We start from the raw sequence: 57,671 nt of genomic DNA on the forward strand, positions 1-57,671 counted from the left end.
AACGGGTTGTAGTGGAACAGCTGATGCGAGGACCATCCAATAACAGACTGCTTGCTACCATACCAAAAGGAACAAAGCTGCTGGGTGTGTCGATCAAAGATCATATCTGCTATCTGAATTTTGATGAAGGACTTCGGAACATTGCTCCGGGAGTCAGTCCGGAGACGGTGATCTATTCCATCGTAAATTCAGTGATCGATGGTGGAAATGTCTCTGAAGTACAGATTTCAATCAACGGAGACAGCAGTATTGTATATCAGGAGAGTATAAAGCTGGATGAACCTCTGAGCAGAAACCAGGAAATGATAAAGGAGGATTGATCGGTTGATCAAGCGAAGACTTGGTTTTGCCGGAATACTTCTGGCAGGACTGATTCTGGTACTGTATCTGACAGGGGGAGGAAAGATTTTTGGAAGACTCGGTGTGTCAAGGTGTGAGAAGCTCTGGAAAGAGTCGGAAGAAGTGATGGTGGAAGGAGAGGTTTATCAGAAAACCAGAAAAGAAGAAAAACTGATCCTGTATCTGAAAAAAATACAGATCAGAGAGATGGGGAATGGAAAAGCAGTCGCTGACGAGAGGCTGCTTGTCTATCTGGATGAAAAGGGAAATGGTCCGGAAATCGGACAGCGGATCCTGGTTAAAGGCAATGTGGGATTTTTTGATCCGGCGGCCAATCCGGGCAATTTTGACCAGAAAAATTATTATAAGCAGCAGAATATCCAGGCAGTCTTATGGAAAGGGAAGGTTCTGGAAAAACAGGTGAAAAAGACTTCCTTCCGGGAAAAGCTGTGGCAGTTTAGGAACCGGACCGCAGATGAGATCTGCAGAGAGATGGGAAAGCGTCGAGGGGGTATTTTGTGTGCGGTTCTTCTGGGAGATTCTTTTTATACAGAAGAGAAAGTGAAAGAACTTTACCGGGTGGCAGGGATCGGGCATCTGCTTGCCATATCCGGTCTGCATATTTCTTTTTTTGGCAACGGACTTTACCGGGGGCTTAGGAAAACCGGATTTTCTATTTTACAGGCCGGTGTAGTGGGAAGTCTGCTTCTTGGGAGCTATGTGGTGATGACAGGAATGAGTGTTTCGGCACTGCGGGCGTTTACCATGTTTCTGATCCGGATGGGAGCAGAGCTGACAGGAAGGGAATACGATGGATTGACGGCACTTGGGATTGCGGAAATTGGTTTGCTTCTGGCAAATCCGTTGCGGCTTTTTACGGCAGGGTTCCAGCTTTCTTTTGCTGCGGTTCTCGGTATCTATCTGATTGGTTTGGGAAATAAAAAAGGCAGATTTTCAGACAGTGTCCGGATGTCGGTGAGGCTCTGGCTTTTTCTGCTGCCAGTTACATTGTGGCACTATTATGAAACCTGCCTGTATGCGCCAGCCTGGAATCTTCTGGTAATTCCGATGGCATCCGTGCTTCTGTTTTGCGGGAGTGCAGGGATGGCAGTCATGCTGATTCCGTGTGGGGCAGGAGATATAATGCAGAGCGCACTTTGGAAAATAACAGAGTGGATTTTGCTTTTTTATGAAAAAGGGAGCGGTCTGCTCCTGGAACTTCCGGGGGCAAGGTGGATTCCGGGAAGACCACGGCTCTGGCAGATTGCCTGTTATTATGGGGTTCTTCTATTTTATTTGTGGAGAAAAAGGAAGGAAAAGAAAGAGGGCAGACAAACCGGGAAACGGGTGGTAAGACAGCTTGTGACAGCTGGGATCCTGCTCATCCTGCTCGGGATCCCAAAGTGGAAACGAGGGCAGATGGAGCTGACTATGCTGGATGTGGGACAGGGCGACTGTTTTTTCTTTCGGGACGGAAACGGAAAAAATTACCTGATCGACGGCGGAAGCAGTTCGGTAGATGCAGCAGGAAGATACCGGTTGGAACCATTTTTAAAATTCCGGGGCGTGAAGAGGCTGGATTATGTGTGGGTGACGCATGGGGATGTGGATCACTTAAATGCAGTGGAAGAACTTCTGGAACGGAGAAAGTATGGAGTAGAAATCCAGTATCTGATTTTTCCGGAACAGAAATATTGGGATGAAAGGCTTATTAAATTATGTAATCTGGCAGAAGAGGCAGGAACGAAGGTACGGGTAATGGAGATGGATACTATTTTTCTGTCTGGAAAATTGAAGATGCGTTGTCTCTGGCCTGGAGAAGGTGAGCCATCTGAAAATGGAAATGAAAATTCTCTGGTACTTCACCTGCAATATGGAAAAATTACCATGCTTTTTACCGGAGATCTGGAAAATACCGGAGAAGAGCTGTTGGCAGAGAGAATAAAGAATCTCCGGAAAAAAGGAGAACTTCCGGCGTGTTATGATCTGCTGAAAGTCGGACACCACGGATCAAGAAATGCGACCGGCGAAGAGCTTCTGGAAGTGATCCGACCACGGGTAGCATTCTGTTCATCCGGAAAAGAAAACCGTTATGGACATCCGCATGCGGAAACACTGGAAAGACTTGCAAAATGGGGCGTAAGCCTATATAATACGAAAGACAGAGGTGCTGTCAGTATGTATACAGATGGAAGGGAATATGGTATCCAAAGTCCATGAAAAGTTTGAATGAAGATTTAAAGACAGGACAGTTTAAGCAGATTTATCTTCTGTACGGCGAAGAAGCTTATCTGAAAAAATTATATAAAAACCGTTTCGTCAAAGCGATGGTTCCGGAAGGTGACACGATGAATTATCGTTATTTTGAGGGAAAGAACACGAACCCGAAGGAGATTATCGACCTTGCCGAGACATTACCTTTTTTTGCAGAGCGCAGGCTGATCGTTCTGGAAAATACCGGTTTTCTGAAAAATGCGACACCGGAGCTGGCAGAATATCTGAAGAACATGCCGGAGACCACTTATATGATCTTTGTGGAATCAGAGCTGGATAAGAGAGGAAAGCTCTACAAAGTGATCAAGGAGAAAGGTCATATTGTAGAACTGAAGCGGCAGGATGAAAAGACACTGATCCGCTGGATCCTTGGGATGGCGAAAAAGGAGAAGCTTCAGATGTCGGAGGCAGCAGTGCGCTATCTGCTTGCAAAGACTGGTAATGACATGGAGAATCTCGGGCAGGAGCTGGAAAAATTATTCTGTTACTGCATGAACCACACGGAGATCACGGCAGCAGATATTGATGAAATCTGTACTACGCAGATCGGAAACCATATTTTTGATATGGTAGATGCAGTTGCAGCAAAAGAGCAGAAAAAAGCGCTGGATTACTATTATGATCTTCTAACACTGAAGGAACCGCCGATGCGGATCCTCTACCTGCTGACCAGACAGTTCCGTATCCTGATGGAGGTAAAAGAGATGGACCATACTGGGATTCCGCCAAAAGAGATTGCCGCCAAGGTGGGAATCATGCCATTCCTGGTAGGAAAGTACCGGGCACAGGCGAAGGCATTTACCAGGAAAGAGCTGCGTGGGATCGTAGAAGCCGGTGTACAGACGGAAGAAGATGTAAAAACCGGAAAGATGGGAGATATCCTCTCGGTGGAACTCTTTCTGGTGCAGTACAGTAGCAAACGGGAAAAGTAATCAGATATAGATAAGAAGAAAAAGGAGAGACTGAAAATATGCATATGGATCAGAAAAAGATTCGAAATTTTTGTATTATTGCACATATTGACCATGGAAAATCCACACTGGCGGACCGTATTATTGAGCAGACAGGTCTTCTGACCAGCAGAGAGATGCAGGCACAGGTGCTGGATAACATGGATCTGGAAAGAGAACGTGGTATCACAATCAAATCACAGGCAGTCCGCACGGTTTATAAGGCAAAGGATGGGGAGGAATATATCTTTAATCTGATCGATACTCCGGGACACGTAGACTTTAACTATGAAGTGTCACGGAGTCTTGCAGCCTGTGATGGAGCGATCCTGGTCGTTGATGCGGCACAGGGCGTAGAAGCGCAGACACTGGCAAATGTATATCTGGCACTGGACCATGATCTGGATGTCATGCCGGTTATCAACAAGATCGATCTTCCAAGCGCAGAGCCGCAGCGTGTGATCGAAGAGATTGAAGATGTGATCGGAATTGAAGCGCAGGATGCACCACTGATCTCGGCAAAGACAGGGCTTAATGTAGATCAGGTTCTGGAACAGATCGTGACAAAGATTCCTTCTCCGACAGGAGATCCGGATGCACCGCTTCAGGCACTGATTTTCGATTCCCTCTATGATCCGTATAAAGGCGTTATCGTATTCTGCCGTATCAAAGAAGGATGTATCACGAAAGGAATGCCGATTCATATGATGGCGACAGGTGCAACTGCCGATGTTGTGGAGGTTGGATATTTTGGTGCCGGACAGTTTATCCCTTGTGATGAGCTTTCAGCAGGAATGGTTGGATATTTTACAGCCAGCCTGAAAAATGTAAAGGACACCCGTGTGGGTGATACCGTAACAGGTGCGGAAAATCCATGTTCTGAGCCTCTTCCGGGATATAAAAAGGTCAACCCGATGGTGTACTGCGGAATGTATCCGGCAGACAGCTCCAAATACCCGGATCTGAGAGATGCACTGGAAAAACTGCAACTCAACGATGCGGCACTTCAGTTTGAACCGGAGACCTCTCTTGCGCTGGGATTTGGTTTCCGCTGTGGTTTCCTTGGACTTTTGCATCTGGAGATCATTCAGGAGAGACTGGAAAGAGAATACAATTTGGATCTGGTGACAACTGCGCCGGGCGTTATCTACAAGGTGCACAAGACCAACGGAGAAGTGATCGACCTGACCAATCCGTCTAATCTTCCGGATCCGTCAGAAATTGATTTTATGGAAGAGCCGATGGTAAAAGCAGAGATTATGGTGACATCCGAATTTATCGGTGCGATCATGGATCTGTGTCAGGAAAGACGTGGCGAATATCAAGGAATGGAATACATCGAAGAGACCAGAGCGGTATTGAAATACCACCTGCCTCTGAATGAGATCATCTATGATTTCTTTGATGCGCTCAAATCCAGATCCCGCGGTTATGCGTCTTTTGATTATGAAATGCTCGGCTATGTCAAATCTGATCTGGTCAAGCTGGACATCCTGATCAACAAAGAAGAAGTGGATGCTCTTTCCTTTATTGTATTTGCGGGAAGTGCTTATGAGAGAGGAAGAAAGATGTGTGAGAAGCTCAAAGAAGAGATTCCGAGACAGCTTTTTGAAATTCCGATCCAGGCAGCTGTCGGAAGCAAGATCATTGCCCGTGAGACAGTAAGAGCCATGCGTAAGGACGTACTTGCCAAGTGCTACGGCGGTGATATCAGCCGTAAGAAGAAGCTTCTGGAAAAGCAGAAGGAAGGAAAGAAGCGTATGCGCCAGGTTGGAAATGTAGAAATTCCACAGAAGGCATTTATGAGTGTATTAAAACTGGACGACAAATAGACAGACAAAGGATAATCGAGCAGGCTGACTCCTACTCGATTCGTATACTTTGTACACTATCTCGCTTAACAGCTCGATGATGTACATTCGCCAAGTACAGATTCTTGTGCAAGCACAAATCTGTACTTGGCTCATCGTATACATAAAAAGGCAGGAGCGGTTTCCGAGGGAAAAGTTCCTGCCTTTTGCACAGAAAAGGAGAAAAGCAGATGCAGCCTTTAGAACTATATATTCATATTCCGTTTTGTGTGAAAAAATGTGCATATTGTGATTTCCTTTCCGGTCCGGCCGGAGAAAAGGAAAAAGAGGAATATGTGAAAATGCTGGTCGACGAGATCAGAAACTGTCCGGATACAGTGCAGAATTACAGGGTGATTTCCATTTTTTTCGGAGGCGGAACCCCATCTCTTCTTACCGGTGAGCAGATTGGGCGGCTGATGGATACGGTCAGGGAAATATTTACGTTGGATGAGGACGCAGAGATCACTGTGGAAATGAATCCGGGAACGGTAACGGAAGAAAAACTGCGAAAGTACAGACAGGCAGGGGTGAACCGTCTGAGTATCGGTCTGCAGTCGGTCAATGATGAGGAACTTCGTCTGCTTGGAAGAATCCATACTTATGAAGAATTTCGGGAAGCATATCATCTGGCGAGAGCCAATGGTTTTTCAAATATCAATGTAGACCTGATCTCGGCAATTCCGGGGCAGACGGTGGAAAGCTGGAGGCGTACACTGGAGCAGGTAATGGCACTTTCCCCGGAGCATATTTCTGCATATAGTCTGATCTTGGAAGAGGGAACAACTTTCTATAAAAAATATGTAGAAGACGAGGCAAAAGAAGGGCCAAAGCTTCCGGATGAGGATGCGGAGCGTCAGATGTACTGGGATACGGAAACGCTGATGGAGAAGAACGGATATCACCGGTACGAGATTTCCAATTATGCTAAGGAGGGATATGCCTGCCGGCACAACCTGGGATATTGGGAGAGAATTCCGTATCTGGGATTTGGAATTGGTGCGGCATCTCTGGTTCCCGGGGATCTGATTGGAAAATGCAGGAAGCTGGAAGGAAAAATGAGTCGCTACACGAACCCGGATCAGTTAAGGGAGTATGCACATTCCTACAGGAACAAATTTCAGGCAGAGCTTCTGACAGAAACTGAGGAGATGGAGGAATTTATGTTTCTTGGACTGCGGAAAATGAACGGAATCTCAAAAAAAGAATTTTCAGAGTATTTTGGGAAGAGTCTGGAGGATATTTACGGTGAACCGATCTGCAAACTGGAAAGCTTAAAGCTTCTTGAGCAGGATGATGACAGAGTATGGCTTACAAAACGGGGGATCGATGTCAGCAACAGTGTGTTTGTAGAGTTTCTGCTGGAAGAGTAAAATTTGGAAAATCAGAAAAATATAAAGTATACTTGACAAATAGGTTTTATAGGCATATAATGACATCATCGAGTTAAACCTATCAAAACAGTAGGAAAGAAAGGAGAACTTACGATGTCAAAAATTTATAATGGTGCTTTAGAGCTTGTTGGAAATACTCCTCTTGTAGAGGTGAAAAATATTGAAGAAGAATTAGGATTAGAGGCAAGAATCCTTGTGAAACTGGAATATTTTAACCCGGCCGGAAGTGTAAAAGACAGAATTGCCAAAGCAATGATCGAGGATGCTGAGGAAAAAGGATTATTAAAAGAAGGTTCTGTTATCATTGAGCCTACTTCGGGAAATACGGGAATCGGTCTTGCATCGATTGCAGCAGTCAAAGGATACCGTATCATTCTTACTATGCCGGAGACAATGAGTGTAGAAAGAAGAAACATACTGAAAGCATACGGAGCAGAGATTGTTCTGACAGAAGGCGCAAAGGGAATGAAGGGTGCGATTGAAAAAGCAGATGAACTTGCAAAAGAGATCCCGGGCAGCTATATCCCTGGACAGTTTGTTAATCCGGCTAATCCGGAAGTACACAGAAAGACAACCGGACCAGAGATCTGGAAGGATACAGACGGAGAAGTAGATCTGTTTATCGCAGGTGTTGGTACAGGTGGAACACTGACCGGTGTCGGCGAATATCTGAAATCCCAGAATCCGGATGTGAAGATCGTTGCATTGGAGCCTGCAAGTTCACCGGTACTTTCTACAGGAAAAGGTGGTCCTCACAAAATTCAGGGAATCGGAGCAGGATTTGTACCGGACGTACTCAACACAACTGTATATGATGAAATATTTACTGTAGAAAATGATGACGCTTTTGCAACAGGAAAGCTGCTTGCAAAGAAAGAGGGAATCCTGGTAGGAATTTCTTCGGGAGCTGCACTTTATGGAGCGATCGAACTTGCAAAACGTCCGGAAAACAAAGGAAAGACGATTGTGGCACTGCTTCCGGATACCGGAGACAGATATTACTCCACACCGCTCTTCACGGAGTAGAATATGAATTTTTCAAAGAAAAGCAGATACGGACTTCGGGCACTGATCGACCTGTCCGTATACTCGAAAGAATCCCATGTTGCACTTGCAGCAATTGCAGAGCGTAACAGTATTTCACCGCAGTATCTGGAACAGGTATTTGCGGCACTCAGAAAAGCCGGAATCATCAAAAGTGTGAAAGGACCGCAGGGGGGATACCTGTTGGCGAAGCCTGCCACAAAGATTTCGGTTGCGGAAATATTACGTGCGCTGGAAGGTGATTATCTCATCGAAGAAGAGGATGTAGAAGGCGCCGAGAACGGAAGGGCTGCGGCTCAGGCTGTACAGAGTGAAGTTATCGAACGTCTGAACAGAGGACTACAGGATATCCTTGAGAATCTGTTTCTCTCTGACCTCGAACAAAAATATCAGGAATACAGTGAATACAGTCAGGATATGTACTATATATAATAGAAGAAATGCACACCATCAGACCGGGAGGCTGGGGTGTGTATTTTTTGGTTTGACGGTCGGGTGGGGAGTTTGGGAGGAAGGGAGCAGGCGGTTCAGGCAGAAAAGAAGGGATTCCGATTCAAACGGAATGGTTTGCCGATTGAATTGGAATCCGACAGCATATCCGGGTGGAACCGGACTAAAAATAAAAAAATCATAAACCCTGTTGACAAAGTGAATAGTAAGTGGTACATTTATAAGCGTAGAAAATATTAGCACTCATACATAACGAGTGCTAATAACAAAAAGGAGGTAGCATATGGAAGCCATACAGGAACTTAGTGAGCGGAAGACGAAGATCTTACATGCAATCATTAAGAACTATCTTGAGACCGGAGAGCCTGTGGGATCCAGAACGATTTCCAAGTATACGGATCTGAATTTAAGTTCGGCAACGATCCGGAATGAGATGGCAGATCTCGAAGAGCTTGGTTATATCATGCAGCCTCACACATCAGCAGGAAGGATTCCGTCGGATAAAGGTTACAGATGGTATGTGGATATGCTGATGAGCCAGAAAGAACAGGAGATTACCGAAATCAAAGGTCAGATGCTTGAGAAGGCTGACAAGATGGAAGAACTTCTGAAGCAGGTTGCAAAGGTTCTTGCGAACAACACGAATTATGCGACGATGATTTCGACTCCGACTTACAACGGGAACAAATTAAAATTTATCCAGCTTTCACAGGTTGATGACCATCAGCTGATCGTTGTGATCGTGATGGAAGGCAACATTGTAAAGAACCAGATCGTGACACTGGATGAGCCGCTCAGCAATGAAGCACTATTGAAGCTGAATATGCTTCTGAATACTTCGCTGAACGGAACTTCGCTAGAGCAGATCAATCTGGGAGTGATCGCAAGACTGAAAGAACAGGCAGGGATCCACAGTGGTGTGATGAGCAGTGTCCTGGATGCAGTAGCGAATGTGATCCAGCTGGATGACGACATGGAGATTTACACCAGTGGCGCGACGAATATTTTCAAGTATCCGGAGCTTAGTGATAAGCAGAGCGCACAGGAGATCATCAGTGCTTTTGAAGAAAAGCAGCAGCTTGCCGCTCTGGTAACAAAGTCAATGGCAAACGGCGGTGAAGACAGAGACATCCAGGTATACATCGGAGATGAATCGAATGTGGAGAACATGAAAGACTGCAGCGTAGTCACAGCAACATATGAGTTGGGCGAGGGCATGCAGGGAACCATCGGAATCATCGGACCGAAGCGAATGGATTATGAACATGTCATGAAGACGCTTAAGACACTGATGGCAGAGCTGGATGACATATTCCACAGGGATGAGCCGAAAAAGCTCGAATAAGAAGTAAGAAAGGTGGAAGAACCATTGGATAAAAAGATGAGTAATGAAGAAATGGTAAAAGAAGCAGTGGAAGAAGCAAAGAAAGCTGCGGAGGCAGAAGCCAAAGAGCAGGAGGCAAAAGGGCAGGAACCGGAAGAAACCGAAGCAACAGAGGAAGAAGCTGTTGGTAAAGAGACGAATTCCGAAGATGCTGAAGAACCAAAGAAAAAGAAGCTGTTTGAAAAGAAGAATAAAAAAGATAAAAAGGATGAGCAGATCGCAGATCTGACAGACAAACTTACGAGACACATGGCTGAGTTCGATAATTACAGAAAGCGTACTGAAAAAGAAAAGTCAGCGATGTATGAGATCGGAGCCAAAGATGTTGTAGAAAAAATTCTTCCGATTGTAGACAACTTTGAACGCGGACTTCAGTCCGTACCGGAAGAAAAGAAAGATGATCCGTTCGTAGATGGAATGGATAAGATCTATAAACAAATGATGAGCACACTGGAAGGAATCGGAGTAAAACCGATCGAAGCAGTTGGTCAGGAATTCGATCCGAATTTCCACAATGCAGTGATGCATGTGGAGGATGAAGAACTTGGTGAAAATGTAGTAGCTGAGGAATTCCAGAAAGGATATATGTACCGTGACTCAGTCGTAAGACACAGCATGGTAAAGGTAGCAAACTAAGATATACCGTGTACCGCATTTACGATACACTTTATATAAATAACAAAGCAAAATACAATTTTTATTATATTAACAGGAGGTCTTCATAATGGGCAAAATCATTGGTATTGACTTAGGTACAACAAACAGTTGTGTAGCGGTTATGGAAGGTGGACAGCCGGTCGTAATCGCAAATACAGAAGGAGCAAGAACTACACCATCTGTAGTAGCATTTACAAAGACAGGAGAACGTCTTGTAGGTGAACCTGCAAAACGTCAGGCAGTAACAAATGCAGAAAAGACAATCTCATCTATCAAGCGTGAGATGGGTACAGATCATAAAGTAGACATCGATGGAAAGAAATATTCTCCACAGGAAATTTCAGCTATGATCCTCCAGAAATTGAAAGCAGATGCAGAAGGATATCTTGGAGAAAAAGTTACGGAAGCAGTTATCACTGTTCCGGCTTACTTCAACGATGCTCAGCGTCAGGCTACAAAAGATGCAGGTAAGATTGCAGGTCTTGATGTAAAACGTATCATCAACGAGCCTACAGCAGCAGCTCTTGCATATGGACTTGACAATGAAAAAGAACAGAAGATCATGGTATACGACCTTGGTGGTGGTACATTTGATGTATCTGTTATCGAGATCGGTGACGGCGTTATCGAAGTTCTTTCTACAGCTGGTAACAACAGACTTGGTGGAGATGACTTCGACCAGAAGATCACAGATTATATGCTTGCAGATTTCAAGGCAAAAGAAGGCGTAGACCTGTCAACAGACAGAATGGCACTTCAGAGACTGAAAGAAGCAGCTGAAAAAGCAAAGAAAGAACTTTCTTCTGCAACAACAACAAACATCAACCTTCCGTTCATCACAGCAACAGCTGAAGGACCGAAGCATTTTGATATGACTCTTACAAGAGCTAAATTCGATGAACTGACACGTGACCTTGTAGAAAAGACACAGGAACCGGTAAGACGTGCACTTTCTGATGCAGGACTTACAGCAGCAGACTTAGGTCAGGTACTTCTTGTTGGTGGATCTACACGTATCCCGGCAGTTCAGGAAGAAGTAAAACGTCTGACAGGAAAAGAACCAAGCAAATCTCTTAACCCGGATGAATGTGTAGCACTTGGTGCTTCTATCCAGGGTGGTAAGCTTGCAGGAGATGCAGGTGCAGGCGACATCCTTCTTCTTGATGTAACTCCACTTTCACTTTCTATCGAAACAATGGGTGGTGTAGCTACAAGACTGATCGAGAGAAACACAACAATCCCGACAAAGAAGAGCCAGATCTTCTCTACAGCAGCTGATAACCAGACAGCCGTTGATATCAATGTTGTACAGGGTGAAAGACAGTTTGCAAGAGATAACAAGTCCCTCGGACAGTTCAGACTGGATGGAATTCCGCCGGCTCCACGTGGAATCCCACAGATCGAAGTTACATTCGATATTGATGCAAACGGTATCGTAAATGTATCTGCAAAAGATCTGGGAACAGGAAAAGAACAGCACATCACAATTACAGCAGGATCTAATATGTCTGATGCAGATATCGACAAAGCTGTAAAAGAAGCTGCTGAATTTGAAGCTCAGGATAAGAAACGTAAAGAAGCAATCGATGCTAAGAACGATGCCGACGCTATGGTATTCCAGACAGAAAAAGCACTTGGCGAAGTTGGAGATAAGATCGATGCAGCAGACAAAGCAGCAGTAGAAGCTGACGTACAGGCTCTGAAAGATCTGCTTGCGAAAGCGAATACAGAAGAACTTACAGATGCTCAGGTTGCAGAAATCAAAGCAGGAAAAGAAAAACTGATGGAAAGCGCTCAGAAACTGTTCACAAAGGTTTACGAACAGGCAGGCGCACAGGCTGGTCAGGCAGGACCACAGGCTGGACCTGCACCAGAAGCAGGACCGGCTCCAGAAGGATTTAACGGAGATGACGTAGTTGACGGAGATTACAAAGAAGTTTAATCCGTAAGATAAGATGAGAAACTGCAAGGCGGCATTATACCGTCTTGCAGATTTCATGTATCATAAATAAAAATAGTTTTTTATGACATAAAAAGCCTCCGGTTAGGTGAACTGCATGTGCAAAGAAGATGTTGCAGAGAGCCGGCGCGGGCATGAGAATGTGCCAGGGTACATTCTGTATTAAAATACTTTGAGAAATATCTAAGTGAGGTAGGATTATGGCAGAGGCAAAAAGGGATTATTATGAGATCCTGGGCGTATCACGAGATGCGGATGATGCGACTCTGAAAAAAGCATACAGAGCTTTGGCGAAAAAATATCACCCGGATATGAATCCAGGAGATGCAGAAGCCGAAAAGAAGTTCAAGGAGGCTTCTGAAGCCTATGCTGTTCTGAGTGATGCAGACAAACGGCGTCAGTACGATCAGTTTGGTCATGCAGCGTTTGAAGGCGGTGCAGGCGGAGCCGGTGGATATGGCGGTTTTGATTTTAACGGGGCAGACTTTGGTGATATTTTTGGTGATATCTTCGGTGATCTGTTTGGCGGTGGCAGAAGAGGCGGACGTGCGAACAATGGTCCGATGAAAGGCGCCAATATCCGTAAAGGTGTCCGGATTACATTTGAGGAAGCAATTTTTGGATGCGAGAAGGAACTGGATATCGTTCTGAAAGATCCATGTACAAAGTGTAACGGAACAGGAGCAAAACCGGGAACAAGTCCGGAGACCTGTTCAAAATGTGGTGGAAAAGGTCAGGTTGTTTATACATCACAGTCGTTCTTCGGAACGGTGCAGAATGTGCAGACCTGTCCGGACTGTCATGGAACGGGTAAGATCATTCGTGAGAAATGTCCGGACTGTGGTGGAACAGGCTATACTTCAAGCCGCAAGAAGATCAAAGTCACAATCCCGGCAGGTATTGACAATGGTCAGAGCGTAAGAATCCGTGAAAAAGGTGAACCGGGTGTGAATGGCGGACCGAGGGGAGACCTTCTGGTAGAAGTTACGGTTTCCAGACATCCAATCTTCCAGAGACAGGATGTTCATATTTTCTCAACTGCACCAATTTCGTTTGCGCAGGCAGCACTTGGTGGTGATGTGCGAATCAAGACGGTTGATGGTGATGTGATCTATACCGTAAAACCGGGAACTAAGACTGATACAAAAGTACGACTGAAAGGAAAAGGGGTACCTTCTTTGAGAAATCCTCAGGTCAGAGGTGATCATTATGTGACGCTGGTTATTCAGACTCCGGAAAAATTAAGTCCGGAAGCCAAAGAAGTGCTTAGACATTTTGATCAGTTGACAGGAAATACACTGAACCAGGAAGAGCCGGCTTCTGAATCGAAGGGTAAAGCTAAGAAAAAAGGGTTCATGGATAAGTTAAAAGAAACATTTGAAGAATAATAAAAAGGTGGCTGTGAAAAACTCGATTGAATTTTTCACAGCCACCTTTTTTATTCTTCTTCGTCTTCCAGTTCTCCTCCGATGACACCTCCGAGAACGGCAGTGAAAGAAGCAACAACGACAGCGGCGATGATTGCTACACCGATTAGTGCTACTAAAATACCCATAACACGTACCTCCTTTTCTCGTCTTTTTATAGTATAACACGGAGGCAAGTAAAATTAAATGAAAAAATGTGACTTTTTTCATTTAGTATGCTATAATGTCAAAGAGCAAATGATAACACAGCGTATTGTCAGTTTTGCGGATTTAAAATAGTAAGGCTTAACGGTTAAGGAGGGCAAACCAATATGGCACTGAAAAAACAGATAAAAGAAACAAAGGCAGCAGAGGTAAAGGCAGCGGCAGAAACTAAAGAAGAAGTAAAAACAGCAGTTAAAGCAGCAGAAGATAAAGTCAGCGAAAAAGTAGAAGAAGTAAAAGAAACTGCTAAAAAAGAAGCACAGCCGAAAGAAGTAAAGGCTACTGTTGAAAAGAAAGCGCAGGAGGTAAAAAAAGCTGCAGGAGAAGTGAAAAAAACAGTAGAAGAAACAGCTGAAAAAGCTGCAAAAGAAGTGAAGAAAACTGCAGAGAAAGTTACAAAAGAAGTAAAGAAAGCAGCACCAAAAACAACAGCAAAAAAATCTGCGGCAAAGAAAGAAATCAAAACAGAAGTTGTTCTTCAGTATGGTGAAAAAGAAGTAAACACAAAAGATATGATTGCTTCAGTAAAAAAAGACTGGACAAAACAGAAACATAAAATTTCCGAGATCAAGAGTATTGAGCTTTATGTAAAACCGGAAGATTATGCAGTATACTATGTAATCAATGGCGAACATACCGGAAAAGTATGGTTATAAGATAAGACTGAAAGATTTAGTCCGAACCGCAATCTTTATTGAACGGTTCGGATTTTTTTAAGGAGAGAGGTAAAATGCAAAAGTTTATACAGTATACCCCGACAGAAATCCTGTTTGGAGAAAACACACAGGCAGAAGTTGGGAAAGAAGTTAAGAAATGGGGCGGAAGCCGTGTGTTTATCGTATATGGCGGTGGAAGTGTAAAGAAAAGCGGACTTCTTGCGCAGGTAGAAGAAGCACTGGAAAAAGAAGGACTTGCTTATGAGGAATTTGGCGGAGTAAAGCCAAATCCCCGGATGGCATATGCACAGGAAGGCGTTGAGAAAGCAATTGAGTTCGGTGCGGATTTTCTTCTTGCAGTAGGCGGTGGAAGTTCTATTGATACAGCAAAGGCAATCGCCCATGGTGTGGCAAACCCGGACTGGTCTCTGGAGGAAATCTGGGGAGGTGAAATCATACTTACCAGATCGACACCGGTAGGATGCGTACTTACGATTGCGGCAGCAGGAAGTGAAACAAGCGATTCCGCAGTTCTGACAAACGAAGAAACAGGGAAAAAGGGAGGAATCAGCACTAGCCTGAACCGCCCGAAGTTTGCGATTATGAATCCGGTTCTTACCTATACGCTTCCAAAATATCAGATTGCGTGCGGAATCGTGGATATCATGATGCATACACTAGAGCGATATTTTATTCCAAATACGAGAAATCAGATAACAGATGAAATTGCAGAGGGAGTTCTGCGGGTTGTGATTGAAAATGGAAAGAAAGGTCTGGAGAATCCGACAGACTACGATGCCATGAGTGAAATCATGTGGGCAGGAAGCCTTTCCCATAATGGTCTGACAGGTCTCGGAAGAGCAAAAGATTTTTCTGTACATAAGCTCGGACATGCACTTGGTGCAAAATATGATAAGGCGCATGGTGCAACCCTTTCAGCTGTCTGGGGATCCTGGGCAGAATATGTCTATAAAAACGATGAAGAAAGATTTGCGCATTACGCAAAAAAAGTATGGGGCGTAGAGGAAGAAGATGTGGCGAAAGCCGCAAAAGAGGGAATTCGCCGGACGGTAGAATATTTCCGTGAGATTCATATGCCGACAAATTTAAAGGAACTGGAGATCGGAGAAGTATCAGAGGAAGATCTGCGGGAACTTGCAATGGCGGCGACATTAAATGATACTGTAAAACTTTCAAAAATCAAAGAACTTACTGCCGAAGATGTATACCAGATTTTCCGGAAAGCGGCAGAAAAATAAGATGGAAATAAATAAGAGAAAATTTTACAGACAAGTGTTCGCACTTGTAATCCCAATGGCACTTCAGAATCTGATCAATGTGGGTGTGACGGCGGCAGACGTGCTGATGCTTGGAAGAGTCAGCGAAAAAGTTCTTTCAGGTGCATCCCTTGCAGGGCAGATACAGTTTGTCATGACACTGATCCTTTTTGGTACAACATCAGGTGCAACGGTTTTGACTGCACAGTACTGGGGAAAGAAAGATACACAGACGATTGAAAAAATCCTTGGAATGGGAATGACCATCGGTGTCAGCTGTGCAGCTCTTTTTACCATTGTTGCGGAAATCATTCCGGAAGTGCTGCTTCATATCTATACCAGTGACCCGGCCGTGATCGCAGAAGGTGTGAAATATTTGCGGATCGTGGCGCTTTCCTATGTTCTGATGGCGGCAACGCAGGTCTATCTTTACATTATGCGGAGTATCGAGCAGGTTGTGATCGCAACGGTTGTTTACAGCGCGTCACTAGTTTGTAATGTCCTGGTAAATGCGCTTCTTATTTTTGGCTTATTTGGTTTACCGAAGATGGGAATTATGGGTGCGGCAATCGGAACTCTGACAGCAAGGATCGTAGAACTTATCATTGTAATCTGGTATGCAAAAGTAAAAAACCATGACGTTAGATTTCACCCGGTCTATATGCGTAAGATCGACAAGGTGCTTCTAAAAGACTTTCTGATTTATGCGAGTCCGGTGATCTTGAATGAAATGATGTGGGGACTTGGTTCTACAGCGAATACAGCAGTGATCGGTCATCTGGGAAGTGCTGCGGTGGCAGCAAATTCTGTTGCTCAGGTTGCAAGACAGCTGGCAACGGTGGTTGCCTTTGGTGTATCCAATGCGACTGCCATTTATCTTGGTAAGACCATCGGTGCAAAAGAGTTTCATCTGGCAAAAGAGTATGGAAAAAGATTTTTGTGGCTGAGTATTATTACTGGTGCGGTAGGAGGCGGCATCATTCTGATAGCTGCTCCGATTGCAAATCATGTGATGACACTCTCACAGGAAGCGCAGGGGTATCTTTATTTTATGTTTTTTGTTATGTCTTACTTTACACTCTGCCAGGCGATCAATACGACCCTTGTGGTGGGTGTATTCCGGGCAGGAGGAGATACCAGGTTTGGTCTGATCCTGGATGTGTCTACCATGTGGGGATGCTCTATTCTGCTGGGTATGATCGCTGCCTTTGTCTTTCATGCGCCGGTGCAGGTTGTTTATATCCTTCTGATGAGTGATGAGGTGATCAAAGTACCGATCACAGTCATGCGCTACCGAAGCTATAAATGGATTCAGAATGTGACGAGAGAAAAAGCAGAGCTGGCATAACATTGTATGCGAAAATAAATTTGGAATTTTGAGGCAGATGTGATATGATATAGAAAGAATATATTTGAAAAGGAGATTTGCAACATGAAATTAGTATCAACAGAAAAAGCACCAAAAGCACTTGGACCGTATTCCCAGGGATATGTACATGGGGGAATCCTTTATTCAGCAGGACAGATTGCGATCAATCCGGCTACAGATACTGTAGAAGCTGATACCATCGAAGGACAGGCTGACCAGGTATGTAAGAACATCGGAGCAATCCTTGAAGAAGCAGGAACTTCTTTTGACAAAGTATTAAAGACAACCTGTTTCCTTGCTGATATGGGAGATTTTGCCGCATTTAACGAAGTTTATGCGAAATATTTCACATCAAAACCAGCCAGAAGCTGTGTTGCTGTTAAGACACTTCCAAAGAACCTTCTTTGCGAAATTGAAGTGATAGCAGCAGTAGAAGAATAGGATTTATAAATCCTGAAAATTAGGAGGATGGCGTTATGGCAGAAGAGCAGAACAGCGGATGTTCGCCGGAATCGTGTTCTTCCTGTGCGCATGCGGGTTCATGCAGCAGTGCGAAGAAAGATCTGAAAGCACCGGCAAATCCGTATTCACAGGTAAAAAAAGTAATTGGAGTAGTCAGCGGTAAAGGTGGAGTCGGCAAATCAATGGTGACAGCATCTCTTGCACGTATGATGGTACAGCAGGGATATTCAGTTGGTATTCTGGATGCGGATATCACAGGACCATCTATCCCGAAGATGTATGGAGTGCATGGAAGTGCAGTCGGAAGCGAGGCGGGAATGTTCCCGTGCGTTGCAAAAGACGGCACGAAGATCATGTCGGTCAATCTGCTTCTGGAACACGAATCAGATCCTGTCATCTGGAGAGGACCGGTGATCGCAGGAGTAGTAACCCAGTTCTGGACTGATGTAATGTGGGGAGATCTGGATTTCTTATTTGTTGATATGCCGCCGGGAACAGGGGATGTTCCTCTTACGGTATTCCAGTCACTTCCGGTAGACGGCGTTGTGATCGTGACTTCGCCACAGGATCTGGTACAGATGATCGTAGAGAAAGCTTACAATATGGCAAAGAAGATGAACATACCGGTTCTCGGACTGGTGGAAAACTACAGTTATCTGGAATGTCCGGACTGTGGAAAGAAAATATCTGTATTTGGGGAAAGCCACATTGACGAGATTGCAGAAAAACTTGGGGTAGAAGTACTCGGAAAGATGCCGATTGATCCGAAACTTGCCGAAATTGTAGAACAGGAGAAGTTCTATGAGGCAGACAACCAGTATCTTAAAAACATCATTGACAAGTTCAATTAAGAAGAAAGCTCCGGCGAGGTGATGATCGCCGGGGCTTTTTAGCTATAGAGGCACGGAAAATGTGAAAAGCCATATCATGACAGGACGGATACAATTGGCAAGGAACATGTGTTTATGGTATGATAACAGGTAGCAAAAAGCGGAGGCAGAAAGAACATGGACGAGAATCTCCCGATGATCCGGATTTCGGTGCGAAACCTTGTGGAGTTTATTTTAAGAGAAGGGGATATTGACAATCGAACAGGAGGCGGACAAGATCCGGAGAATATGCAGATGGGAAGCCGGATTCACCGGAAGATCCAGAGACAGATGGGATCGGATTATCAGGCGGAGGTACCTCTTAAGACAGAGATTGTCTGTGATGGGTTTACTTTGAAAATAGAAGGACGTGCCGACGGACTGATTCATACAAAAGAGCAGGTCATGGTAGATGAGATCAAGGGTGTTCTGCGGGAACTTGACCGGGTGCAGGAGCCGGCAGGCATTCATCTGGCACAGGCAAAATGTTATGCCAGCATGGTAGCAGAACAGGAAGGGGTGGATGAGATCGGGGTACAGATGACCTATTGCCAGATGGAGACGGAAGAGGTGAAAAGGTTTCAGTATTCTTATCGGAGTAATGAACTGAAAGTCTGGTTCGATGAAGTGATCCGACAGTATGAAAAATGGGCAAAGTTCCAGATTGAATGGAGAAAGGCAAGAAATGCATCTGTTAAAGGGATTGAATTTCCGTTTCCATATCGTAAAGGGCAGAGAGATCTTGCGGTATCTGTTTACCGGACGATTCTTCGGAAGAAAAAGTTGTTCATCCAGGCACCAACCGGAGTGGGGAAGACGATTTCAACGGTATTTCCGGCAGTGAAAGCGGTTGGAGAAGAACTGGGCGAGAAGATTTTTTATCTGACGGCAAAAACAATCACCCGGACGGTGGCGGAGCAGGCATTCGAAACCTTGCGGGAACAGAATCTGAAGTTCAAAGTGATCACTTTAACGGCGAAAGAAAAAATCTGTTTCTGTGAGGAGACAAGCTGCAATCCGGATGACTGCCCATATGCCAAAGGGCATTTTGATCGGGTAAATGATGCGGTCTATGAGCTTTTGATGCAGGAAGATGTGATGAGCCGGGAAGTGTTGGAAGCGCAGGCAAGAAAGCATAAGGTCTGTCCATTTGAAATGGCACTGGATGTGTCGACCTGGGTGGATGGTGTGATCTGCGATTATAATTATGTGTTTGACCCGGATGCCCGGCTCAGACGTTTCTTTGCAGAAGGTGGCGCTGGAGGATATTTGTTTCTGATCGATGAGGCACACAATCTGGTAGAACGTGGACGGCAGATGTACAGTGCAGAGTTATGCAAGGAGGACTTTCTTGCGGTGAAGAAACTGGTAAAGGGAGAAGCACCGCGGTTTGCAAAAAGACTGGAGGCATGCAATAAGATTCTTCTGGCAATGAAAAAAGAGTGTGAAAACTATAAAGTGCTGGACAATATTTCGCATTTTGGAATCCAGCTTATGAATGTACTATCTGAGACAGACCGGTATCTCGAGGAATGTGTGGATAAAGAAGTCCGGGAAACCGTATTGGATTTTTATTTTCAAGTGAGGTCTTTCCTGAATATATATGATGGGTTGGATGAGAACTATGTCGTCTATACGGAGTATCAGGAGAATGGAAGATTTGTTCTGAAGTTGTTTTGTGTTAACCCGGCGGCAAATCTGCAGAAATGTCTGGATAAGGGGAACAGTGCTGTATTCTTTTCGGCAACACTTCTGCCAATCCAGTATTACAAAAGACTTCTTAGTACGGAAAAAGACAACTATGCGGTCTACATTGATTCTTCGTTTGATACAAAGAAGAGACTGCTTATGAATGGTGTGGATGTGAGTACCCGTTACACCATGCGTTCCAGGGAAATGTATCAACGATATGCGACATACATTTTCCGGGTAGTGAAAGCAAAAATGGGGAATTATCTGATCTTTTTCCCGTCTTACCGGTTTATGGAAGATGTGTATCAGGAATTTACACAGCTTCTTGCATCAGATGAAGAAGAGATGGAACTGGTTATTCAGCAGAAGCACATGGATGAAGAAGAACGGGAAAATTTCCTGCGTGCATTTGAAATGGGAAGAGAGAAAAGTCTGATCGGTTTTGGAGTTCTTGGCGGGATTTTCTCAGAAGGAATCGATCTGACAAATGAGAAGCTGATCGGGACACTGATCATCGGAACAGGGTTGCCGCAAGTGTGTAATGAGCGGGAAATCCTGAAAAGCTATTTTGACCAGAAGGGACTTTACGGATTTGACTATGCTTACCGGTATCCGGGGATGAACAAGGTTTTGCAGGCAGCAGGAAGGGTGATCCGCACAGAGGATGACCGCGGAGTGATACTTCTTCTGGATGAGCGTTTTCAGAGGGAGAAGGGGAAAGAGATTTTCCCGAAAGAATGGGCGGACTGTGAAAGATGCCGGTTAGACATTGTGGAAGAAAAAATCCGTCTGTTCTGGGAAAAACAGACGGATAATTAAGAAACTTTTTATGCATTAAAGTAATCCAGAAATGCCTGTGTCGCGCGGGAAACCGGAACATGTCCGTTCCACGCGGCAACCAGCTGACGCTTTGGAAGTTGTTCTTCGGTCTGGACGACAAAGAGTTGGTCGGAATTCTTTGGTACACAGTAGTCCGGAATAAAAGCGATGCCAAGTCCGATCCGTGCGAGATCGATCAGAAGATCGTTGCTGCTCAGCTCGATTTCAGGAACCAGATCCAACTGATGCTGCTGGAAGAGAGAATGCAGAAATTCACTGGTTGTACTTTTTCTGTCCAGCATGATGATCGGATAACGCTGCAGTTCTTTGAGGGAAAGCTTTTTCCCCTGCAGTTCCGCAAAGGACTGGTTTGCGATAAAGACATCGTGAAAATCACGGATCTTTCGGAAGGAGGCAAGACTGCCAAGGTAAACGTTCGGATAGTTAGCGACAATGAGATCTACCTGACCGTTCTCCAGAAGTTCCGTACACTTGATCGAAGTGGCATTGGTCACTTTTATATGTGCGTTAGGGAAAGCTTTGTGGAAACGTTCCAGATAAGGGACCAGAAAATACCGGCAGATGGTGTCGCTGGCACCGATGCGGATCTGACCGCCGGTAGAGGCTGTTTCCATGATCTGGGATTCCCCGCGCTTGATCAGATTGATCGCCGGTTCGATATGACGCAGAAGGATCTCGCCTTCCGGGGTGAGCTGAACTTTTTTTGTGCTTCGGATGAAAAGAACCTGATCCAGTTTCTTTTCCAGTGCTTTAATGGACTGGCTGACAGCGGACTGTGAAATAAAGAGCTGCTTGGAAGCCTCAGAAAAGCTGAGCGTGTCTGCAACATAATAAAATACTTTATATAATTCATAGTTGATATCCATTATTAGTCCTCCTTATAAAACCTATTAGTATTATAAGTGATAAAAAATGAAATTTCAAGAGAAAACCATTTTTGACAAATGAAGACAGGGTTGCTAAACTATAGACAAAAAAGAGAAGGAGAAAAAGGATGGCAAAAAAGAAATGGCTGCATAAAATCCTGGCGATTTTGCCGAGTATTTCACTGATCGTGATCCTGCTGATCAGCAGTTTTGAGATCGGTGCATACGGAGACTGGAATTTTTATGAAAAAGAATATGAAAAATATAAGGTGGCGGATGAACTTTATATGGAGATGCCGGATATTATGAAGGTGACAAAATTCATGATGTCTTATTTGCGGGGCAACGAGAAGAAACTGAGTATTGAGACGGAAGTGGAAGGAAATATACAGGATTTTTTCAATGAGAAGGACCGGCTTCATATGGCAGATGTGCAGGGGCTTTTTCTTGGCGGACTTGCAATCCGGAGGGGAGCGATCATCGTACTGCTTTTTTCAATGGCGGCACTTGTGCTTATGAAAGCAGACTGGAAGAGACTGATCCCGCAGATGTATCAGCGGGTGCTGGCGGTATTTCTGGCACTTACCGCGGTAGCAGGATTTCTGTTCTCAAGAGACTTTAACAAATATTTTGTGATCTTTCATCATATTTTCTTCAGTAATAACCTATGGATCCTTGATCCGGCAGAAGACTATATGATCCGGATGCTTCCGGAGGGCTTTTTCTATGATATGGTGATGAGGATCGGAAGTATTTTTGCTGTGTTTTTAATCGTATCTTTTGTCTGCAGTATTGTCCAGAAAAAGATAAATAAGAGATGCGGTTCACGGTAATTGTAATAAATAAGATATACTTATAAAAAGATTTAGTTATATTTATTGTACTTATAAAAGGTGATGTGGTAAAATAAAAATCGAGGAAACTGCCGTTATGCCGGATCAAGGCATGCGGTTTCAATATTACTACCAAAGCTAATGGAGGAAATTATGGGCGTAAAACGTGTATATGTGGAGAAAAAACCAGAATTTGCAGTACAGGCTAAAGAACTTCGCCATGAGGTGAAGAGTTATCTTGGAATTAAGACGGTGAAGAATGTACGTGTACTGATCCGCTATGATGTGGAAAATCTTTCTGATGCAACATTTGAAAGAGCATGCAACGGTGTGTTTGCAGAACCACCGGTAGATGTGCTTTACAGAGAGGACTTCCCGCGCGAAGAAAGTGACCACATTTTTTCTGTAGAATTTCTTCCTGGACAGTTTGACCAGAGAGCAGATTCTGCTGTTCAGTGCGTACAGTTTATCAAAGAGGATGAGCTGCCGGTTATCAAGACAGCGACCACTTATGTGATCGAAGGTGAGATCAGCGAAGAAGAGATGGAAGCTATCAAGGCACACTGCATCAATCCGGTGGATTCCAGAGAGACAGGGCTTGAAAAACCGGAGACACTGGTTACGAAATTCGAGGAACCTGCAGATGTAAAGATTTTTGACGGATTCAAAGATATGCCGGAAGAGGAACTGAAAGAGTTATACAGTTCGCTTGGACTTGCTATGACATTCAAGGATTTCCAGCACATCCAGAATTATTTCAAAGGGGAGGAACACAGAGATCCATCTATGACAGAGATCCGTGTTCTGGATACTTACTGGTCTGACCACTGCCGTCATACTACATTCTCAACAGAACTTACAGAAGTATCCTTCGGTGATGGCGATTACAGAAAGCCGATGGAAGATACTTATAAAGAATACCTTCAGACACACAGTGAGATCTTTAAAGGACGCGAAGACAAATTTGTATGCCTGATGGATCTTGCGTTGATGGCAATGCGGAAGCTGAAAAAAGAAGGCAAACTTCAGGATCAGGAAGAATCCGATGAGATCAATGCCTGCAGTATCGTTGTCCCGGTTGAAGTAGATGGTGTGGAAGAAGAGTGGCTTGTCAACTTCAAGAACGAGACGCACAACCATCCGACCGAGATCGAACCATTTGGTGGTGCAGCTACCTGCCTTGGTGGAGCAATCCGTGACCCGCTGTCAGGACGTACTTATGTATACCAGGCAATGCGTGTAACAGGTGCAGCAGATCCGACCGTATCTGTAAAAGAGACGATGAAAGGAAAACTGCCGCAGAAGAAACTGGTGCGTAGTGCAGCACATGGATACAGCTCATATGGTAATCAGATCGGACTTGCAACCGGACTGGTAAAAGAGATCTATCATCCGGATTATGTGGCAAAGAGAATGGAGATCGGTGCGGTTATGGGTGCTGCTCCGAGACGTGCAGTTATCCGTGAAAATTCGGATCCGGGAGATATCATCATTCTTCTTGGCGGACGTACCGGACGTGATGGCTGTGGTGGAGCAACCGGTTCTTCCAAAGTTCATACCGAAGAATCCATCGAGACATGTGGAGCTGAGGTTCAGAAGGGTAATGCGCCGACCGAACGTAAAATCCAGAGAATGTTCCGCAGAGAAGAAGTCAGCAAGCTGATCAAGAAGTGTAATGACTTCGGAGCAGGCGGAGTATCTGTTGCAATCGGAGAACTTGCAGATGGTCTTCAGATCAATCTGGACAAAGTACCGAAAAAATATGCAGGTCTTGACGGAACAGAGATTGCAATTTCTGAATCCCAGGAGCGTATGGCTGTTGTGGTAGATCCGAAGGATGTAGATGAATTCCTTGGCTATGCAAAAGAAGAGAATCTGGAGGCGGTAAAGGTTGCAGTTGTTACCGAAGATCCGAGACTTGTTCTTTCATGGAGAGGAAAAGAGATTGTAAATATTTCCCGTGCCTTCCTGAACACCAACGGTGCACACCAGGAGACAACGGTTAAAGTTGATATTCCTTCAAGAGAAGATACCATCCTTAAGAAACAGGTTGAGGTTGGCGATGTAAAAGAAAAATGGCTGGATACTCTGAAAGATCTGAATGTATGCTCGCAGAAAGGTCTGGTTGAGATGTTCGACGGATCGATCGGAGCAGGCTCGGTTTTCATGCCTCACGGTGGAAAATACCAGATGACAGAGACGCAGAGTATGGTTGCAAAGCTTCCGGTTATGCATGGTAAATGCGATACCGTTACGATGATGAGTTATGGATTTGATCCGTATCTGTCAAGCTGGAGTCCGTATCACGGAGCTGTCTATGCTGTCACAGAGTCTATGGCTAAGATCGTGGCTTGTGGTGGAGATTACAGCAAGATCCGTTTTACATTCCAGGAATATTTCCGCAGAATGACAGAGGATCCGGAAAGATGGAGTCAGCCATTTGCAGCACTGCTTGGTGCATATAAGGCACAGATTGCTTACGGACTTCCGTCAATCGGAGGAAAGGACAGCATGTCCGGAACATTTGAACATATCGATGTACCGCCGACACTGGTATCCTTTGCAGTTGACATTGCCAAAGAAGGAGATATCATTACTCCGGAACTGAAAAAAGCAGGTAATAAACTTGTATGGATGAAGATTGAAAAAGATGAATATGAGCTTCCGGTATATGAACAGGTAATGGATCAGTACGGTAAGTTCGCTGATGATATCCACAACGGAAAGATTGTATCGGCTTACGCACTTGACCGCCATGGAGTGATCGCAGCTGTCAGTAAGATGGCATTCGGTAACGGAATGGGTGTGAAGATCGAACACAGCATGGATGCAAGAGAACTTTTTGCACCTGCATTCGGTGACATCGTAGCAGAAGTTCCGGCAGACAAGGTTGGAGAACTCTCCATTTCTTACACTGTGATCGGTGAAGTGACAGATGATGCGAAATTCGCATTTGGAGATACAGAAATCACACTGAAAGAAGCAGAAGATGCATGGACAGGAACTCTGGAACAGGTATTCCGTACGGTATCTGACGAAGCTTCTGACGAAAAGGTAGAATCTCCGCTGTATGATACAAAAGACATTGTAATCTGCGGACACAAGATTGCACAGCCGACTGTATTTATCCCGGTATTCCCGGGAACAAACTGCGAGTATGACAGTGCAAAAGCATTTGAAAGAGCAGGCGCAAAGGTCATCACAAAAGTATTCCGTAACATGGATGCAGCAGATATCGTAGATTCTGTGAATACATTTGAAAAAGAAATTGCAAAATCCCAGATCATCATGTTCCCGGGCGGATTCTCAGCTGGTGACGAACCAGATGGTTCAGCAAAATTCTTTGCAACTGCATTCCAGAATGCAAAACTCAAAGAAGCAGTAGAAAAACTTCTGAACGAAAGAGATGGTCTTGTACTTGGTATTTGTAACGGATTCCAGACACTGGTTAAACTTGGTCTGGTTCCTTACGGAGAAGTTGTGGGACAGACACCGGATTCTCCGACACTGACCTACAATACCATCGGACGCCATATTTCCAAGATGGTTTACACGAAAGTTGTTACCAACAAGTCACCATGGTTGCAGGGGGCAGAGCTTGGCGGAGTTTATACCAATCCGGCATCCCACGGAGAGGGACGTTTTGTTGCAAGTGAAGAATGGCTTGACAAGCTCTTTGCAAACGGACAGGTTGCAACACAGTACTGTGACCTTGACGGAAATGTATCTATGGACGAAGAATGGAACGTCAATGGCTCTTATCGCGCAATTGAAGGTATTACAAGTCCGGATGGCCGTGTGCTTGGTAAGATGGCACATTCAGAACGTCGTGCAGATTCCGTGGCAATCAATATTTATGGTGAGCAGGATATGAAGATCTTTGAATCCGGTGTGAAATATTTCAAATAAGACGGGAAATCTGGAATAAAATGCTTCGAATGAGACAAAAATGCAAGATTGTCGACACGAACTTGCAAAAAAGAGAAGAAGTATCAAGAAAAAAAATGAAAATCAGCTGTATTTGAAACAAAAATGTAGTGGAAATTCATAAAAATTGAAAAATATGAAAAAAAATCTTGACACAGGCGCCTGAATGCTTTACTCTGTTAAAGAACAAAGGTGTTCCGGAGGGACAGACATTTGTTTGTCCCTCTTTTTTTAGCAAAGAAGTGTGCAAAGTCACATTTTTGTAAAAGAACATTCAGGAGGTATTGAGTAGTATGTCTTATGTTGATGAAGTAATTGAACTTGTAGTAAAGAAAAACCCAGATGAACCAGAATTTCATCAGGCAGTAAAAGAGGTTCTGGAATCTCTTCGTGCAGTTGTAGAAGCTCATGAAGAAGAATACAGAAGAGACGCTCTTCTTGAAAGACTCGTTGAGCCGGAAAGACAGATCAAATTCCGCGTACCGTGGGTAGATGATAAAGGTCAGGTTCAGGTTAATACAGGATACCGTGTACAGTTTAACAGTGCAATTGGACCATACAAAGGAGGATTACGTCTCCATCCTTCAGTAAATATCGGAATTATCAAATTCCTTGGATTTGAACAGATCTTCAAAAACTCTTTGACAGGACTTCCAATCGGTGGAGGAAAAGGTGGATCAGACTTCGATCCGAAAGGAAAATCAGATCGTGAAGTTATGGCATTCTGCCAGAGCTTTATGACAGAGCTTTGCAAATATATCGGAGCAGACACAGATGTACCAGCCGGAGATATCGGAACAGGTGCAAGAGAGATCGGATATATGTACGGACAGTACAAGAGAATCCGTGGATTATCAGAAGGTGTTCTGACAGGTAAAGGACTCAGCTACGGTGGATCCCTTGCACGTACAGAAGCTACAGGATACGGACTTCTGTATTTCACACGCGAGATGCTCAAACTTGCAGGAAAAGACATCGCTGGCAAGACAGTTGCTGTTTCTGGAGCAGGTAACGTTGCAATCTACGCAATCGAAAAAGCACAGCAGATGGGTGCCAAAGTTGTGACATGCAGCGATTCTACTGGATGGGTTTATGATCCGGAAGGAATCGATGTTGCAGCACTGAAAGAAATCAAAGAAGTGAAGAGAGCAAGACTTACAGAATACAAGAACTACCGTCCAAATTCAGAATATCATGAAGGACGTGGTGTATGGTCAGTAAAAGTTGATATTGCTCTTCCTTGTGCAACACAGAACGAACTTCATCTGGAAGATGCAAAACAGCTTGTTGCAAACGGATGCTTCGCAGTAGCAGAAGGAGCTAACATGCCTACCACACTGGAAGCTACACAGTATCTGCAGGAGAACGGTGTATTATTTGCACCTGGTAAAGCTTCTAATGCAGGTGGTGTTGCCACATCAGCACTTGAGATGTCACAGAACAGCGAACGTCTCAGCTGGACATTCGAAGAAGTTGATGCAAAACTTCAGAACATCATGGTAAATATCTGCCACAACGCAGCAGACGCAGCAAAACGTTACGGAGCAGAAGGAAACTATGTAGTAGGTGCTAACATTGCCGGATTTGAAAAAGTTGTAGACGCAATGCAGGCTCAGGGAATTGTATAAGACATATCCTCTATGTAAAAATATAAACCAAAAGTCCCCGGAAGTAAATTCCGGGGGCTTTTGCTTAGGAAGGGTGAAAATCTGTTAAAAAAAGTATCAAAAAAAGTAAAAAAACAGTTGACATTTCAATGATTATAATTGTATAATGACAAAGTCGGTTGTGAGACGGACAAACATATGGGATCATAGCTCAGTTGGGAGAGCATCTGCCTTACAAGCAGAGGGTCATAGGTTCGAGCCCTATTGGTCCCATTGCAATGAACGTTGCATAATTGAATCTCGCGGGATAGCTCAGTTGGCTAGAGCACGCGGTTCATACCCGCGGTGTCGCTGGTTCAAATCCAGTTCCCGCTACTTGAAGAAGGAGTCCTTGTGTGGGGCTTCTTTTTTACTATATGAGAAATGAAGTGATGGAGTAAGGAAGATGGATAAGACACGATTCTGGGCGGAGAGACTCTATGTAAATAGTAAGATTTCCTCGCACATTTATTATGCCGAGAAAGATATACCGGAAGTTATCGGCATCGGAGAAAATGAAGAGGATCCGTTCTTGACAGATCCGTATTTAGAAGAAAATCTGCGTAAGATGTATGAAGAAAAAAGGGCGCCTGTCCTTACGATAGAAGACGGCTGGGTGGCTTACATGGCATTTTCTGATGCAGAGAACAATTTTTATATCGGAGGACCGGTGAGTCTGGCGACGGATAAGGAAGAAAAAAGCGGACTGTATCATTACAGGCGCAGACATCAGCTTTCGCAGCGTAAATTGAATATCCCCAGAATGTCGATCATGAAACTTGCCGGTATTTTGTCTATGTCTCTTTTTTCTCTGTGTGGTCTTGAAATAAGTGAAGCAGAGCTGATGGAATTAAGTCGGATTGAAACAGGTAAGAAAAGCGAAATAGAAGGGGAACTGGTTAACTATAAATTTGATTCTTCAGAAAATGAACGAAAGCATGTAACATATGAATATGAAAAAAAATACTACGATGCGATAAAAAGAGGAGATAGTGATTATTTCAAAGGTCCGATGTATGACAAGCTGCATCTGTATGATGAAATTGGAAAGCTGGCTGAGGGAGGCCTTAAGCAGGCGGAGTATATGGTTGCGGCAGGACTTGCGTTGATCTCACGGGCAGCAATGGAAGGAGGCGTATCGCCGACAGAAGCTTATGCGGTGAGCGATGTGTTTTATCAAAGGCTGGAAAAGTGTAAAACACAGAAAGAGATGTATCAGCTCTCTTCTGAGATACAGCGAACCTATGTGAAAATGGTTCAGGAACGGAAGAAAGAGAAGAAAAATTCAAATTATGTCGAACAGTGCAAGGATTATCTGACACAAAATTTCCATAAAAGAATCACGGCGGAAGAACTGGCAAAACAGATAGGGGTAAACAGAAGCTATTTGTCCGGAAAATTTTCCGAACAGGTTGGGATGAGCATTTCACAGTATAGCATTCTGATACGAATCCGAGCGGCTGAGAATATGCTGAAATATTCTGAGGCTTCGATTTCTTACATTGCAGATTATCTGTGTTTTTCATCACAGAGTCATTTTGGCAGAGAGTTTAAAAAGAAAAACGGGATTTCTCCGTCCGAATATCGGAAACAGAATAAAAATATACATTTTTAAGCAAACAGACATAAATGATAAAAAAGCAACATATATGACAGAAACATCCATTGGATACGGTTATGATAATCGTATCCAATGGATGTTTTTTATTGCCAAGCATATCAATAATTGGTTCAGTGAACCAATTTTGATTGCATAACTATAAAAGTGTATTCCGGAAACCTTTTGTAGAAGAGAAAACTGAAATGATCATGAAAAAAAGGAGAGAGATACGGATGGAGAATGAAGCAAACAAAAAATATTTATCAGTTCCAAAGAAAATAGCATATGGTTCGGGGGACTTTGGATCGAATTTCTTTTATATGCTGGTTTCATCGTTTATGATGCTGTATCTGACAGATTCTGTCGGATTAAATGCAGGCGTTGTAGGAACGCTTATGATGGTGAGTAAACTGCTGGATGGGGTTACTGATGTCTTTTTCGGCAGTCTGATCGATAAGACACACAGCAAAATGGGAAGGGCAAGACCGTGGATGTTCTTTTCGGCAATACCGCTTGCAATTTCAACGATTTTATTGTTCTGCATTCCGGAGAGCTTTGGAATAACAGCACAATATGCATATTTCTTTGTATTTTATACTTTGTCAAATGCAGTATTTTATACGGCAAATAATATTGCATATGCAACAATGTCTGCCAGAATCACAAAAAATGATGCAGAAAGAGTATCGCTTGGATCATTCCGTTATGCGTTTGCAGTAGTAGCTTCTATTATAGTTTCTGCTATGACGGTAATTCTGGTGGATAACTTTGGAGGCGGTGCAGCAGGATGGAGAATGGTTGCTATTATTTACATGATTATCATGTTTGCTTTCAGTTCAATTGCAAGTCTGGTCTGCAAAGAAATTCCGGAGGAAGAATTTGAGGTAAAGATGTCTTCGAATGGGGAAATAAAGAGAGCAGAAAAGAAATCATTTTTGGAACTGCTTAAAATTATTATCACGAATAAATATTATCTGATCATGCTTGCTATTTATATTCTGTCTTATATTAATACAGGAATCGGAACGACATCCGGAACCTATTACTTCAAATATATTATGGGAAATCCGGCGCTTTTGGGAGTGGTTTCTATGTCTTCTATGGTAATGATCGTAGGACTGATCTTTAATCCGTCTCTTGTGAAAAAATACGGAATGTATAAGGTGAACCTGGTTTCCTACATCATAACTGCGGTTTTGTCAGTCGGAGTAATGATTGCTTCTTATATGGTTAATTTTACCGGAATTGTTGTACTTATGTTTTTAAAAGCAGTTACGATGGCGCCGCTTATGGGAAGTCTGAATGCCCTGGTAGCAGAGGTCGCAAAAAATGTATATCTGAAAAAGAATGTACAGGTCGAAGGTATGATGTTCAGCTGTTCGTCCCTCGGTATGAAGCTGGGAAGCGGAATTGGTTCTGCGGCAGTTGGCTGGATTCTTGCCGCTGCAGGTTATGTGGGAACTTCAGATATTATGAGTGCAGGTGTAATCTCAGCAATTAAATTTATTTATGGCGCGCTGCCGTTGATCGTCACTGTTCTTCTGGTTGTGATGTGCTGGCTACAGAAAGTTGTGGAAGAAAACCAGAAGCTGGTAAATGAAAAATAATGTCAGATGAGAGTTTGAAGGGTATGGCAGAGCAGAATAAAAGATATGAATACCGATCAGACGGCATTTTTAGATTCGCATATGCAGTGGATCGTGGAAGCCGGAGAAATCACGGTTGGAGTGGGTGGTTCATCGGAAGAGATACAGCTCACCGGAAAATTTGTGATCACAGATACTGCAGTGATTGATGGAAAAACAAGAGGCTTTTATGCCAAGAGTAATATCGTAGATTAACAAACGGGGTGAAATAATGAAAAAAGCAGCATTTACTGAAAACTGGACATGTAATGGGACGTCTGTGATCGTGCCGCATGATGCGATGATCCATGAAAAGAGAACTGCAGATGCAGCAGGGGGCAGTGCGCACGGATATTTTCCGGGAGGGATATATACCTATGAGAAAAAATTCTTTATTCCGGCAGAGTGGAAGGAGAAATATCTGGCGGTAGAGTTTGAGGGCGTATACAAAAACGCAGAGGTCTTTCTGAATGGGAAAAAGCTTTATGAAAAACCGTATGGTTATGTTCCGTTTCTGGTACGATTAGATGAGAATGCGAACTATGGGGAGGAGAATCTTCTGACTGTAATTGCAGATAACTCGAAGCTTCCGAACAGCCGGTGGTATACAGGAAGCGGAATTTACCGTCCGGTGAATCTGTATCTGTCTGAGAGGACACATATTAGTTATCAAGGGGTAAAAATCACGACGCTGTCCTGCAAACCGGCAAAGATAAGGATAGAAGGAAAGCTGGAAGGAATTGACAGTGCGAAAGAATATGGTGTCCGTATGCAGATACAGGACGGAGAAACTACCATAGCAGAAAAGTTTGTAAAGGTAAATGCTGCGCAATCAGGGAATGAAAAAACGACTGCTGTAGCAGAGATCGAGCTGCCAGAGGCAAGGCTCTGGGATGAGGAATCTCCGAATCTTTATCTTGCTAAGATCATACTTGAAGAGGGCGAAAAAATACTGGATACAGCAGAAGAGAGGTTTGGTATCCGTAAGCTTTCCTGGAGTACGAAGGGATTTTTTGTAAATGGAAAAGCGACGCTTCTGAGAGGCGGCTGTGTCCATCATGACAATGGGATCCTGGGAGCGGCAAGCTGGGAAAAAAGTGAGAGAAGACGTGTGAAGATCATGAAAGAAGCCGGATTTAATGCCATCCGAAGCTCTCATAATCCTGCCAGTGAAGCAATGCTGAGAGCGTGTGATGAACTGGGAATGTATGTTATGGATGAAACCTTTGATACCTGGTACAACCGAAAAAATAAATATGATTATGGATGTGATTTTGAAGCATGGTGGGAAGCGGATACGACTGCCATGGTCGAGAGAGATTATAATCATCCTTCGGTCATTCTGTATTCGATCGGAAATGAGGTTGCAGAACCTTGTGAAAAGAAGGGACTTCAGGTTGGAAGTGCTATGATAGAATGCATACACAGTCATGACCATACTCGTCCGGTTACCTGTGGAACCAATCTGATGGTGATGGGCAGAACTGCAAAGGGGCAGGGGATTTATCAGGATGGCGAGACAAATACGACATCCTCATCCAAAGAACAAAAGAAAGAAAGCAATAACAGCCTGGCGTTTAATATTATGGCTTCGTTCATCGGAAGCGGCATGAATAAGGGCGGAAATTCCAAAAAGGTGGATGCGATCTCCAGTCCGTTCTTGGATCGTCTGGATATAGCAGGTTATAATTACGGCTCCGGAAGATATCCGCTGGAAGGGAAAGCACATCCGGAGAGAATTGTGTTTGGAAGCGAGACTTTTCCACAGGATATCTGGAAAAACTGGAAAATGGTAAAAGAATATCCGTATCTGATCGGTGATTTTATGTGGACAGCATGGGATTATCTTGGTGAAGCAGGAATCGGAGCGTGGAGCTATACCGGAGGTATGCCGTTTAATCGTCCATATCCGTGGCTGCTCGGAGGTGCCGGGGTAATCGATATTCTTGGAAATCCAGATGCTTCATGTCGGTATGCGGTAGTCATCTGGGAGAAAAATAGTAAACCAGTCATCGGAGTCAGACCGGCAAATCATCCGGGAGTACGTGTCAGCAAGTCAGTCTGGAGAGGGACGAATGCGATAGAAAGCTGGTCCTGGTCAGGCTGTGAAGGGAATAAGACGATCGTAGAGGTTTACGGAAACGGTGCGACGGTAAAATTGTATCTGAATAACAAACTGATCGGCAAAAAGAAGCTGAAGCAGTGTAAGGCATTGTTCTCTGTAAAATATAAGTCCGGAAGCTTATGTGCCATCCAATACGACGCGCAGGGAAAAGAAATCGGAAGAAGTAGACTCCTTTCGGCAGAGGGGGAAAAGCGGATTTCGGTTTGTCCGGAAGAGAAGCAGGTGAAAGCAGGAGATATTGTCTATGTGGATATCTCTGTCAAAGGCGCAAATGGCATAGTAGAGTCAGCAGCTGATGAGCAGCTGAACTGCAGGGTAAAGGGAGGCGTGCTTCTGGGATTTGGAAGTGCAGATCCATGTACCACAGAGGCATATGATACAGGAAAATTTAAGACATATTATGGAAGGGCACAGGCGGTCGTCTATGCGCCAGAAACCGGAACAATCCGTGTGGAAGCAGAAGGAGAACATTCCCGCAGAGAAGCTGTGATTGAAGTGGTATAAATATCTGTTTGTATGTATAGATGAAATAAGAAAAGAGGACATCACTTTGAGAAAAAGTGAGATGTCCTCTTTTTAGGTGAAATTATTTATTCATCAATCCCGCTCCGGCTTTCCAGGCGGTAGCAACGCGCTTTCCGGTAGAATAGTATCCACTTTGGAACTGATCAAACATCAGAGCCTGCAGTTTTTTCGGATCTACCTTTCCATTTTCGGAGAGAACAGATTCCTCAGCTTTTACATTGACAATCTTGCCAACGATTCCTGAGATGTGCTCCGTATCGACGAATTCCAAAAGCTCACACTCCATTACAACAGGAAATTCTTCGATGATCGGAGCGTGTACCTTATCACTTTTTACAGCGTGATATCCGGTACGCTCAAATTTGTCATCGATTTTATTGCCGGAAGCGATTCCGAAGAAATCTGCCACGTCTACATGCGCTTCGTCAGCAAGTGCTACAGTGAATGCCTTGCTTTCCTTGATATTTAACCAGGTCTTTTTGCCTTCTCCGATGAAAAGGATGATCTTATCCATATCGCAGATCTGTCCCCAGGCAACATTCATTACGTTTACTTTTTCATTTGCGTCATATGCAGCTACCATCAGCACCGGCATAGGATAAACTGCAGGAACGACACCTAAATCTTTTTTCATTTTCATACCTCCGTACTATGATTCGATTGCTTTTTTAAGAGCTCCTATTTATAATTATATAAAGATGTGAAGAAATAACAAGTACCATCTTTTAGGTTAGGTACTTACCTGAAAGGAAGTGTAGATAAAGAATGAAAGAGTGTAAAATGAGAGATTATATTGAAAATGCAGATTTTGAAGAGACGGGGTTTAGTTATACCTTGTCTTTGATTTCTGGTAAATATAAGATGATCATTCTCTACTGTCTGATGGAATATCAGCCGGTCAGGTTTAACGAGCTGCAGCGTTATCTGGGGAAAATTTCGGATAAGACGTTAAGTCAGAATCTGAAGGAATTAGAGAAAGATGAATTGATCCACAGGGAAGCGTATCCGCAGATTCCGCCGAAGGTGGAGTATTCTCTGACAGAGCGTGGAAAATCTCTGATGGTGGTTTTGGACCAGCTTTGTATTTGGGGAACGGAGAATCGAAAATAAAATATTGCGGAGAAAATGAAAACTTGCGCTTTCTGATAAGTAGTCAATTTCTCCAATATGTGATAAAATACAACTAAATTACGACAAAATGGAGGAATATCATATGACATCAAAATCAAAGCAGGTGATCATGGCGGCGGTTGGAGCGTATCTGGTGTATACCGGTGTATCTCTGGTGCGTGAGACGATAGCCGGGGAACCGAAGAACCAGATTTTGTTTATTCTGGCGGGAGTATTTTTTGCAATATTCGGACTGGCTACGATTGTTCATAATATCAGAATTATCGTAAAGGCGACAAAGGCAGAGATCCAAGCTACGGAAGCAGAAACAGAGGAGAATTCCGATACGGATGCCGAGGAAAGCGAAGAAACAGAAAAGGAATCTGTGACAGGAAAAGGTGTTGTAGATGTTCAGGTGGGAGCAGGTACAAAGGAATCTGATAAGACAGAGAAAAAAGTAGAAGTTGATCTTGGAAAAGCACAGAGTTCAGAAGAAAAAAATGCAGAGTCTGAATCAGAACTATCATCAGATGAAAAACAGGAAGACAATGAGGATGAAGAAAAGTCTGGTGAAGAGAAGATATCAGAAGAAACTGATTCATCAGATGAAAAACAGGAGGAAAAAGAATAGAAAATGCGAGTTGGAATGGGATATGATGTTCATAAACTGACGGAAGGAAGAAAACTGATTCTTGGCGGAGTGGAGATACCATACGAAAAGGGGCTTCTTGGACATTCGGATGCAGACGTACTTCTGCATGCGATCATGGATGCCCTGCTTGGAGCGGCATCACTTGGAGATATCGGAAAGCACTTCCCGGATACAGATCCAGCATACAAAGGAATTTCCAGTATTAAGCTTCTGGAGCATGTAGGAAAGCTTCTGGATGATCATATGTATGTGATTGAAAATATTGATGCGACGATCATTGCGCAGAAACCGAAGATGCGCCCGCACATCGAGCAGATGGAAAAGAATATTGCAGAAGCACTGCATATTGAAAAGGATCAGGTAAATGTCAAGGCGACGACGGAAGAAGGTCTTGGATTTACCGGAAGTGGGGAAGGAATTTCTTCCCAGGCAATCTGTGCAATCGAAAAGCTGACTAATTTCAGCAGTGTAGACGTAGCAGTACCTGCAGGTGGCTGCGCAGGCTGTGGAGGTTGTGCAGCAAGACAGATGTAGATCAAGTCTGAATGGAAAGGTACGGCGAAAAAGTAAAATGAAGATACTGAAAAAACTGAAGCCGGAAGAGCGTGGGCTTACAAGAACACTGTGGGAACAAGTATTTACAGAAGATACAAAAGAATTTCTGGACTATTATTACACAGAAAAGACGAAGAATAACGAAATCTATGTGATCGAGACGGATCACGATATCCGGGCGATGATGCAGCTGAATCCTTATGTAATACAGATGGGGAAAAAGGCAATAGAGAGCAGATACATTGTTGCAGTTGCAACAGAGCCTCTTTACCGGCACAGAGGTTATATGGCGGAATTATTAAGCAAGACAGCAAGAGATCTGTATCAGCAAAAAATGCCATTCTTTTTCCTGATGCCCGCAAGTGAGAAAATTTATTATCCACATAATTACCGGTTTATCTATGCAGCCGATGTGTGGAGTGTAAAAGGAACAGACGGGGAAGAACTGACAATACAGAAGATCGTGGAATTACAGAACGATTCCGGCGTGACACTCAGAAAGGCAGAGGGAAAAGACTGTAAAAAGCTGGGGGATTTTGCGGAAGAAGTTCTGGAAAAACAGAAAATACAGGTATATACCAAACGGGATGCAGCTTATTATATGCGCCTTTTGAAGGAACAGGAAAGTGAAAAAGGCGGAATCCTGATCGCAGAGCAGGATGGAGAGATGCGAGGAATCCTTGTTTTTGATGAAGAAGATGGGCTTGCAGTAAGAGAGCCATTGATCCGAAAAGGATATGAAGATGTTTTTGATAAGGCAGGAGTCATCCTCAAAAAAGAAGAAAAGAAAAAACCGTTGATCATGGCACGGCTTTTGAATATAGAAAGTCTTCTGTCTTCGATGGTGTGCAGAGAAGAGATGGATCTGGAGTTTGTTCTGTATGATCCGGTTATCCGGGAGAATAACCGTCTGTTTATGCTAAAAGGCAATGAAGAACATCTTGTAGTTCGGACAAGGACAGCGCACACCGGCAAAGATGATGCTGTGCAGAAGATTAGTGTTGATGCGCTTACATCGATCGTATTTGGCTATAAAGAGCTGGAAAAGATTGAAGAGGAAGAAAAGGAGATTTTTTCAGCAGAATTCAAAGAAGAAATCAGTAAACTGATGCCGTTTTCTCCTGTTTTTATCAACGAGATTGTCTGATAAGCGGTTGACAAAAAAGAAAAAATCGCATACTATATGTACTAGATATGAATAAAACTGAAAAGACGGAGAACGAAAAGAGTAATTATCCTCAGAGTTCCATCAGAGAGGATCTGTCATCGGCTGAAAGCAGATCCAGGAGCAGGGATGATGAAGTGCATTCGGGAGTTGACCAGGCGAACGTGAAAGTGAAGATTTTACAAGTAGCCGGGTACGTGTGGCAGACGTTACAGGCCGTGAGAGAAAAGCAGGAGTGCTGCTTTTAATTTAGGGTGGAACCGCGGAAACTTCGTCTCTTTATGAGACGGAGTTTTTTATTTACGCGAGCAACGAGCCAAAGTCCGTGCTTGCACGAGACCTTGGCGACTGCCGCGATAACTTGAGAAACTCGCGGAGCGTGTTTCTCATAGTTTCACAGGAAATTCCAAATCAGAGGTGAATGAAATGGGAGTTATTTCCTATATCAAAGAAGAAATCAAAGTAGTAAAAGAACGAGATCCGGCAATCAAATCGGATATAGAAGTATTTCTGTATCCAAGCTTTAAGGTAATGCTTCATTACAGGATCGCACATAAGCTGTATCTGAAAAAACATTATTTTCTGGCACGGTGGGTGTCACAGCGTGGTGTCAGAAAGACAGGAATTGAGATCCATCCGGGAGCAACCATTGGAAAAGGGCTTTTTATCGACCATGGAAGTGGCGTTATTATCGGCGAGACTGCAATCCTGGGCGATAATATTACACTGTATCAGGGAGTAACCCTGGGTGGTACAGGAAAAGAGCAGGGTAAGCGCCATCCAACGCTGGAAGACAATGTTATGGTCAGTGCTGGTGCGAAGGTCATCGGTTCCTTTACAATTGGAAAGAATTCCAAGATCGGAGCAGGATCTGTTGTTATAGAGGAAGTACCTCCGAACTGTACCGTTGTTGGTGTCCCGGGAAGAATTGTCCGCATGGGTGACCAGAAAGTTCCGAGTGCTGACCTGGATCAGATCCATCTGCCAGATCCGGTATTGAATGATATCCGTCAGCTTCAGACTGACAATATCCGTCTGAAGAAAGAACTGAAAGCATTGAAAGAAAAACTCGCGAAAGAAAAAATAATCGAGGAAGCATAGAAAAAAGAAGGAGTAGCTTTATGAAAGTATTTAACACACTTACGAAAAAGAAAGAAGAATTCGTTTCTCTGGAAGAAGGAAAGGTAAGAATGTATGTCTGCGGACCGACCGTATACAATTACATCCATATCGGTAATGCAAGACCGATGATCGTATTTGATACCGTCCGCCGTTATTTTGAATACAAAGGATACGATGTCAATTATGTATCGAACTTCACAGATGTGGATGACAAGATCATCAAAAAGGCAATTGAAGAACAGGTATCCGCGCAGGAAATTTCACAGCGCTATATTGCAGAGTGCAAAAAAGATATGGCAGGAATGAATGTAAAGCCTGCAACCAAGCATCCGCTTGCAACAGAAGAAATCTGCGGCATGGTGGAGATGATTTCCGAGCTGATTGAAAAAGGTTATGCTTACGAGAAAAACGGAACCGTTTATTTCAGCACAAGAAAGTTTAAAGATTATGGAAAATTATCCCACAAGAATCTGGATGATCTCCGTTCCGGTGGACGTTCTCTTCTGGTAAGCGGTGAGGATGAAAAAGAAGATCCGCTGGATTTCGTACTCTGGAAGCCGAAAAAAGAAGGAGAACCTTTCTGGAAGTCACCTTGGTCAGATGGACGTCCGGGATGGCATATTGAGTGTTCTGTGATGTCGAGGAAATATCTTGGCGAACAGATTGATATCCATGCAGGTGGAGAAGATCTGATATTCCCACATCATGAAAATGAAATCGCACAGAGTGAAGCCGCTAACGGTAAAGAATTTGCAAGATACTGGATGCACAATGCATTCCTGAACATTGACAACCGCAAGATGTCAAAATCACTCGGAAACTTCCGTACGGTAAGAGAGATCAGCGAGCAGTATGACCTCCAGGTGCTTCGTTTCTTCATGCTGAGCGCACATTACAGAAGCCCGCTGAACTTCAGTGCAGAGCTGATGGAAGCATCCAAGAACGGTCTGGAGAGAATTCTCAATGCAACCGATAATCTGAAACATCTTATCGCTTCAGTGGCAGCAGAAGAGATGAGTGCCGAAGAAAAAGAAGCATTTTCAAAAACTGATGCATATGTAGAAGAATTTGAAAAAGCAATGGATGATGATTTCAATACAGCAGACGCAATCGCAGCAATCTTTGAACTTGTAAAATATGCAAATACCACTGCGACAGCAGAAAGCTCAAAGGAATATCTCCGGGGATTACTGGACAGAATCGTAAAACTCGGTGATGTCCTGGGACTGATCCTGGATAAGAAGGAAGAACTTCTGGATGCAGATATTGAGAAACTGATCGAAGAGCGTCAGGCAGCAAGAAAAGCAAAAGATTTTGCAAGAGCCGATGCGATCCGTGACGAGCTTCTGGAAAAGGGAATTATCCTGAAGGATACCAGAGAAGGAGTACAATGGAAAAAAGCGTAGAATTTGAAATTGCTGACTATATAAAAGAAGTGCTTGAGATGAAAGAGGTGGAGCCGGAAGGCTATTCACCTCTTACCCTGGCTTATATAGGGGACAGCATTTATGATCTGGTCATCAAGACAAAGGTGATCAGCGAAGGCAATAAACAGGTAAAAAAATTACATCAGGAGACAAGCAGTATGGTGCAGGCGTCTGCTCAGTCAGAGATGATGCGTGTCCTTCAGTCATTGCTTACTGAAGAAGAGCATGCTGTTTACAGAAGAGGCCGAAATGCTAAATCAGTATCGCCGGCAAAGAACCAGTCACTGACCGATTACCGACGTGCAACCGGATTTGAAGCGTTGATGGGATGGCTTTACCTGAAAAGAGAATGGAAAAGAATGGCAGATCTGATCAAGATCGGTCTGGATCACTTAAGCGAATGCGAAGAAGAAAAGAAGCAGGAGAAATAGAATGGAAGAAAAAAAGATGAACAGTCAGCAGATCGAGGGAAGAAATGCAGTAATGGAAGCATTTCGCTCCGGGAAACCGATTGACAAAGTATATATTCTTGACGGATGTCAGGACGGACCGATCAGAAGTATCGTAAGAGAAGCAAAAAAGCATGATACGATCCTGAATTTTGTAACCAAAGAACGTCTGAACCAGATTTCAGAGACCGGAAGACATCAGGGGGTCATTGCACAGGCAGCGGCTTACGAGTATGCGCAGGTGGAAGATATGCTGGAGCTTGCAAAACAGAAAGGGGAAGATCCTTTCCTGATCCTTCTGGACAATATTGAGGATCCACATAATCTCGGCGCGATCATCCGTACTGCCAATCTTGCAGGTGCGCATGGTGTGATCATTCCGAAGCACCGCGCAGCAGGTCTTACTGCAATCGTTGCAAAGACATCAGCAGGTGCGCTGAATTACACACCGGTAGCAAAAGTCACCAATCTGGTGAAAACCATGGAAGAACTGAAAGAAAAGGGACTCTGGTTCGTCTGTGCAGATATGGATGGGGATGTGATGTACCGCGTGAATCTGAAAGGACCGATTGGTCTGGTAATCGGAAACGAAGGCGAAGGTGTTGGACGTCTGGTAAAAGAAACCTGTGATATGACGGCAGCCATTCCGATGAAGGGAGATATTGACTCCCTGAATGCGTCTGTGGCAGCAGGTGTCCTTGCCTATGAGATCGTGCGTCAACGCATGAGTTAGGAAAATCGGAGAATGAAAATGGATCTGGGGAAAATGACGGATGAGCAGCTGATTGAACTGCTTCGGGAAGGTAAGACCGAGATCACGGATTATCTGATGGAAAAATACAAAGACATGGTACGCAAACAAGCGCGTGCCATGTATCTGTGGGGCGGAGAAAATGATGATCTGATCCAGGAGGGGATGATCGGTCTTTTTAAAGCGGTGCAGGATTATGAGCCGAAAGAAGGTGCAAGCTTTTCAAGTTTTGCCGGACTTTGTGTGTCACGCCAGATGTATACGGCGATTAAGGCTTCACAGCGGAAAAAACATCTGCCGCTCAATTCCTATGTGTCGATTTACGCATCTGCCAGTGACAATCCGGAGGAGAACGGGCTTTCCATAGTAGATACGATCGAAGCAGGGAAAGAGAGTAATCCGGAGCTGATGATTCTTGGAGAAGAGTATACGAATGCATTTGAAGAGGAACTGAAAGAAAAATTAAGTAAGCTGGAGCGAAAGGTGCTGTATCTTCATTTGCAGGGAATGGAATATCTGAAGATTGCAGAATTTATGGACAAAAGTCCGAAGACGATCGACAATGCCCTGCAGCGAATCAAAGCGAAAGCACGCCAGCTTCTGGAAGAAAAACGCCGGTCTGAAAAAAAGTAAAAATAAAAATTTAAAAATATTGACAAGCAAAGCAGTGATGTGCTATATTAAATGAGTCGCGAAAATGCGCAGGCTGCCTTGGCTCAGTCGGTAGAGCGTCGCCTTGGTAAGGCGGAGGTCGGCGGTTCGATTCCGCTAGGCAGCTTATATATTTAAGAAGCAGAGTTGTATTTCCGGTTGGAAGGTACAATGTCTGCTTTTTTTTCACTTGTCCGTGTGTAGAAAGTGTGATAAACTAAAGGACATGAATCAAAACTGTCCACAGGACAATGATTGAGATGCATGACAAGAAAAAGACTGCCATATAATGGCAGATTATGAAGTAATAGAGAGATGCGAGGAGGAACTTCAATGGCAGAAGAAGCTGTATCAAAGAATTTTATAGAACAGGAAATTGAAAAAGATCTTGCAGAAGGCGTATACGATCATGTATGTACCCGTTTCCCACCGGAACCGAACGGATATCTTCACATCGGACATGCAAAGTCCATCCTTTTAAACTACGGACTTGCACAGAAGTATAACGGAACTTTCCATATGCGTTTTGATGATACTAACCCGACAAAGGAAAAGACAGAGTTCGTTGAGTCTATCAAAGCGGATATCAAGTGGCTAGGTGCTGACTGGGGAGATCACCTTTACTTTGCATCTGATTATTTTGACCAGATGTATGAGTATGCGATCAAACTGATCAAGAAAGGAAAAGCTTATGTCTGTGACCTGACAGCGGATCAGATCCGAGAGTACAGAGGAACTCTGACAGAGCCGGGAAAGGACAGCCCGTACCGTGACAGAAGTGTGGAAGAGAACCTGGAGCTTTTTGAAAATATGCGTGCAGGCAAGTATGCAGACGGAGAGAAGGTTCTCCGTGCGAAGATTGATATGGCATCACCGAATATCAATATGAGAGACCCGATCCTCTACCGTGTAGCACGTATGACACATCACAATACGGGTGATAAGTGGTGCATCTACCCGATGTACGATTTTGCACATCCGATCGAGGATGCGATCGAAGGAATCACTCATTCTATCTGTACACTGGAATTTGAAGATCACAGACCGCTTTATGACTGGGTAGTAAGAGAATGTGAATTTGCAAATCCACCGCGTCAGATCGAATTTGCAAAATTATATCTGACGAACGTAGTTACAGGAAAGCGTTATATCAAGAAACTTGTAGAAGATAAGATTGTGGACGGCTGGGATGATCCGAGACTGGTTTCTATCGCAGCACTTCGTCGCCGTGGATTCACACCGGAATCTATCAAGATGTTCGTTGACCTGTGCGGAGTTTCCAAAGCGCAGAGTTCTGTAGATTATGCAATGCTCGAATACTGTATCCGTGAGGATCTGAAGCTTAAGAGAGCACGTATGATGGCAGTTCTTGATCCAATCAAGCTTGTGATCGACAATTATCCAGAAGGACAGATTGAATATCTGGATGCACCGAATAATCTTGAGAATGAAGAACTTGGAAGCCGTCAGCTTCCATTTGGAAGAGAGCTTTATATTGAGAGAGAAGACTTTATGGAAGAGCCTCCGAAGAAATATTTCCGTCTGTTCCCAGGCAACGAAGTACGTCTGATGAATGCTTACTTTGTAACCTGTACAGGATTTGAAAAGGATGAAGACGGTAATGTAACTGTTGTACATTGTACTTATGATCCAGAGACAAAGAGTGGTTCCGGATTCACAGGAAGAAAAGTAAAAGGAACGATCCACTGGGTAGAGGCAAGTACAGCACTTCCGGCAACCGTAAGACTGTATGAGAACCTGATCGACGAAGAAAAGGGTGTCTACAATAAAGAAGACGGTTCCCTGAACCTGAATCCGAATTCTCTTACAGAGAAAGAAATCTTTGTAGAATCAAACTTTGCAGATGCAAAAGCATATGAAAGCTTCCAGTTTGTACGTCAGGGATATTTTTGCGTGGATTCTCATGATTCGTCTAAAGAACATCTGGTATTTAACAGAATCGTTTCACTGAAGAGTTCATTCAAGCTGCCAAAATAAAGAAAGCAGTCTTGCTTAGAATTTAATTGCAAATAATGTGTTAGTCGACAGTTTTTGAAAAGAAATGGCAATGAAAAACCCGGTAAGAATGAAAAATTCTTCCGGGTTTTGGTTTTATGCAGAAAATGATAAGCTGTAAGAAAAGTTCTTTCTTAAACTTCTTCTGAAGCCGGATCGGATTCTTCGGAATCAGTTTCCGGTGTCTGGGAAGCGGCTTCTGCATCGTCAGTTTTTTCTTCAGACTCTTCAGAGGTTTCTTCCTTTGCAGAAGATGGAGTAAGAGTTGTGTAACCACGCTCAGGCACTTCGCCAAGATCATCATCCAGTTCAAAATCATCCTCTTCAAAAGAGTCATCGAACTCGTCTTCCGGTTCTTCATTATGTCGGTTCTTTAACCAGTAATATGCACCGGCACCAGCTGCGCCTGCGGCAGTCAGTCCGAGCAGGATTTTACCAAAATTTTTAGCCATGTTGCTGCTCCTTTCTTGATCTCGTCCTGTCAGATATGGCAGATGAGATAGTTCGTCATGAAATATAGTATACATGAATAATTTTATTGTAATACTTTTATTTGAAAAGGGAAAGTAAAATATTTATAAAAGAACCAGAAAAACAACAAAAATAAGGAAGTGTTGTACGATTATAAGCAGCTGGAATGTTGTGAAAGAATAAAAATTGTGTTACGATATAAAATAGTATCTAAAGAGAGGAAGACCGCGCATGAGAGAAATTACAAAATACCATGACACCAGTAAGACAGTCAAAGAACGTGCCAAGAACAAATTATTTGGTGCAGTGTACAGCCATACTGCAATTATTCTTTTACTGATCCTTCTTCAGATTGGTATTATGGTTCTCACTTTTACATATCTGGGAAATTACAGTACCTATATGAACGGAGTGATATCGCTTCTTTCTTTTATCACAGCGATTTATATTTTCAATGAAAAAGGGAATCCGGCGTTTAAGATGACGTGGATCCTGTTTGTGTTCCTTGTCCCGGTGGTCGGAGTTGGATTTTATCTGTTTACAAAAGCAGGGATCGGAACCAAATATCTGGGTGCCAGACTGGAGAAGCTTCGAGTGGAGACTGAACCTTATATGCAGCAGAATGAATATGTCGTCCATGCGATGAAAGGTGGAAGGGTTGCAAACGCCAATCTGTCACATTTCCTTTATAACCAGGTGGGATTTCCGACTTATGGGAACTCACAGGCACAGTATTTTCCACTGGGAGATGACAAATTTCCGGTTCTGATCGAAGAACTGAATAAGGCAGAAAAATTTATTTTCATGGAATATTTTATTATCGGAGAAGGATATGTGTGGGACACTGTTCTGGAGGTTCTGCGTAAAAAGGTGAAAGAGGGCGTGGAAGTACGCCTGATGTATGACGGAACCTGCAGTATCAGCCTTTTGCCGTATGAGTATCCGAAGCAGCTCCGGGAATATGGAATCCAGTGCAAGGAATTTGGACCGATCGTACCCATCCTTTCTACCAGCCAGAATAATCGGGATCACCGGAAAATCTGTGTGATTGACGGAAAGGTTGCATTTACCGGAGGTGTCAATCTGGCAGATGAATATATCAACAAGAAAGTCCGGTTCGGACACTGGAAAGATACAGCGATCAAAATCGAAGGTGATGCCGTGCAGAGTTTTACCATGATGTTCCTGCAGATGTGGAATATTACGGAGAGACAGCCGGAGGATTATGCAAAGTATCTGACAGAAAAGCAGCCGGGATTCAGCCGCAAAGATGGTTATATCATCCCATACGGAGACAGTCCGTTCGATCATGAAAATGTAGGAGAAGAAGTGTATTTCCACATTCTGAATCATGCGAAGAAGTATGTGCATATTATGACACCGTATCTGATCCTGGACAATGAGATGATTGATGCGCTGACAAGAGCTGCAAAAGGTGGAATAGAAGTGCAGATTATTATGCCACATATTCCAGATAAGCCGTATGCATTTTATCTTGCGAAGACTTATTATGAGGAACTGATCGCAGGTGGGGTAGAGATCTATGAATATACGCCTGGATTTGTTCATGCAAAAGTATTTACTTCAGACGATGATACGGCGACAGTAGGCAGTATCAATCTGGATTACCGCAGTCTTTATCTGCATTTTGAATGCGGTGTTTTCATTTACCGCAATCCGGTTGTGCGTGATATTGAAAAGGACTTCCAGGATACACTGGCAAAATGTCAGAAGGTGACGATGACGGAGGTCAGAAACCGGAGTACTTTTGTGAAAATATACGGTCAGGTTTTAAGACTTGTGGCACCGCTGATGTAGCAAGACTGTTACGGAGCATAAAATCAAGAAAAATACGGAATTTTCGGGAAGTAGCTGAAAATAAGAGTGTACTTTTTATTTGAAATGTAGTATAATTCAATCGGTGTCTTTATAAGGGACATTGATTATATTTATAAGTAGGAGTTATCCCGATGAAAAGAGGGATGACACTGTGGAGATATTTCACAGATAGCCAAGAACACGCAGGAGGATTTATTATGGTTAAAGCAGTAGTAGGTGCGAACTGGGGAGACGAAGGAAAAGGTAAGATCACAGATATGCTTGCCGAAAAAGCAGATATTATCATTCGTTTCCAGGGTGGAGCAAATGCCGGACATACAATTATCAATGATTACGGCAAATTCGCTCTTCATACATTACCGTCAGGAGTTTTCTACGGACATACAACCAGTATCATCGGCAATGGTGTCGCTGTAGATATCCCGGTTCTTTTCAAGGAAATCCAGTCAATCATTGACAGAGATGTTCCGATGCCGAAGATTCTGGTGTCAGACCGTGCACAGATGGTGATGTCTTATCACAAGAATTTTGATGCATATGAGGAAGAGAGACTGGGCGGAAAGTCGTTCGGATCTACAAAGTCTGGTATTGCACCGTTTTATTCAGACAAGTATGCAAAGATTGGTTTCCAGATCAGTGAGCTTTTCGAGGATGAAGCTGAACTTAGAGAAAAGGTAAACCGCATAGCAGAACAGAAGAACGTCATGTTGGAACATCTGTATCACAAACCGTTAATCAATCCTGATGATTTATATAAGGAACTGATGGAATACAAAGAAATGGTAGCACCGTATGTATGTAACGTTTCTCTGTATCTTAACGAAGCACTCAAGGAAGGTAAAGAAATTCTTCTTGAAGGACAGCTTGGAACATTAAAGGATCCGGATCATGGAATTTACCCAATGGTAACTTCTTCTTCTACACTGGCAGCTTACGGTGCAATCGGTGCCGGAATCCCGCCGTATGAGATTAAACAGATCGTTACAGTATGTAAAGCCTACTCAAGTGCAGTAGGAGCAGGTGCCTTTGTAAGTGAGATCTTTGGCGAAGAAGCAGATGAACTTAGAAGACGTGGTGGAGACGGCGGAGAATTCGGCGCAACAACAGGTCGTCCGAGACGTATGGGATGGTTTGACTGTGTAGCATCCAAATATGGATGCCGTATGCAGGGAACTACAGATGTAGCATTTACTGTTGTCGACGTACTTGGATACCTGGATGAAATTCCGGTATGTGTAGGATACGAGATTGACGGAGAAGTTACAACAGAATTCCCGACAACACATCTTCTTGAGAAAGCAAAACCAGTACTCAAGACACTTCCGGGATGGAAATGCGACATCAGAGGAATCAAGAAATACGAAGATCTTCCGGAGAACTGCAGAAACTACATCGAATTTATCGAGAAAGAGATCGGATATCCGATCACAATGGTTTCTAATGGACCGGGAAGACATGATATCATCTTCAGAAATAAATAGGAATGTAAAAATAGGGCAGGACTTTTTTAGTCCTGCCTCATTTTTTTATGGCGAATTATCAAATTGTGATAATGGTTGGTTATGTATTACAGTAAGTACACTCCGCGGGATGCGGCTTCTTCGAGGACGTCGTCCGGCCAGATGGAGGACTGGACTTCTCCGATGTGGGCTTTGCGGAGATAGAACATACAGATTCGGGACTGTCCGATTCCGCCTCCGACTGTGTACGGAAGTTTTCCGTTCAGTAATGCTTTCTGGAAATCCATCTCGGCGCGTTCTTCGCAGCCGGCTTCCTTTAACTGACGGCGGAGTGCATCTTCATCGACACGGATACCCATGGAAGAAAGCTCCAGTGCGATATCGAGTACCGGATAGTAGACGATGATATCACCGTTCAGTTCCCAGTCATCGTAGTCCGGTGCACGTCCGTCATGACGCTGTCCGGAGGCAAGGGTCTTACCGATCTGTTTGATGAATACGGCACCTTTGGCTTTGGCAAAGTGGTATTCACGTTCCTTTGGTGTCTTGTCAGGATACATGGTTTCCAGTTCCTGGGATGTGATGAAGCTGATTTCATCCGGAAGGAATTCTTCAATATAATTGTAACGGCGTGCCATGTAGGCTTCGGTTTCTTTGAGTGCACTGTATACTTTTCCTACGGTGTATTCCAGTGTCTCCATGTTGCGTTCTTCTTTGGAAATTACTTTTTCCCAGTCCCACTGGTCAACATAGATGGAATGGATGTTGTCAGTATCTTCATCTCGGCGGATAGCGCTCATATCAGTATAAAGTCCTTCTCCTGAATGAAAGCCGTAGCGCTTTAAGGCGTAACGTTTCCATTTTGCAAGAGAGTGGACGATCTCAACTTCGCGGTCTTCCTGTTCTTTGATGCCAAATGCAACCGGGCGTTCTACTCCGTTCAGGTTATCGTTCAGTCCGGATTCCGGGCGGACGAAAAGAGGAGCGGATACACGCGTCAGATGCAGAGATTTGGCAAGTGCGCGTTCAAAGTGGTCTTTTACTTCTTTGATAGCCACTTCAGTCTCGCGGATCGTAAGTGGAGAATGGTAATTCTCCGGTATCTGCAAATTGTTCATGATGTTCTTCCTTTCTTACTACTCACTATGTCTAGTTTAGTGAATTGACGTGGTGTTGTCAATCATATTTTCTTAAGAAACAACTTATGATTTTTTTAGAGAATCTCCATAGTAAGGTCACAGAACACGGCTATACTCTTAAAATAAAAAAAAAAGTCATAAATCAGAAAATAAGAACATATATTAAAGATGTCGGGGAAATGCCGGATGAGGCTTATACCAGAAGGCAGACAGACGAAAAAACTGTAGACAGGAGGTAACAAGATATGCAGAAAGAGAAGAATATCAGCACACAGGAAGTCATTTCCATGGAAGAATATCTAAATAAGAGACAGAAGATCAGAGAACAGGAGAAAAAACGATTCGGTGGCAGATTCGGCGAAGAAAAAAGCCCTGCCTGGATGATGGCAGAGCTTTATGTATGAGATGTTAATATTCACTGTGAAAGTCGTCATCATTCCTGTGGATCAGACGATAAACCAGGATATAGGCGTAACTCATAACCGGCACAAGAATCGTGCAGGCAACAGATGCTTTCAGAAGTCCTAATGATCTGGATTTGTCGATAAATGCAAATACCAGAGTGCTGACGTACATCAGGAACAGAAGAATTGCACAGATAAGAGCTGCAAAACGCTTGAATTTTTTCATAACAACCACCTTCGTACTATACTTTATCTCTATTATATAGATAAAAAACAATTTCTACAAGAAAATGTTTTGCAAACAGTCGAAAAATGCTGTATGATATATGGAGTGATAAAGAATAAAAAGGAGAATTTACAGTATGAGTACATTATTAGAACAGTGGAGAGATACCGCTTACTCGAAAGAGATGGATAAAGCTTCTCTGCAGAAGTTCTGGGGAACCTATTTCCAGACTGAAAAAGAGATCTATGAAAAGCTGCTTGAGAATCCAGACGCAGAAGTAAAAGGAACTGTAAAGGAACTTGCTGAAAAATATGGCATTAATGTATTTACAATGACAGGATTCCTTGATGGAATCAACGACAGCCTGAAAGTGGCTAATCCAATTGAGACAATGGATGAGGACACTGAGGTAAGTCTTGCTTTTGATAAAGAACTGCTTTACAAGAATATGGTAGATGCAAAAGCTGACTGGCTGTATGAACTGCCACAGTGGGATAAGATCTTTACAGAAGAAAAGAAAAAAGTCCTTTACAAAGAACAGAAAAACGCACGTACAATCCACGTGGAAAAGAAAGTTTATCCAAACGATCCATGTCCGTGCGGAAGTGGTAAAAAATATAAAAAATGCTGTGGTAAGAACAAATAGGTTCTGATAGAAATTTTCAATACATTTTTTGAACGTGTTGACAAATGAAAATCCCATGGTATAATGTTAGCAAATGCGATGAAGAGAAGAGTAGAACGCAGGAAGAATCCCAGAGAGAGAGGTCTTAGGCTGAGAGCCTCTTATTACAGAAGCGTTTGAAGACCACCTCCGAGCGGCTGTAAAACAGTCCGGCTGGATACCGTTATCATCCACAAAGAGGTCCTGGAAATCAGGACAAGCGGGGTGGAACCGCGGGTATACAAAGTAACTCGTCCTCTGCAGCAGATATTTCTGTTGCAGAGGTTTTTTAGTTTACAGAAAGGATGATCTGATGGAAAGTATTTACGATTGTTTCAAGTTGAACAATGATATGAAAATCCCATGCGTTGGTTTTGGAACCTACAAAGCGGCAGAAGGGAATAACGTGGAGATTTTAAAGACTGCCATAGAAGCAGGATATCGCTATTTTGATACCGCATCCTTTTATCAGACCGAAGAGTTTGTAGGTCAGGCGATCCGTGAAAGCAATCTTCCAAGAGAGGATTTCTTCCTTGTATCCAAAATGTGGAAAGATGAAATGGGATATCAGCAGACAAAGGATGCATTAGAAAAGAGTCTGAAAAGACTTGGTACCGATTATCTGGACATCTATCTGATCCACTGGCCAAGACCGTCGGCTGACTGTGAGAACTGGAAAGAACTGGATCTTGAGACCTGGAGGGCGATGGAAGAACTTCAGAAAGAAGGGAAGATCCGGGGACTTGGACTCAGCAACTTCCTTCCGCACCATATTAAGAACATTCTGGAGAATGGAACTGTAAAACCAGTTGTCAATCAGCTGGAACTGCATCCGGGTTATATGCAGCAAGCAGCTGTGCAGTATTGTAAAGAGCATGGTATTCAGATGCAGGCATGGAGCCCGATCGGAAGACGGCGGATTCTGGAAGATGGACTGATCCTTGAACTTGCCGGAAAGTATCAGGTTTCACCGGCGCAGCTGTGTCTGAGATTTCTGCTTCAGAATGATATCATTCCGCTTCCGAAATCATCTTCGATGGAGCGGATGAAACAGAATATGGATCTGTTCCATTTTGAGATCAGCGAAGAGGATGTATCGAGACTGGCAACTATGCCACAGGCAGGATGGTCAGGAGAACATCCGGATCCGGAGCTTGCACAGAAAAATGTCGTATAATCAGAATTTATAAAATAAAGAGAGGAACAAAAAGACTATGAAAATCACATTAAAAGATGGATCAAGCAAAGAATATGCACAGAGCATGTCTGTAATTGATATTGCAAAAGATATCAGTGAAGGACTTGCAAGGGTTGCAACAGCAGGAGAAGTTGACGGAGAAGTTGTTGATTTAAGAACTGTGATCGACAAAGACTGTGAGCTGAACATTCTTACATTCAATGATGAAAAAGGAAAAGGTGCATTCCGTCACACAACATCCCACATTATGGCACAGGCGATCAAGAGACTGTACCCGGATACAAAGCTTGCAATCGGACCTTCTATTGAGGATGGATTCTATTACGATATCGATCGTGAGACTCCACTTGTAGCAGAAGATCTGGAAAAAATCGAAGCTGAGATGAAGAAGATCGTGAAGGAAGATCTTCCAATCAAGCAGTATACAATGCCAAGATCTGAGGCAATTGCATATTTTAAAGAAAAAGATGAACCATATAAAGTGGAACTGATCGAAGACCTTCCGGAAGATTCCGTAATCAGCTTCTATTCACAGGGAGAATTTACAGATCTTTGTGCAGGACCTCACCTGATGAGCACAAAACCGGTAAAAGCATTCAAACTTACAAGCCTTGCAGGAGCTTACTGGCGCGGAAGTGAAAAGAATAAGATGCTTCAGAGAGTTTATGGTACTTCCTATCCGAAGAAAGCAGAGCTTGAAGAATATCTGCATATGATGGAAGAAGCAAAGAAGCGTGACCATAGAAAACTTGGAAAAGAACTTGGACTTTTCATGATGAGAGAAGAAGGACCGGGTTTCCCGTTCTTCCTTCCAAAAGGAATGGAACTGAAAAATCAGCTGCTTGATTACTGGAGAGAGATCCATAAAAAAGCAGGTTATGTGGAGATTTCCTCACCGATCATGTTAAGCCGTCATCTTTGGGAAACATCAGGACACTGGGATCACTACAAAGACAACATGTATACAACTGTGATTGATGATGAAGATTTTGCAATCAAACCGATGAACTGTCCGGGTGGAATTCTTGTATATGAATCAGAACCACGTTCTTATCGTGATCTTCCGATTCGTATGGGAGAACTTGGTCTGGTTCACCGTCACGAAAAATCAGGACAGCTCCACGGACTGATGCGTGTAAGATGCTTCACACAGGATGATGCACATATCTTCATGACACCAGAGCAGGTACGTGATGAGATCAAAGGCGTTGTAAAACTGATCAATGAAGTTTACAGCCTGTTTGGATTTAAATACCATGTAGAACTTTCTACAAGACCGGAAGACAGCATGGGAAGCGATGAAGACTGGGATATGGCTACAGAAGCCCTTCGCGGCGCATTGGACGATCTGGGACTTCCATATGTAGTAAATGAAGGAGATGGAGCGTTCTACGGACCGAAGATCGACTTCCATCTGGAAGACTCTATCGGAAGAACATGGCAGTGTGGAACCATCCAGCTTGATTTCCAGCTTCCGCTCAGATTTAACCTTGAATACACAGGAGCAGATGGTGAGAAACATCGTCCGATCATGATCCACCGTGTAATCTTTGGATCGATCGAAAGATTTATCGGTATCCTGATCGAGCATTTTGCGGGAGCATTCCCGACATGGCTTGCACCGGTACAGGTTAAGGTACTTCCGATTTCAGACAAATATATGGATTATGCACAGAAGGTTCTGGATGAACTGAACAATTCAGGTGTTCGCGCAGAGATTGATACACGTGCAGAGAAGATCGGATACAAGATCCGTGAAGCACAGATGAAGAAGATCCCGTATATGCTGGTTGTCGGAGCAAAAGAAGAAGAGGACGGACTGGTATCTGTAAGAAGCCGTTTTGAAGGGGATGAAGGACAGAAGACACTGGCAGACTTTCTTGCAGCAATCAAGATGGAGATCCAGGCCAAAACAGCAAGGGAAGTAAAAAAAGAAGACGATAAATAGAGTTTTAAATAAAATCTGAATAAGAAATAAAACTTTCGGGCATAATGATACTGATTTTCAAAAAGGAGGTAACATTATGCCTGAATTAAAATGTACAGTACAGACATGTATGCACAACAAAGATTTTTATTGTGATCTGAACGAAATTACGGTGGGAGGAAAATCTGCACGGAAAGCTGCAGAGACAAGCTGTGACAGCTTTGAAGAAAGAAAAAGCGGCACCTACAGTAATGTGACTGGTGAGGCGGGTCCGACAAGCAAGATCGACTGCAAGGCCACGGAGTGCCAGTACAATAAGGAATGCCAGTGCCATGCAGGAAAGATCAGTGTGGAGGGCAGCAAGGCATGCAGCTGTGATGAGACGGAATGTGCAACTTTCAGTTGTGGATGTGCGTAGATGAGATTGATGGGTGTGGGAGAGTTTCTCCTGCACCCGTTTTTGTTTGTGAGGAAGGGACGAAGAAAATGGAAAACAAATCGATAGGACTTCATTGCACTAACCAAAAGAGAGTTGAATGATTTGGGAGGAGGACGGTTTCCACAGCCATCTTCGGGCTGTGGAGCTGCAAGTGGGAGCGTGATTCAGAAAAGACGGAGCAAGATTGAGAGAAAAGGTGTGAAAAGGATGGTTGGGAAGGTTGACGGGGGTGTTAGAAAGAAGGTATAATAAAAACTAGACTTTTGAAGAAAGACAGGGAAATTAAATGGAAAAAAAAGAAAATGTAGAGGAAGGGGTTTCGGAGAAGCCGGAAGAGAAGAAATCAGCAGCGTATTATGAGAAGCGTCCGGAATTTGGTAACAGAGGACCATCAAAGATTTTGCTTCATTTCAGGAAAGGGCTTACCTTTTTTCTTGTAATTGCAGCTTGTGTGATCTTTTATTTTCTGTTACTCCGAATAGATGATATATCAGTAGGTGTCAGTAAAGTAATTGATGTGTTAAAGCCGATCCTATACGGAATGGTGATCGCATATTTGCTGAATCCGATCGTAAAGCAGATTGACCGGTGGCTGATTCCACAATTAAAAAAGAAAATGTCTCAGGAAAAGGCAAAGAAGGTTTCGCGTAGTGTCGGTGTTTTTGCAGCGCTGGTTATGCTGCTTGCTTTGATCCTGGCACTGTGCAATATGCTGATTCCGGAACTTTATAAAAGTATCCGTGACATGGTTCAGACTCTGCCGGGACAGATCAGTGATATGGTTACGAAGATCATAAGTATCCAGAAAGATACCAGTCCTGCCGGAGTCATGGCACGTAACCTGTTAGAAAAGGGATCGGATGCATTACAGAACTGGATCAAACAGGATCTTTTAACCAAGGTTAATGAAGTGATGTCAAACCTGACGGTTGGGATCATCAATTTTGTCAGTGAGATCCTGAATTTTCTGATTGGTCTTATTGTATCAGTCTATATTCTGTTCAGTAAGGAAACATTTTCCGCACAGAGTAAAAAGATCGTCTATGCAGTGTTCCGTACAGATCATGCCAATATGATCCTGCATCTGACAAAGAAAAGCAATGAGATTTTCGGTGGATTTATTATTGGAAAGATCATTGATTCTATGATTATCGGAGTGCTTTGCTTCTTTGGACTTACGCTCCTGAAGATGCCGTACATACTTTTGATCAGTGTAATCGTTGGTGTGACCAATGTCATTCCTTTCTTCGGACCGTATATCGGTGCTATTCCGAGTGCCGTTCTGATTTTGCTGAATGATCCGATCAAGGGCTTGTATTTCCTGATCTTCATTCTTGTGCTGCAGCAGCTTGATGGAAATGTGATCGGACCGAAGATTTTGGGCAATTCGACCGGATTATCTGCATTCTGGGTTGTATTTTCAATCCTGCTCGGAGGCGGTCTGTTTGGATTTGTAGGAATGATCATGGGCGTGCCTACATTTGCAGTAGTTTATTATATTATTACAATGCTGATCAATCATTTGCTGGAGAAGAAAAAGCTTCCGCTTCAGACTTCGGAGTATGGGGAAAAGAGTTATGTGGATGATAGCGGAAGATTTGTCAGAGAAAATCCGGAAGAAAATGATACAGCGGTAAAAAACGGGGAAAATAAAAAAGAGAGGAAGTAAGCAGAAATGCCAATTCGTGTACAGAATGACCTTCCGGTAAAAGAAATACTGGAAAAAGAAAATATATTTGTAATGGATGAGAACCGTGCGGTTCATCAGGACATTCGTCCGATCAAGATCGGACTTCTGAATCTTATGCCACTGAAAGAGGATACAGAACTTCAGCTTCTGCGCTCCCTTTCCAATACACCGCTGCAGGTTGACATTGTGTTTTTGGCAGTGAAAAATCATGTTTCAAAGAATACTTCAGCGAATCACCTGAACCGGTTTTATGAGAATTTTGAAAATGTAAAAGATCAGAAATTTGACGGATTTATCATAACCGGAGCACCGGTAGAGCAGATGCCTTTTGAAGAGGTGGATTACTGGGAAGAACTTGTAGAGATCATGGAGTGGACAAAGACGCATGTTACTTCAACGATCCATCTCTGCTGGGGAGCACAGGCAGCACTTTATTATCATTATGGGATTAATAAAGTACAGCTGGACAAAAAGCTTTTCGGTATCTTTGAACATAAGGTTATGAACCGTAAGATTCCTCTGGTACGTGGATTTGATGATGTATTTTATGCACCGCATTCGAGACATACAGATGTGCCGATTGAGAAGATCCGTGCAGATGAGAGACTGATGATTCTGGCAGAGTCGGAAAAGGCAGGAGCATACCTTATCATGGCACAGAATGGAAGACAGATTTTTGTGATGGGACATCCGGAGTACGACCGGGTGACACTGGATCAGGAGTATAAGCGGGATCTGAGCAAAGGACTTCCGATTGAAATGCCGGAGAATTATTATCCAGACAATGACAGCACACAGAAGCCACTTCTTACATGGAGAGCACATGGTAACTGTATGTATGCAAACTGGCTGAATTACTATGTTTACCAGGCAACCCCGTATGATATGGTGGGGACACCGGATTTTCATTAGGATTCAGATAGAATTTCATATACCGATATCCTGAAAGGCATATTAGAAAGTACTATGTTTCAGAAGAGAAATCCTTTGCTATAATAGGAAAGCAAAAATAAGCGGGAGGAAAAATATGTTATTGGAGCAGAAAACAACTGATTTTTTGAAACAGCTCTCATCGTCAGCACCGATTCCGGGAGGTGGCGGTGCATCGGCAGCAGTCGGAGCGTTCGCATCAGCTTTGGGACTTATGGTTACAAATCTGACTGTCGGAAAAAAGAAATATGCGGATGTTGAAGAAGAAATTCTAGAGATAAGAGAAAAACTTGAGCAGAAGAAGCAGGATCTGGTCCGGATGGTAGATGAAGATGCCGAGGCTTTTGAACCACTGGCAAAGGCTTACAGAATGCCAAAAGAGACAGAGAAAGAACAGGCAGAGAAGGAAAAAGTTATGGAGGCCGCACTTAAAAATGCGGCAGAAGCACCACTGTGTATCATGAAAACAATTGTAGATACTATGGAGATGATCCGGGTGCTGGGGGAAAAAGGAAGCAGGCTTGCTGTCAGCGATGCAGGAGTTGCAATCCTCTTTGCACAGGCAGCCCTTGAAGGAGCTTCTCTTAATATTTTTATCAATACAAAGATGATGAAGGATCAGGAAGAAGCTGAAAGACTGAATTATCTGGCTGATCAACTGATTGCGACAGGCAAAGAACTGAAAGAGACAACTTATGATGCTGTACTTAAGGGTATCAAACCATAACAGATAAGACAGACAGGAGGAAGACATGAGCATACAGATGCGAGGGGCTGAAGTGGCAAAAGCCATGAAAGAAAAGCTGATCAGAGAAAGAGAAGAGTTGAATGCGGCGGGAGTAAATCCATGCCTTACGATCATTCGGGTAGGAGCGAAAGAAAATGATCTTGCCTACGAACGTGGAGCAAAAAAGAGAATGGAAATGATCGGAATCGAGTGCCGCATTGTAGAACTGCCAGAAGATATTTCACAGGAAGAATTTGAGGATGCTTTCTGTAAGATCAATAAAGATCCGGAGGTTCACGGGATTCTTTTGTTCCAGCCGCTTCCGGAGCAGCTCGATGTAGAGAAGATCAGACAGATGATCGACCCGGCAAAGGATATGGATGGAATGAGTCCTGTAAATCTTGCAAAAATATT

At 43.5% G+C, this 57,671-nt stretch carries 51 protein-coding genes, 3 tRNA genes and 2 other annotated features (2 of these 56 only partly in view); of the genes, 49 read left to right on the forward strand and 5 right to left on the reverse strand.

Annotated elements, in window-relative coordinates; translation table 11 throughout:
* The 17 genes from PG840_RS02480 to PG840_RS02560 form a co-directional block, all read left to right on the forward strand.
* Positions 1-320, forward strand: the 3' end of a protein-coding gene (locus PG840_RS02480; RefSeq protein ID WP_270205190.1) for a GerMN domain-containing protein. 607 nt of this gene lie to the left of the window's left edge; 320 of the gene's 927 nt are visible here — the last part of the coding sequence; its start codon lies beyond the left edge, outside the window; its stop codon occupies positions 318-320.
* Between the two features lie 4 nt (positions 321-324).
* Positions 325-2,559: a DNA internalization-related competence protein ComEC/Rec2 gene (locus PG840_RS02485; RefSeq protein ID WP_270205191.1), complete on the forward strand. Its 2,235-nt coding sequence runs from the start codon at positions 325-327 to the stop codon at positions 2,557-2,559.
* Positions 2,556-3,545, forward strand: a complete 990-nt coding sequence (gene holA / locus PG840_RS02490; RefSeq protein ID WP_270205192.1) for a DNA polymerase III subunit delta — start codon at positions 2,556-2,558, stop codon at positions 3,543-3,545. Before PG840_RS02485 ends, holA begins: the two co-directional genes overlap by 4 nt.
* A gap of 38 nt (positions 3,546-3,583) precedes the next feature.
* Positions 3,584-5,395: a translation elongation factor 4 gene (gene lepA / locus PG840_RS02495; protein WP_008374702.1), complete on the forward strand. Its 1,812-nt coding sequence runs from the start codon at positions 3,584-3,586 to the stop codon at positions 5,393-5,395.
* A gap of 209 nt (positions 5,396-5,604) precedes the next feature.
* On the forward strand, positions 5,605-6,786 hold the full coding sequence (gene hemW / locus PG840_RS02500) for a radical SAM family heme chaperone HemW (RefSeq protein ID WP_270205193.1): 1,182 nt from the start codon (positions 5,605-5,607) through the stop codon (positions 6,784-6,786).
* Positions 6,787-6,900: 114 nt separating this feature from the next.
* Complete coding sequence (gene cysK, locus PG840_RS02505; RefSeq protein WP_055157569.1) at positions 6,901-7,833, forward strand: cysteine synthase A; 933 nt, start codon at positions 6,901-6,903, stop codon at positions 7,831-7,833.
* A 3-nt stretch (positions 7,834-7,836) separates the two neighbouring features.
* Complete coding sequence (locus PG840_RS02510) at positions 7,837-8,283, forward strand: RrF2 family transcriptional regulator (RefSeq protein WP_008374709.1); 447 nt, start codon at positions 7,837-7,839, stop codon at positions 8,281-8,283.
* Between the two features lie 301 nt (positions 8,284-8,584).
* A complete protein-coding gene (hrcA, locus tag PG840_RS02515; RefSeq protein ID WP_008374717.1) occupies positions 8,585-9,646 on the forward strand; it encodes a heat-inducible transcriptional repressor HrcA in 1,062 nt (353 codons plus the stop codon).
* A 36-nt stretch (positions 9,647-9,682) separates the two neighbouring features.
* Positions 9,683-10,321, forward strand: a complete 639-nt coding sequence (grpE, locus tag PG840_RS02520; protein ID WP_195510150.1) for a nucleotide exchange factor GrpE — start codon at positions 9,683-9,685, stop codon at positions 10,319-10,321.
* 88 nt (positions 10,322-10,409) lie between these two features.
* Complete coding sequence (gene dnaK / locus PG840_RS02525) at positions 10,410-12,284, forward strand: molecular chaperone DnaK (protein WP_008374721.1); 1,875 nt, start codon at positions 10,410-10,412, stop codon at positions 12,282-12,284.
* Positions 12,285-12,502: 218 nt separating this feature from the next.
* Entirely contained in the window at positions 12,503-13,690 is a 1,188-nt protein-coding gene (dnaJ, locus tag PG840_RS02530; protein ID WP_008374725.1) for a molecular chaperone DnaJ, read from the forward strand.
* Positions 13,691-14,040: 350 nt separating this feature from the next.
* Entirely contained in the window at positions 14,041-14,589 is a 549-nt protein-coding gene (locus PG840_RS02535) for a DUF6465 family protein (protein WP_070097332.1), read from the forward strand.
* A gap of 74 nt (positions 14,590-14,663) precedes the next feature.
* Positions 14,664-15,848, forward strand: coding sequence for an iron-containing alcohol dehydrogenase (locus tag PG840_RS02540; RefSeq protein ID WP_270205194.1), 1,185 nt, complete (start codon positions 14,664-14,666; stop codon positions 15,846-15,848).
* 1 nt (position 15,849) lies between these two features.
* Positions 15,850-17,214: an MATE family efflux transporter gene (locus PG840_RS02545; RefSeq protein WP_117556428.1), complete on the forward strand. Its 1,365-nt coding sequence runs from the start codon at positions 15,850-15,852 to the stop codon at positions 17,212-17,214.
* Between the two features lie 84 nt (positions 17,215-17,298).
* On the forward strand, positions 17,299-17,676 hold the full coding sequence (locus PG840_RS02550) for a RidA family protein (RefSeq protein WP_117556305.1): 378 nt from the start codon (positions 17,299-17,301) through the stop codon (positions 17,674-17,676).
* Positions 17,677-17,711: 35 nt separating this feature from the next.
* Complete coding sequence (locus tag PG840_RS02555) at positions 17,712-18,548, forward strand: Mrp/NBP35 family ATP-binding protein (protein WP_117823958.1); 837 nt, start codon at positions 17,712-17,714, stop codon at positions 18,546-18,548.
* Between the two features lie 156 nt (positions 18,549-18,704).
* The gene (locus PG840_RS02560; protein ID WP_270205195.1) at positions 18,705-21,077 is read left to right on the forward strand and encodes an ATP-dependent DNA helicase; all 2,373 of its coding nucleotides are present in this window, start codon (positions 18,705-18,707) and stop codon (positions 21,075-21,077) included.
* 8 nt (positions 21,078-21,085) lie between these two features.
* On the opposite strand, the gene PG840_RS02565 is transcribed toward PG840_RS02560, so the two are convergent.
* Entirely contained in the window at positions 21,086-21,964 is an 879-nt protein-coding gene (locus PG840_RS02565; RefSeq protein ID WP_008374739.1) for a LysR family transcriptional regulator, read from the reverse strand.
* 128 nt (positions 21,965-22,092) lie between these two features.
* Here PG840_RS02565 and PG840_RS02570 point away from each other — a divergent pair, with 128 nt between their 5' ends.
* The 9 genes from PG840_RS02570 (at position 22,093) to PG840_RS02610 (ending at position 34,224) form a co-directional block, all read left to right on the forward strand.
* Positions 22,093-22,797: a TIGR01906 family membrane protein gene (locus PG840_RS02570; RefSeq protein ID WP_270205196.1), complete on the forward strand. Its 705-nt coding sequence runs from the start codon at positions 22,093-22,095 to the stop codon at positions 22,795-22,797.
* Positions 22,798-22,947: 150 nt separating this feature from the next.
* Positions 22,948-26,706, forward strand: coding sequence for a phosphoribosylformylglycinamidine synthase (locus tag PG840_RS02575; protein ID WP_270205278.1), 3,759 nt, complete (start codon positions 22,948-22,950; stop codon positions 26,704-26,706).
* A 311-nt stretch (positions 26,707-27,017) separates the two neighbouring features.
* A complete protein-coding gene (gdhA, locus tag PG840_RS02580; RefSeq protein WP_008374749.1) occupies positions 27,018-28,352 on the forward strand; it encodes an NADP-specific glutamate dehydrogenase in 1,335 nt (444 codons plus the stop codon).
* Positions 28,353-28,531: 179 nt separating this feature from the next.
* A tRNA-Val gene (locus PG840_RS02585) sits at positions 28,532-28,604 on the forward strand.
* 28 nt (positions 28,605-28,632) lie between these two features.
* Positions 28,633-28,706 (forward strand) — tRNA-Met (locus tag PG840_RS02590).
* 70 nt (positions 28,707-28,776) lie between these two features.
* Complete coding sequence (locus PG840_RS02595; protein WP_270205197.1) at positions 28,777-29,985, forward strand: helix-turn-helix domain-containing protein; 1,209 nt, start codon at positions 28,777-28,779, stop codon at positions 29,983-29,985.
* Between the two features lie 218 nt (positions 29,986-30,203).
* Positions 30,204-31,577: an MFS transporter gene (locus PG840_RS02600; protein WP_270205198.1), complete on the forward strand. Its 1,374-nt coding sequence runs from the start codon at positions 30,204-30,206 to the stop codon at positions 31,575-31,577.
* Positions 31,578-31,622: 45 nt separating this feature from the next.
* Positions 31,623-31,811, forward strand: a complete 189-nt coding sequence (locus PG840_RS02605; protein ID WP_117835252.1) for a hypothetical protein — start codon at positions 31,623-31,625, stop codon at positions 31,809-31,811.
* Positions 31,812-31,827: 16 nt separating this feature from the next.
* On the forward strand, positions 31,828-34,224 hold the full coding sequence (locus PG840_RS02610) for a glycoside hydrolase family 2 TIM barrel-domain containing protein (protein WP_270205199.1): 2,397 nt from the start codon (positions 31,828-31,830) through the stop codon (positions 34,222-34,224).
* A gap of 82 nt (positions 34,225-34,306) precedes the next feature.
* Here the strand turns inward: PG840_RS02610 and PG840_RS02615 are convergent, their stop codons facing one another.
* Positions 34,307-34,879 carry a flavin reductase family protein gene (locus tag PG840_RS02615; RefSeq protein WP_118217288.1) on the reverse strand — a complete coding sequence of 191 codons (573 nt, stop codon included), beginning with the start codon at positions 34,877-34,879 and terminating at the stop codon, positions 34,307-34,309.
* Positions 34,880-35,010: 131 nt separating this feature from the next.
* On the opposite strand from PG840_RS02615, the gene PG840_RS02620 reads away from it, so the two are divergent.
* From PG840_RS02620 to PG840_RS02670, 11 genes are all read left to right on the forward strand, one after another.
* Positions 35,011-35,355 carry a winged helix-turn-helix transcriptional regulator gene (locus PG840_RS02620; RefSeq protein WP_270203336.1) on the forward strand — a complete coding sequence of 115 codons (345 nt, stop codon included), beginning with the start codon at positions 35,011-35,013 and terminating at the stop codon, positions 35,353-35,355.
* A 103-nt stretch (positions 35,356-35,458) separates the two neighbouring features.
* Positions 35,459-35,986 (forward strand): hypothetical protein, encoded by a 528-nt coding sequence (locus tag PG840_RS02625; protein WP_117823951.1) that lies wholly within the window; start codon positions 35,459-35,461, stop codon positions 35,984-35,986.
* A 3-nt stretch (positions 35,987-35,989) separates the two neighbouring features.
* The gene (gene ispF, locus PG840_RS02630) at positions 35,990-36,541 is read left to right on the forward strand and encodes a 2-C-methyl-D-erythritol 2,4-cyclodiphosphate synthase (protein ID WP_117556289.1); all 552 of its coding nucleotides are present in this window, start codon (positions 35,990-35,992) and stop codon (positions 36,539-36,541) included.
* Positions 36,542-36,578: 37 nt separating this feature from the next.
* Entirely contained in the window at positions 36,579-37,709 is a 1,131-nt protein-coding gene (locus tag PG840_RS02635; RefSeq protein ID WP_173824605.1) for a GNAT family N-acetyltransferase, read from the forward strand.
* Positions 37,710-37,768: 59 nt separating this feature from the next.
* Positions 37,769-38,009 (forward strand) — a binding site (T-box leader).
* A 144-nt stretch (positions 38,010-38,153) separates the two neighbouring features.
* Complete coding sequence (gene epsC / locus PG840_RS02640) at positions 38,154-38,828, forward strand: serine O-acetyltransferase EpsC (RefSeq protein ID WP_117556283.1); 675 nt, start codon at positions 38,154-38,156, stop codon at positions 38,826-38,828.
* A 20-nt stretch (positions 38,829-38,848) separates the two neighbouring features.
* Positions 38,849-40,255 carry a cysteine--tRNA ligase gene (gene cysS / locus PG840_RS02645; protein ID WP_270205200.1) on the forward strand — a complete coding sequence of 469 codons (1,407 nt, stop codon included), beginning with the start codon at positions 38,849-38,851 and terminating at the stop codon, positions 40,253-40,255.
* Entirely contained in the window at positions 40,240-40,707 is a 468-nt protein-coding gene (locus tag PG840_RS02650; protein WP_270205201.1) for a Mini-ribonuclease 3, read from the forward strand. Before cysS ends, PG840_RS02650 begins: the two co-directional genes overlap by 16 nt.
* Position 40,708: 1 nt before the next feature.
* Entirely contained in the window at positions 40,709-41,458 is a 750-nt protein-coding gene (gene rlmB, locus PG840_RS02655) for a 23S rRNA (guanosine(2251)-2'-O)-methyltransferase RlmB (protein WP_117556277.1), read from the forward strand.
* 12 nt (positions 41,459-41,470) lie between these two features.
* Positions 41,471-42,109, forward strand: a complete 639-nt coding sequence (locus PG840_RS02660) for a sigma-70 family RNA polymerase sigma factor (RefSeq protein WP_117556275.1) — start codon at positions 41,471-41,473, stop codon at positions 42,107-42,109.
* A gap of 72 nt (positions 42,110-42,181) precedes the next feature.
* Positions 42,182-42,254, forward strand: a tRNA-Thr gene (locus PG840_RS02665).
* A gap of 206 nt (positions 42,255-42,460) precedes the next feature.
* On the forward strand, positions 42,461-44,125 hold the full coding sequence (locus PG840_RS02670) for a glutamine--tRNA ligase/YqeY domain fusion protein (protein ID WP_008374772.1): 1,665 nt from the start codon (positions 42,461-42,463) through the stop codon (positions 44,123-44,125).
* A gap of 152 nt (positions 44,126-44,277) precedes the next feature.
* Here PG840_RS02670 and PG840_RS02675 read toward each other — a convergent pair whose 3' ends face one another.
* Positions 44,278-44,595: a hypothetical protein gene (locus tag PG840_RS02675; protein ID WP_270205202.1), complete on the reverse strand. Its 318-nt coding sequence runs from the start codon at positions 44,593-44,595 to the stop codon at positions 44,278-44,280.
* A 250-nt stretch (positions 44,596-44,845) separates the two neighbouring features.
* Between PG840_RS02675 and cls the strand changes: the two genes are divergently transcribed.
* Together cls and PG840_RS02685 are read left to right on the forward strand one after the other, a co-directional pair.
* Positions 44,846-46,432, forward strand: coding sequence for a cardiolipin synthase (gene cls / locus PG840_RS02680; protein ID WP_270205203.1), 1,587 nt, complete (start codon positions 44,846-44,848; stop codon positions 46,430-46,432).
* Positions 46,433-46,650: 218 nt separating this feature from the next.
* On the forward strand, positions 46,651-47,934 hold the full coding sequence (locus PG840_RS02685; RefSeq protein WP_117823944.1) for an adenylosuccinate synthase: 1,284 nt from the start codon (positions 46,651-46,653) through the stop codon (positions 47,932-47,934).
* An 86-nt stretch (positions 47,935-48,020) separates the two neighbouring features.
* Here the strand turns inward: PG840_RS02685 and asnA are convergent, their stop codons facing one another.
* Positions 48,021-49,031: an aspartate--ammonia ligase gene (asnA, locus tag PG840_RS02690; protein ID WP_008374783.1), complete on the reverse strand. Its 1,011-nt coding sequence runs from the start codon at positions 49,029-49,031 to the stop codon at positions 48,021-48,023.
* A 266-nt stretch (positions 49,032-49,297) separates the two neighbouring features.
* Here asnA and PG840_RS02695 point away from each other — a divergent pair, with 266 nt between their 5' ends.
* Positions 49,298-49,456, forward strand: coding sequence for a hypothetical protein (locus tag PG840_RS02695; protein ID WP_008374787.1), 159 nt, complete (start codon positions 49,298-49,300; stop codon positions 49,454-49,456).
* A 4-nt stretch (positions 49,457-49,460) separates the two neighbouring features.
* On the opposite strand, the gene PG840_RS02700 is transcribed toward PG840_RS02695, so the two are convergent.
* On the reverse strand, positions 49,461-49,682 hold the full coding sequence (locus tag PG840_RS02700; RefSeq protein WP_022220548.1) for a hypothetical protein: 222 nt from the start codon (positions 49,680-49,682) through the stop codon (positions 49,461-49,463).
* A gap of 136 nt (positions 49,683-49,818) precedes the next feature.
* Between PG840_RS02700 and PG840_RS02705 the strand changes: the two genes are divergently transcribed.
* The 9 genes from PG840_RS02705 to PG840_RS02745 all read left to right on the forward strand — a co-directional run.
* Complete coding sequence (locus tag PG840_RS02705) at positions 49,819-50,328, forward strand: SEC-C metal-binding domain-containing protein (RefSeq protein WP_270205204.1); 510 nt, start codon at positions 49,819-49,821, stop codon at positions 50,326-50,328.
* Between the two features lie 69 nt (positions 50,329-50,397).
* Positions 50,398-50,608, forward strand: a binding site (T-box leader).
* A 51-nt stretch (positions 50,609-50,659) separates the two neighbouring features.
* Complete coding sequence (locus PG840_RS02710) at positions 50,660-51,523, forward strand: aldo/keto reductase (RefSeq protein WP_117556267.1); 864 nt, start codon at positions 50,660-50,662, stop codon at positions 51,521-51,523.
* A 37-nt stretch (positions 51,524-51,560) separates the two neighbouring features.
* Positions 51,561-53,492: a threonine--tRNA ligase gene (gene thrS, locus PG840_RS02715; protein WP_270205205.1), complete on the forward strand. Its 1,932-nt coding sequence runs from the start codon at positions 51,561-51,563 to the stop codon at positions 53,490-53,492.
* Between the two features lie 76 nt (positions 53,493-53,568).
* Entirely contained in the window at positions 53,569-53,889 is a 321-nt protein-coding gene (locus PG840_RS02720; protein WP_270205206.1) for a DUF1540 domain-containing protein, read from the forward strand.
* Positions 53,890-54,012: 123 nt separating this feature from the next.
* Entirely contained in the window at positions 54,013-54,159 is a 147-nt protein-coding gene (locus PG840_RS02725; RefSeq protein ID WP_173824591.1) for a hypothetical protein, read from the forward strand.
* Between the two features lie 37 nt (positions 54,160-54,196).
* Positions 54,197-55,579, forward strand: coding sequence for an AI-2E family transporter (locus tag PG840_RS02730; RefSeq protein ID WP_117835237.1), 1,383 nt, complete (start codon positions 54,197-54,199; stop codon positions 55,577-55,579).
* A 6-nt stretch (positions 55,580-55,585) separates the two neighbouring features.
* Positions 55,586-56,512, forward strand: a complete 927-nt coding sequence (gene metA / locus PG840_RS02735) for a homoserine O-acetyltransferase MetA (protein ID WP_008374805.1) — start codon at positions 55,586-55,588, stop codon at positions 56,510-56,512.
* Positions 56,513-56,627: 115 nt separating this feature from the next.
* Positions 56,628-57,257, forward strand: a complete 630-nt coding sequence (locus PG840_RS02740; RefSeq protein WP_270205208.1) for a cyclodeaminase/cyclohydrolase family protein — start codon at positions 56,628-56,630, stop codon at positions 57,255-57,257.
* A 25-nt stretch (positions 57,258-57,282) separates the two neighbouring features.
* Positions 57,283-57,671, forward strand: the beginning of a protein-coding gene (locus PG840_RS02745) for a bifunctional 5,10-methylenetetrahydrofolate dehydrogenase/5,10-methenyltetrahydrofolate cyclohydrolase (RefSeq protein WP_173824589.1). 484 nt of this gene lie beyond the right edge of the window; only the first 389 of its 873 coding nucleotides appear in the window; the start codon lies at positions 57,283-57,285; the stop codon falls past the right edge of the window.

It is taken from the genome of Coprococcus sp. AM97-35 (genome assembly GCF_027697525.1).
GTDB classification, from domain to species: domain Bacteria; phylum Bacillota; class Clostridia; order Lachnospirales; family Lachnospiraceae; genus Allocoprococcus; species Allocoprococcus comes.

Bases quoted from the DNA above. Each gene is read 5' to 3' on its own strand.
- PG840_RS02700 (WP_022220548.1), bottom strand. From the start codon at position 49,682: ATGAAAAAATTCAAGCGTTTTGCAGCTCTTATCTGTGCAATTCTTCTG.
- PG840_RS02560 (WP_270205195.1), top strand. From the start codon at position 18,705: ATGGACGAGAATCTCCCGATGATCCGGATTTCGGTGCGAAACCTTGTG.
- PG840_RS02740 (WP_270205208.1), top strand. From the start codon at position 56,628: ATGTTATTGGAGCAGAAAACAACTGATTTTTTGAAACAGCTCTCATCG.
- rlmB (WP_117556277.1), top strand. From the start codon at position 40,709: ATGGAAGAAAAAAAGATGAACAGTCAGCAGATCGAGGGAAGAAATGCA.
- grpE (WP_195510150.1), top strand. From the start codon at position 9,683: ATGAGTAATGAAGAAATGGTAAAAGAAGCAGTGGAAGAAGCAAAGAAA.
- lepA (WP_008374702.1), top strand. From the start codon at position 3,584: ATGCATATGGATCAGAAAAAGATTCGAAATTTTTGTATTATTGCACAT.
- PG840_RS02720 (WP_270205206.1), top strand. From the start codon at position 53,569: ATGCCTGAATTAAAATGTACAGTACAGACATGTATGCACAACAAAGAT.
- PG840_RS02650 (WP_270205201.1), top strand. From the start codon at position 40,240: ATGGAAAAAAGCGTAGAATTTGAAATTGCTGACTATATAAAAGAAGTG.
- PG840_RS02615 (WP_118217288.1), bottom strand. From the start codon at position 34,879: ATGAAAAAAGATTTAGGTGTCGTTCCTGCAGTTTATCCTATGCCGGTG.
- cls (WP_270205203.1), top strand. From the start codon at position 44,846: ATGAGAGAAATTACAAAATACCATGACACCAGTAAGACAGTCAAAGAA.
- cysS (WP_270205200.1), top strand. From the start codon at position 38,849: ATGAAAGTATTTAACACACTTACGAAAAAGAAAGAAGAATTCGTTTCT.
- gdhA (WP_008374749.1), top strand. From the start codon at position 27,018: ATGTCTTATGTTGATGAAGTAATTGAACTTGTAGTAAAGAAAAACCCA.
- PG840_RS02550 (WP_117556305.1), top strand. From the start codon at position 17,299: ATGAAATTAGTATCAACAGAAAAAGCACCAAAAGCACTTGGACCGTAT.
- epsC (WP_117556283.1), top strand. From the start codon at position 38,154: ATGGGAGTTATTTCCTATATCAAAGAAGAAATCAAAGTAGTAAAAGAA.
- PG840_RS02625 (WP_117823951.1), top strand. From the start codon at position 35,459: ATGACATCAAAATCAAAGCAGGTGATCATGGCGGCGGTTGGAGCGTAT.
- holA (WP_270205192.1), top strand. From the start codon at position 2,556: ATGAAAAGTTTGAATGAAGATTTAAAGACAGGACAGTTTAAGCAGATT.
- PG840_RS02610 (WP_270205199.1), top strand. From the start codon at position 31,828: ATGAAAAAAGCAGCATTTACTGAAAACTGGACATGTAATGGGACGTCT.
- PG840_RS02620 (WP_270203336.1), top strand. From the start codon at position 35,011: ATGAAAGAGTGTAAAATGAGAGATTATATTGAAAATGCAGATTTTGAA.
- dnaJ (WP_008374725.1), top strand. From the start codon at position 12,503: ATGGCAGAGGCAAAAAGGGATTATTATGAGATCCTGGGCGTATCACGA.
- PG840_RS02570 (WP_270205196.1), top strand. From the start codon at position 22,093: ATGGCAAAAAAGAAATGGCTGCATAAAATCCTGGCGATTTTGCCGAGT.
- PG840_RS02565 (WP_008374739.1), bottom strand. From the start codon at position 21,964: ATGGATATCAACTATGAATTATATAAAGTATTTTATTATGTTGCAGAC.
- dnaK (WP_008374721.1), top strand. From the start codon at position 10,410: ATGGGCAAAATCATTGGTATTGACTTAGGTACAACAAACAGTTGTGTA.
- PG840_RS02535 (WP_070097332.1), top strand. From the start codon at position 14,041: ATGGCACTGAAAAAACAGATAAAAGAAACAAAGGCAGCAGAGGTAAAG.
- PG840_RS02545 (WP_117556428.1), top strand. From the start codon at position 15,850: ATGGAAATAAATAAGAGAAAATTTTACAGACAAGTGTTCGCACTTGTA.
- ispF (WP_117556289.1), top strand. From the start codon at position 35,990: ATGCGAGTTGGAATGGGATATGATGTTCATAAACTGACGGAAGGAAGA.
- PG840_RS02595 (WP_270205197.1), top strand. From the start codon at position 28,777: ATGGATAAGACACGATTCTGGGCGGAGAGACTCTATGTAAATAGTAAG.
- PG840_RS02605 (WP_117835252.1), top strand. From the start codon at position 31,623: ATGAATACCGATCAGACGGCATTTTTAGATTCGCATATGCAGTGGATC.
- hrcA (WP_008374717.1), top strand. From the start codon at position 8,585: ATGGAAGCCATACAGGAACTTAGTGAGCGGAAGACGAAGATCTTACAT.
- cysK (WP_055157569.1), top strand. From the start codon at position 6,901: ATGTCAAAAATTTATAATGGTGCTTTAGAGCTTGTTGGAAATACTCCT.
- PG840_RS02600 (WP_270205198.1), top strand. From the start codon at position 30,204: ATGGAGAATGAAGCAAACAAAAAATATTTATCAGTTCCAAAGAAAATA.
- PG840_RS02675 (WP_270205202.1), bottom strand. From the start codon at position 44,595: ATGGCTAAAAATTTTGGTAAAATCCTGCTCGGACTGACTGCCGCAGGC.
- thrS (WP_270205205.1), top strand. From the start codon at position 51,561: ATGAAAATCACATTAAAAGATGGATCAAGCAAAGAATATGCACAGAGC.
- asnA (WP_008374783.1), bottom strand. From the start codon at position 49,031: ATGAACAATTTGCAGATACCGGAGAATTACCATTCTCCACTTACGATC.
- metA (WP_008374805.1), top strand. From the start codon at position 55,586: ATGCCAATTCGTGTACAGAATGACCTTCCGGTAAAAGAAATACTGGAA.
- PG840_RS02710 (WP_117556267.1), top strand. From the start codon at position 50,660: ATGGAAAGTATTTACGATTGTTTCAAGTTGAACAATGATATGAAAATC.
- PG840_RS02670 (WP_008374772.1), top strand. From the start codon at position 42,461: ATGGCAGAAGAAGCTGTATCAAAGAATTTTATAGAACAGGAAATTGAA.
- PG840_RS02660 (WP_117556275.1), top strand. From the start codon at position 41,471: ATGAAAATGGATCTGGGGAAAATGACGGATGAGCAGCTGATTGAACTG.
- PG840_RS02635 (WP_173824605.1), top strand. From the start codon at position 36,579: ATGAAGATACTGAAAAAACTGAAGCCGGAAGAGCGTGGGCTTACAAGA.
- PG840_RS02685 (WP_117823944.1), top strand. From the start codon at position 46,651: ATGGTTAAAGCAGTAGTAGGTGCGAACTGGGGAGACGAAGGAAAAGGT.
- PG840_RS02540 (WP_270205194.1), top strand. From the start codon at position 14,664: ATGCAAAAGTTTATACAGTATACCCCGACAGAAATCCTGTTTGGAGAA.
- PG840_RS02705 (WP_270205204.1), top strand. From the start codon at position 49,819: ATGAGTACATTATTAGAACAGTGGAGAGATACCGCTTACTCGAAAGAG.
- PG840_RS02695 (WP_008374787.1), top strand. From the start codon at position 49,298: ATGCAGAAAGAGAAGAATATCAGCACACAGGAAGTCATTTCCATGGAA.
- PG840_RS02555 (WP_117823958.1), top strand. From the start codon at position 17,712: ATGGCAGAAGAGCAGAACAGCGGATGTTCGCCGGAATCGTGTTCTTCC.
- PG840_RS02730 (WP_117835237.1), top strand. From the start codon at position 54,197: ATGGAAAAAAAAGAAAATGTAGAGGAAGGGGTTTCGGAGAAGCCGGAA.
- PG840_RS02510 (WP_008374709.1), top strand. From the start codon at position 7,837: ATGAATTTTTCAAAGAAAAGCAGATACGGACTTCGGGCACTGATCGAC.
- hemW (WP_270205193.1), top strand. From the start codon at position 5,605: ATGCAGCCTTTAGAACTATATATTCATATTCCGTTTTGTGTGAAAAAA.